The organism is Stenotrophomonas sp. YJH_SMC_138 (assembly GCF_059369855.1).
On sequence record NZ_JCAFTB010000004.1, the window covers coordinates 54,489 to 110,188 of the forward strand.

Genomic DNA, 55,700 nt, shown 5'->3' on the forward strand with positions numbered 1-55,700 from the left:
CAGGAGCGCCGCGTGCTGGGCCGCCACTGGCCGGTGACGTTCGCGCTGCCGGGCAATGGTGCCACCGCCGCGCAGCAGACCAGCTACTGGTTCGATGCGCAGGGCGTGCGCGTGGCCGTGGTCGATGGCACATCGGCACTCGACCTCGGCACCGCCAAGGCGCAGGCACAGTGGCTGGACAAGGTGCTGACCGGCAATCGGCAGGCGTGGACCATCGTGCTGCTGCACCAGCCGTTCTACTCGCCGCGCGAAGGGCGCGAGAACGCCGCGTTGCGTGACGTGCTGCTGCCGGTGGTACGCCGCCACAACGTCGATCTGGTGCTGCAGGGCCATGACCACACCTATGGCCGCCGTGGCGAAGGGCAGGCCGCGACGCCGCAGTATGTGGTGACCGTGGCCGGACCGAAGCAGTACCGCCTTTCCGACGAAGCGCGCAGGACGATGGACCCGGTGGCCGAGGACACCCAGCTGTTCCAGGTGCTGAACATCGACCCGCAGCACCTGCGCTATGAAGCACGCACCGTGACCGGCCGTCTTTACGATGCCTTCGAATTGCGTCGTGATGCCAAGGGTGGAAAGCAGCGCACGGAGCTGACCGAAGGCCGCATTGCTCCGCGCGACTGCCCGCGCGCGCAGACCGCCAAGGGTCGCGCCGACCGCTGCTGGGAATGAGGAGACGCCGATGACCACACCCCGCCGCATCATTCCATTGGCTGCCATCGGCGCGTCCCTGCTGTTGCTGGCCAGTGCGGTAACCGCCGCCGATACCGTGCTGCATCCCTTCCTGGTCGCCCAGCCGGCGCAGGCCCCGCAGGAGGTGAACCTGGCGGTGGAGATCCCGGCCGGCAGCTTCACCAAGTACGAGATCAAGGAAGACGGCCTGGTGCACGTGGACCGCTTCCAGTCGATGCCGGTCGCCTATCCGGCCAACTACGGCTCGATGCCGCGCACCCTGGCCGGCGACAACGATCCGCTGGATGCACTGGTGTTGACCCGCGAACCGCTGCATCCGGGCGTGATCGTGCGTTTCCGGCCGATCGGTTACCTGAAGATGATCGATGGCGGCGAGCACGACGAGAAGATCATCGGGGTGCCGACCGACAAGGTCGACCCGACCTACGCCAGTATCCGGGACCTGGCGGACCTGCCGGAGGCCGAACGGCAGCGGATCGAAGCGTTCTTCCGCGTCTACAAGGACCTGCCGGCCGGGCGCAACCCGGTGCAGCTAAATGGCTGGGGCAACGCCGCCGAGGCACGGTCAGTGATCCGCGAGGCCATGCAGCGGTTCAAGCGCTAGAACCCCGCCGTGGGTGGGTGGCCGGACGCGCGCATCACCTTCACCGCCCCTGGCTATCATGTCCGCCTTCCACAACGAAGGCGGTGCATGTGTCGGTAGCGTTGGTATGGTTCCGCCGTGATCTGCGGCTGCAGGACAATCCGGCCCTGCAGGCCGCGCTGGATGCGGGTCACGACGTGGTGCCGGTCTATCTCCACGCGCCGCACGAGGAAGGCGAGTGGGTGCCTGGCGCGGCCTCCGATGCGTGGCGCCACCGTTCACTGGGTGCCTTGGACGCCGACCTGCGCACGCGCGGTTCATCGCTGGTGCTGCGTAGTGGTGACAGCCTGCCGGCCCTGCAGTTGCTGATCGGGCAGACCGGCGCCGAGGCGGTGTACTGGAACCGCAAGTACGAGCCGGCCACCCAGGCACGCGACGCCACCATCAAACGCACGCTGCGCGAGCAGGGCATCGACGCACAGAGCTGCAATGGCAGCCTGTTGTTCGAGCCCTGGGACATCGCGACACAGCAGGGTCAGCCGTACAAGGTGTTCACTCCGTACTGGCGCAACGTACTCAGTCATTGGCGCCTGCCGACGCTGAGTGCCGCGCCGAAGGCACTGACCGCGCACTCGGTCGACGGCCTCGCATTGGACGAGCTGCGGCTGGCGCCCACGCTGGACTGGGATTCCGGCTTCTGGGAGCACTGGCAGCCGGGCGAGGCCGGCGCGCTGGAGGCGTTGTCCGTGTTCGAGGACGGCGCGTTGCGCGGTTACCGCGAGCAGCGTGACCTGCCGGACCGGGTCGGCACCTCGCGGCTGTCGCCGCATCTGCATTTCGGCGAGATCGCACCGTGGCGCATCGCGCATGCGCTGGAGAGATTGCGCAGTGTCGGCACTGACGCCGACATCGACGGCTATCTGCGGCAACTGGGCTGGCGCGATTTCGCCTACCACCTGTTGCATCACTTCCCGAAGACGCCGACCGACAACCTCAATCCGCGTTTCGACCGCTTCCCTTGGGCCACGCCCACTGCAGCGCAACTGCATGACTGGCAGCGCGGCAACACCGGCGTGCCGATCGTCGATGCGGGCCTGCGCGAGCTGTGGCACACCGGTTACATGCACAACCGGGTACGGATGATTGTTGCCAGCTACCTGTGCAAGCACCTGCGTGCGCACTGGCTGCAGGGCGCGCGCTGGTTCTGGGACACCCTGGTCGATGCCGACCTGGCCAACAACACGATGGGCTGGCAGTGGGTGGCAGGCACCGGCGCCGACGCGGCCCCGTACTTCCGGGTGTTCAACCCGGTCACCCAGGCCGAGAAGTTCGACCCGCAGGCCCGCTACATCAGCCGCTGGGTGCCCGAACTGGCGGCGCTGCCGGTGAAAGCGCGCTTCGCGCCGTGGCAGCATCCGCTGCTGCTGGCGGCGCATGCCCCGGGCTATCCGCGTACGCCGCTGGTGGATCTGGCCGTCGGCCGCGATGCTGCGCTGGCCGCCTACCGGCAGACGGGGGCTGGGTAAAGCGCGGGCTGAGCGTTCCAGTCAGTTAGCTGAACGCGGCCCTGTTGCCGCGACCGATCATCATCCCGACATCGCATCGGGCTGTTTATTCTCTCTGCGCCCGTAAGCCGCCGACCCGACCGGAAAACAAGGAGAACCACATGATCCGCAACACCACCCGCAACGTCGCACTGGCCCTGATGAGTGCGGCCGTCCTGTCGGCCTGCGCCACCGGCGGCTCCTATGTGCAGAGCGACCAGTACGGCAACCCGACCGAACAGCAGAACCGTACCGGCCGCAACGCGCTGATCGGTACCGCCATCGGTGTGGCTGCCGGCCTGCTGACCGGCGACAGCGCCACCGAGCGTCGTCAGCACGCACTGATCGGTGCCGGTATCGGTGCGCTCAGCGGCGCCGCCGTCGGCCAGTACCAGGATCGCCAGGAACGCGCGCTGCGCGAGCGCACCGCCAACACCGGCATCGATGTGCAGCGCCAGGGCGACAACATCATGCTGAACCTGCCGGACGGCATCACCTTCGACTTCGGCAAGGCCACCCTGAAGCCGCAGTTCTACGGCTCGCTCAACGGTGTGGCCGGTACGCTGCGCGAGTACAACCAGACCATGATCGAAGTGGTGGGCCACACCGACAGCATCGGCAGCGACGCGGTCAACAACCGCCTGTCGAAGGAACGCGCCGATTCGGTGGCGCAGTACCTGATCGGCCAAGGCGTGCAGAGCGTGCGCATCGAAACGCTGGGGGCCGGCAAGTCGTATCCGATTGCCGACAACAGCACCGATGCCGGCCGTGCCAAAAACCGTCGCGTTGAAATCCGCGTGATTCCGCTCAAGCAATAACGCGTAGCGTTGTTGCTGTTCCGGCCTGGCCGGAACGAAAATGCCGCCCTTGCAGGCGGCATTTTCTGTAGGTGCCGAGCTTGCTCGGCACGCCGATAGCGCTTCCGGTTGCGGCTTCTCCGAACGGCGCCGACCAAGGTCGGCATCTACCGAGAGCCACGCAGCCGGAACGAAAATGCCGCCCTTGCAGGCGGCATTTTGTGGGTGCCGAGCTTGCTCGGCACGCCGACAGCGTTCCCGTTCGCGGCTTCTCCGAACGGCGCCGACCTTGGTCGGCCCCGTTCCAACCGCAGTCGAGCATGGCTCGACTCTACAGAAGCCGGTTACACCGCCGAGGCGGCGACCTTCTCCAGGATGCGCTTGCCGCTGCTCTCCAACGCCGCGTCTTCCTGGGCCTTCTGCTGCTGTGCCAGCTTCGCACCCGGGCACTGCGCCAGCATGTAGTTGGCGTCGAAGTTGAGCTTTTCCACCAGGAAATCGACGAACGCCCGCACCTTCGGCGAGACCAGGCGGCCACCGGCGAACACGGCGTTGAAGTCCACTTCCGGGCCGGTCCAGCCGGCCAGCACGCGCCGTACCATGCCGGACTCGACGAACGGCTTGGCCATCACATCACCGGTCAGCAGCAGGCCTTCGCCACACACCAGTGCACCATTAAGCGCAGACATGTCGTTGGCGGTCATCAGCGGGGTGACCGGGAAGTCACGCAGTTCGCCGCCGTTCTCGCCCAGCTGCCAGGTGAAGCGCGGTGAATTGCCAGTGTGATACGGCTTGCGCATCGCCAGGATGCGATGGAACTGCAGTTCTTCCGGATGCAGCGGCTCACCATAGCGCTCGATGTAGGCCGGGCTGGCGAACACCTGCGTGCGCAGGCTGCCCAGCTTGCGCGCGACCAGGTTGGAATCGGGCAGGGCGCCCACACGCAGCGCCAGATCCGCTTCGCCGGCAATCAGGTCCAGCTTCTCGTTGCCCATGTGCATGTCCAGGCGGATTTCCGGATACTGCGCATGGAACTGGCCCAGCAGCGGGGCGATCCAGGTGATGCCGATCGAATAGGGCACGGTGAAGCGCAGCCAGCCGCGCGGGCCGGACTGCAACTGGCTCACCGCGCTTTCGGCTTCTTCCAGCTCGCGCGCGATGCGCTGGCAATGCTCGTGGTAGATCGAGCCGGCTTCGGTCAGGCCGAGGCGGCGGGTGGTCCGGTGCAGCAGCCGCGCGCCCAGGCGCGTTTCCAGCTCCTGCACTTTGCGGCTGACCGTGGTCTTGGGCAGGCCGAGCGATTTGGCAGCGGCAATGAAACTGCCTTGCTCGACCACCTTGACGAAGATCAGTGTCTCGTTGAGATCGTGGGACATGGTCGGGGATCCTGGACGTCGGGGATGGGACAATCGTGACAGAACGATTGGACCGGGAGCGGGATGATTATTCCCCTTAATCAGGACTAATCAAGTAAAGGTTTGAGGTCTATCGTGGCGCCATTCGTGAAATGGAGCCCCCTCGCCATGAGCCTGCGCAACATTCTTGCCCGCTTCCGGCATGTCGGCCAGAACACCCTGGACCTGGCGATGACCGTCGAAGCCCGTCCGAGTTCCTTGGTACACAAGGACTTTCGTGAGTTTACCGCGCCCATGCGTCAGCAGCGTGGCGGTGCCATCCGCCTGGCCCCGCACAAGGGTGACCGGCTGCGCCGGATCGGGACTATCCCGGATTTGGGAGGAAATGTCCCGTGAATGGGATACTGACGCCCGAAGTCCTGGTCCTCGGTGGCACCGGTGCCGTCGGCCAGGGCGTGGTCGGCGCATTGCTGGAAGCCGGCAGCCCTGTGCTGGTGGTTGGCCGCGACCCGGGTCGGCTGGCGGCGCTGCATGAGCAGTTCGCCGATGAGCCTGGCCTGGAGACGCTGCTGGGCTCGCTGAGCGATGACGGCTCGGCACGTGCCTTGGCCGAACGCATCGCGCAGCGCCCGCGTCCGCTGGCGGCGGTCATCGCCGCAATGGGTGGCCCCTACCGTCGCGGCCGGGTGACCGACCGCAATGGCGATGAGCTGTTGGGGGCGATGCAGGCCGACCTGATGCCGCACGTGCACGCGGTGCGTCACCTGCTGCCACTGCTGCAGGACAACGTGCATGCACGCCGCTACGTGATGATCGGCAGCCCCGCCAACGCCAAGCCCTGGGCGGGCTACGGCGAGACCTCGATCACCACCGCCGCGCTGCGCATGTACGCGCAGGTGGTGCACCAGGAAGCGCAGGCACTGGGTGTGCGCGCGCAGATGCTGGAAGTCTGCAGTCCGGTGTGCACCCCGGCCAACGCGGCCAATGCGTGCATCGAGTGGCCAAGCTCGTTGCTGGTCGGTCGTCGTGTGGTCTCCCTGCTGGACGGCTGCCGCGACAACCGCGCCATCGTCCGCTGCGACAGCAGCGATGCCGAACTGCCGCGCGGCCTGCTGCACCTGGATGTCCCTCCACTGTGGCGCGATACCGCGGGCATCGCTTGACCTCGACCATGGTTGAGGTCGCAGTATGCGCCGCCGATTTTTGCAACACGTTCTCATATAGCTGTACCACCCCTCCGTACGGATGCATGCCATGACTTCCCCCAATACCACCCCACATCGTTTCGGCCATCGCATCGCGATGGTCGGCGTGTCGATCCTCGCCGCGGCCGTGCTTGCGGCCTGCAGCGGCGGCCATGCCGAAGAGGCCGGTGCTCCGCCGCCGCCGCAGGTCAGCGCCGCGCCGGTGCTGGTCAAGCAGGTCAGCCAGTGGGACGAGTTCAGCGGCCGCGTCGAAGCGGTGCAGAGCGTTGAACTGCGCCCGCGCGTGTCCGGCTACATCGACAAGGTCAACTACGTCGAAGGCCAGGAAGTGAAGAAGGGCGAAGTGCTCTTCACCATCGACGCGCGCAGCTACCAGGCCGAGTACGATCGCGCGGCCGCCGAGCTGGCCCGCGCCCGCACCCAGGCCACGCTGGCCCGCAGCGAGTCCGAGCGTGCCAAGCGGCTGTCCGAGCAGCAGGCGATCTCCACCGAGACCGCCGAGCAGCGCCGCGCGGCTGCCGACCAGTCCGGCGCCGCCGTGCAGGCCGCGCAGGCGGCGCTGGATGCAGCCCGCCTCAACCTGGAGTTCACCAAGGTGCGTGCACCGATCGATGGCCGTGCCGGCCGCGCGATGGTCACCGCTGGCAACCTGGTCACCGCCGGCGACAGCGCCAGCGTGCTGACCACGCTGGTCTCGCTGGATACCGTGTTCGTCTACTTCGATGCCGACGAAAGCACCTTCCTGCGCTATGCACAGATGGCACGCAAGGGCGAGCGCCCCAGCGAGCGTGACAGCGCGCTGCCGGTGAAGGTCGGCCTGTCCGGCGAAGAGGGCTACCCGCATGCGGGCAAGGTCGACTTCCTCGACAACCAGGTGGCCCGCAGCACCGGCACCATCCGCGTCCGTGCGCTGCTGGACAACGCCGACCGCCAGTTCACGCCGGGCCTGTTCGCCCGCGTGCAGCTGCTTGGCAGCGGCCAGTTCCAGGCCATGCTGATCGATGACAAGGCCGTGCTGACCGACCAGGACCGCAAGTACGTCTACGTGGTAGACAAGGATGGCAAGGCCCAGCGCCGCGACATCCAGCTCGGCCGCACCGCCGACGGCCTGCGCATTGTCGAGCACGGCCTTGCCGCCGGCGACAAGGTGATCATCGACGGCGTGCAGAAGGTCTTCATGCCGGGCATGCCGGTGCAGGCCAAGGCCGTGGCGATGCAGCCGCAGGCTGCGCCGGCACCGGGCCGCGATGCCACCGCCGCCCTGAACCACTGATCCGCCGGCTCCTGATCCGCGTCCCCGCTTAGCTGCCGGCGCCAGCGGCAGCCTTCCCTGCCTTCGTCATCCCGGCGAGGGGCAGGGTGGCTGTTGCCCGCCGGACGCCTTTCCCAGGAATTCCTCCATGGACTTTTCCCGTTTCTTCATCGACAGGCCGATCTTCGCGGCGGTGCTGTCGATCGTGATCTTCGCCGCAGGCCTGATCACGATTCCAATCCTGCCGATCAGCGAGTACCCCGAAGTGGTGCCGCCGTCGGTGGTCGTGCGCACGGTGTATCCGGGCGCCAACCCCAAGGTCATTGCCGAGACCGTCGCCACGCCGCTTGAAGAAGCGATCAACGGCGTCGAAGGCATGATGTACCTGAAGTCGGTTGCCGGCTCGGACGGCGTGCTGCAGATGACCGTCACCTTCCGCCCCGGTACCGATCCGGACGCGGCGGCGGTGAAGGTGCAGAACCGCGTGGCGCAGGCGCAGGCGCGCCTGCCCGAGGACGTGCGCCGGCAGGGCGTGACTACGCAGAAGCAGTCGCCAACCTTCCTGATGGTGGTGCACCTGACCTCGCCGCAAGGCAAGTACGACACCCTGTACCTGCGCAACTACGCCCGCCTGCACGTCAAGGATGCGCTGGCGCGTATTCCGGGCGTGGGTGACGCGCAGATCTTCGGTGGCGGCGACTACGCCATGCGTGCCTGGCTGGACCCGGACAAGGTGGCTTCGCGTGGCCTGACCGCCAGCGACGTGGTGCGTGCCATGCGCGAGCAGAACGTGCAGGTTTCGGCGGGCCAGCTCGGCGCCGAACCGTTGCCGAACAGCCAGTTCCTGACCCTGATCAACGCCCAGGGCCGCCTGAAGAGCGAAAAGGAATTCGGCGACATCGTGCTCAAGAGCGGCACCGATGGCGAGATCGTGCGCCTGGCCGACGTGGCCCGCCTTGAACTGGGTGCCGGTGACTACACCCTGCGCTCGCAGCTGGATGGCAAGAACGCGGTCGGTATCGGTATCTTCCAGTCGCCCGGTGCGAATGCGCTGGAGATTCGTGACCAGGTCATCTCGACGATGGACGAGATGCAGAAGACCATGCCGGCCGACGTGAAGTACGAAGCCGTGTATGACACCACCATCTTCGTGCGCGACTCGATCAAGGCCGTGGTCTCCACGCTGCTGGAAGCCATCGCCCTGGTGGTGCTGGTGGTGATCCTGTTCCTGCAGACCTGGCGTGCGTCGATCATCCCGTTGATCGCGGTGCCGGTGTCGGTGGTGGGTACCTTCGCCGCGTTGTACCTGCTGGGCTTCTCGATCAACACGTTGAGCCTGTTCGGCCTGGTGCTGGCGATCGGCATCGTGGTCGACGACGCGATCGTGGTGGTGGAGAACGTCGAGCGCAACATCGAGGAAGGCCTGTCACCCACCGCGGCGGCCCACCAGGCCATGCGTGAAGTGTCCGGCCCGATCGTGGCGATCGCGCTGGTGCTGTGTGCCGTGTTTGTGCCGATGGCCTTCCTGTCCGGCGTCACCGGCCAGTTCTACAAGCAGTTCGCAGTCACCATCGCCATCTCCACGGTGATCTCGGCGATCAACTCGCTGACCCTGTCGCCGGCCCTGGCCGCGCGTCTGCTGAAAGCCCATGGTGCTCCGAAGGATGCGCCGAGCCGCCTGATCGACCGCCTGTTCGGCTGGGTGTTCCGTCCGTTCAACCGCTTCTTCAAGTCCAGCTCGGAGAAGTACGAGCGTGGCGTAGCCCGCATCCTCGGCCGTCGTGGCGCGGTATTCGTGGTCTACGCGATCCTGCTGGTCGGTACCGGCGTGATCTTCAAGCTGGTGCCGCCGGGCTTCATCCCGACCCAGGACAAGCTGTACCTGATCGCCGGTGTAAAGCTGCCGGAAGGTTCGTCGATCGCGCGCACCGATGAAATGCTGCGCAAGGTCGCCAAGATCGCCCAGGAAACCGATGGCGTGGCCCACACCATCTCGTTCCCGGGTCTGAACGCGCTGCAGTTCACCAACACGCCGAACACCGGTGTGGCGTTCATCCCGCTCAAGCCGTTCGCCGAGCGCCATGGCCGCACCGCCGCACAGATCAATGCCGAGATCAACCAGAAGATCGCCGGCCTGCAGGAAGGCTTCGCGTTCGCGATGATGCCGCCGCCGATCCTCGGCCTGGGCAACGGCAACGGCTACCAGATGTTCATCGAGGACCGTGGCAACCTGGGTTACGGCGCGCTGCAGAATGCGGTGCAGGCAATGCAGGGCACCGTTGCGCAGACGCCGGGCATGGCCTTCCCGATCAGCAGCTACCAGGCCAACGTGCCGCAGCTGGATGCCGAAGTGGACCGCGTCAAGGCCAAGGCGCAGGGCGTGCAGCTCACCGAGCTGTTCGACACCCTGCAGACCTACCTCGGTTCGGCCTACGTCAACGACTTCAACCAGTTCGGCCGTACCTGGCAGGTGATCGCCCAGGCCGACGGTCCGTTCCGCGAGACGGTCGAGGACATCGGCAAGCTGCGTACCCGCAACGACCGCGGCGAGATGGTGCCGATCGGTTCGATGGTCACCATCAAGCAGACCTTCGGCCCGGACCCGGTGCTGCGCTTCAATGGCTATCCGGCAGCAGACTTGGCCGGTGAGGCCGACCCGCGCCTGCTGTCCTCGGCCGAGGCGATGAACAAGCTGACCGAGATCGCCGGCAAGGTGCTGCCGGTGGGCATGACCACCGAATGGACCGACCTGAGCTACCAGCAGGCGACCCAGGGCAAGGCGGCCTTCATCGTGTTCCCGGTGGCGATCATGCTGGCCTTCCTGGTGTTGGCCGCGCTGTACGAGAGCTGGTCGCTGCCGCTGGCGGTGATCCTGATCGTGCCGATGACCCTGCTGTCCGCGCTGTTCGGCGTGTGGCTGACCGGTGGCGACAACAACGTGTTCGTGCAGGTCGGCCTGGTGGTACTGATGGGCCTGGCGTGCAAGAACGCGATCCTGATCGTCGAATTCGCCAGAGAGCTGGAGATGGGCGGCAAGGGCATCGTTGAAGCCGCGCTGGAAGCCTGCCGCCTGCGTCTGCGCCCGATCGTGATGACCTCCATCGCCTTCATCGCCGGTACCGTGCCGCTGGTGCTGTCGCATGGTGCGGGTGCCGAGGTGCGCTCGGTGACCGGTATCACCGTGTTCGCCGGCATGCTGGGCGTGACCCTGTTCGGCCTGTTCCTCACCCCGGTGTTCTACGTGGCCCTGCGCAAGTTCGTCACCCGCAACGGTGGTGGCCAGCTGGTGCAGCACGGCGAGCCGACCATCCACCACTGACATGGAACCCCGTCGCCGCCGGTCACTGGCTGGCGGCGGCTTTCCCCTCACAAGGCATGCATCCATGAATACCCATCAGAACAAGATCGCGCTGGTCACCGGCGCCACCCGTGGCATCGGCCTGGAAACCGTGCGCCAGCTGGCCCAGGCAGGTGTGCACACGCTGCTGGCCGGTCGCAAGCGCGATACGGCGGTGGAGCTGGCACTGAAGCTGCAGGCTGAAGGCCTGCCGGTCGAAGCCCTGCAACTGGACGTGACCGACGCGGCCAGCATCGCCGAAGCGGTGGAGCAGGTGCGCCAGCGTCATAGCCGCCTCGACATCCTGGTCAACAATGCCGGCATCATGATCGAGAACCCGGCGCAGGCGCCGTCGGAGCAGTCGCTCGACACCTGGAAGCGCACCTTCGACACCAACGTGTATGCGCTGGTCGCAGTAACCCAGGCATTCCTGCCGCTGGTCAAGCAGGCCAAGTCCGGGCGCATCGTCAACGTGTCGAGCATGCTCGGCTCGCAGACCCTGCACGCGGATCCCTCATCGGGCATCTACGACTTCAAGATTCCCGCCTACAACGCGTCCAAGGCCGCGGTGAACAGTTGGACCCTGAGCCTGGCCTACGAGCTGCGCAACACCCCGATCAAGGTCAATACCGTGCATCCGGGTTACGTGAAGACCGACATGAACGGCGGCAACGGCGAAATCGAAATCGCCGAAGGCGCGCGCTCCAGCGTGCAGATGGCGCTGATCGGCGAATCCGGTGCCAGCGGCAGCTTCACCTACCTGGGCGAGGTGCTGCCATGGTGATCCGCACGTTGGCGATGGCCGTCTCCAGCCTGGTGCTGGCAGGCTGTGTCAGCGTCGGCCCGAACTACAAGGCACCGGTGCAGGAACCGGTGGTCCTGCAGAGCGCACAGCAGCCGGTCTTCAGCAGCGTTTCGCCGGTGGCCAGCTGGTGGGCGCAGTTCGATGATCCGGTGCTGGAACAGCTGGTGCATGGCGCCCTGTCGGACAACCTGGACCTCCGCGTAGCCGTGGCCCGCGTCAGCCAGGCCCGCGCAGTGTTCGTCGAAAGCCGTTTCGACCAGGCGCCGCACATCACCGCTGGCGGCAGCTACGACCGCCGCAAGCAACCCGATCCGCAGCTGGGTGGGCAGCGGGTGTTCAGTGAAAGCTACCAGCTCGGCTTCGACGCCGGCTGGGAGCTGGATCTGTTCGGCCGCAAGCGCCGTGCCGCTGAGGCCGCCCGCGCCGACCTCGGTGCCGAGCAGGCCAACCTGGCCGATGCGCAGGTACTGGTCGCCGCCGAAGTGGCACGCAATTACTTCGAGCTGCGCGGAACGCAGAAGCGCATCGCGGTGGCCCAGCACACGCTGGAAAACCTGCGCGATACGCAGAAGCTGACCGAGGCGCGCTGGGAACTGGGCGCGGGGAGCGAGCTGGATGTGCAGAGCAGCCGCGCCCGCCTGAAGGCGATCGAGGCCGACATCCCGTTGCTGGAAGTGGCCGAGGCGCAGTCGCGCAACCGGCTGGCCGTGCTGCTCGGCCAGCGCCCGGAAGTGCTGACCGACATGCTCGCGCCGCACGACGTGCCGGCCTTCGCCAAGGCGCTGCCGCTGGGCGATACCCGCGAACTGCTGCGCCAGCGCGCCGACGTGCGCGTGGCCGAGCGTCGCCTGGCCGCTGCGACCGCACGCGTGGGCGTGGCCACCGCGGACCTGTTCCCGCGGTTGTCGCTGTCCGGCTTCGTCGGGTTCCTCGGCGGCGATGCCAGTGGCCTGGTCAATGGCAACAACAAGGCCTGGTCGCTGACCCCGTCGCTGAGCTGGGCAGCATTCGACTTCGGTACCGTGCGTGCACGCCTGCGTGCCAGCAAGGCTGAAGCCGAAGGCGTGGCCGCGCAGTACGAGCAGGCCGTGCTGCTGGCGCTGGAAGATACCGAGAACGCGCTGACCCGCTATTCCAAGCAGCAGGCACGGCTGGCGATCGTGGTCGAGCAGGCACAGGCCGCACGGCGTGCCGAATCACTGGCACAGATCCGCTATCGCGAAGGCTCGGAAGACTTCCTGACCCTGCTGGATGCGCAGCGCACGCAGTTGGCGGCCGATGACGCCCTGGCGGCGGCCGAGTCCGAAGTCAATGTCAGCGTGGTGGGCGTGTACAAGGCGCTGGGCGGCTGGGGGCAATCACCGCAGCAACCGAGCGTGGCGCAGGTGCAGTAACCGCAGGGGACGGAGGCAGTGGCTTCCGTCCCCTCCTGCTTTCAGGGCCACTGATTGGCCGGCACCTCGCGCTCGCGCATGCGCACGATGCAGAAGCGATGGCCGGTCGGTGCTTCCATCACCCACCAGCGTTTGACGAAGCCTATCCGGCGCGCGCCGAGCTTCTCCAGGCGGTCGGCCTCGGCATCGATGTCGTCGCTCTCGATGTCCAGGTGCACCCGTGACGGGTGATCGACCCGCTGGACTTCCACGTTCAAGCCCGCCGGTGCACCCAGCAGGTCGGCATACTCGGCGCCCCCTTCGACACGCGCCGCCTGTGCCTGCAGGCCGAGCGCGGCGGCCCAGAAGCCGGCACCTGCGTCGGCGGGAAGGTCCTGGCAGTCGATGATGAATCCAGCCAGCCGGCTCTGGTGGGCCATGTCCTGCTCCGCAGTTCGGGGGAGGAGGCAGGGTAACGCGATGCGTTCCGCGTACATCTTCACCTTCGTGACGTTTCTGACTCTGCCGGAATGCCGGCCCGACGTGTAACAAGTGGGTCAGGCACTCGGGAGGACAGGCGATGGCGGATGGAAGGCGGGATACCCAACGGATGTTGTTCGGCGATCCGGGTCCACCCGGTGCGGGTCTGTCAGTGGCGGTCGTGGTGCTGCTGGTGCTGGCGACGATGGCGGCGGCGGTCGGTTTCCTGCGCCTGCAGGATTCGATGTTGGGGCTGGGCCTGATTGGCGTGGCCGTGTTCCTGGCGATCGGGGCCCGCATCTGCCAGGCGCGCGACCAGCATCAGGCGCTGTATCGCCTGCTGTCGCGGCAGCCACCGCCGTAGCGAAGGCTGCCGTGGCTGCTCAGTGCCTGGGCCAGTCCAGTTCGACCACCAGCGGGAAATGATCCGATGGCAGCACGCCACCGATGCGGCGGTCATCGGTCAGGAAGCTGCGCGCATGGAAGCCGCGCACCAGGACCCAGTCCAGCTGCACGGTGGCCTTGCCGGTGAAATCGTGGAAGGTCAGCCGCGGGCCCTGCGGAGCCTTCACCTGGGTACGGGTGTCCTGCAGCACGCGGGTGAATGCCTTGTAGGTGTCGCCGCCGGGTTCGCTGTTGAAGTCGCCGGTCAGCACGACGGGCAGATCGGCCGGCAGGTTGGCCACGCGCTTGCCGATCAGTTCGGCACCCTTGACCCGCCGCGGCTCGTCTTCGTCGCGGTAGGGCAGGTGGGTGTTCATGAAGTAGAAGCGGCGGCCGTCGTCGATGCGGCGGAACAGCGCCCAGGTGACCATGCGTGGATACAGGTTGCCCCAGGTGATGCTGCCGGGCACATCGGGCGTATCGGACAACCAGAAGTTGCCTGATTCCTCGATCGCCAGCACCTTGCTGTCGTAGAACACGCCCATGTGCTCGTCGCCGCTGCCGCCGCGGCGGCCCTCGCCGAACCAACGGTAGCCGGGGAGGTGCCCTGCCAGGTACTCGGCCTGCTCCTGCACCAGTTCCTGGGTGCCGATCACCGCCGGGTGCGCATCGAGGATGACTCTCACCATCGCGTCGCGACGGTCGGGCCAGCGCTTGCCCGGCTCGGTATCGGCCGGGGTGCGCACATTGAACGACATCACCTTCAACGGCGCGGGGGCTGCGGCCCAGGCGCTGGTCGCAGGCAGGGCAAGCGCCAGCAGCGCAGACAGTACAGGGCGACGGAAACGCGACAACATCGTGGAATCCCTCCATTCCATGAAAACGGTTTCATAGAGCATCGCACGGATTGCCTGTTCATGGCTGTGCGCGCGCTGGCGGTATCCGCCGGTCGCCGCGGCGTATTCAGCAGGGCCTTTGACAGCGCATTGACCCGCCCGCGCGGGCCTGCGTGCTAGAACGGCGCTGCCGGCCACTGAACCCGGCACCGCAGCAACCATCAACGGAACCACAAGGAGCTGTGCCATGACACGATTGATTCGCGCCCTGCAGGTGTCGCTGAACCTGCGTTCGGACAATTCCACGCAGTGCATCCGTTCCAAGTATCGCTACTGGAATATCTTCTGACCGGAAGGACTCCACGTATTCGATGACATCGCCAGGGAGGGTCGATGATCTTCCCTGGCATTGGAGGCAGGGCATGGATGAGCGTGCAGCGGATGCGGAAGTGGTTTCCATCGACGACCTGCTCGAACGCGTGCGTCGCGAAGGGCCGGTACTGCGCTTCAACAATGATGTCGTCGGCATCTTTGATCCGGCCCTGGCGGTCAGGATCGACAAGGCCAACACCGACCGGCACACCGTACCGGATTCACTGATTGATTTTCTTGGGCTGCGCAGTGGCAGGGACCCCGTTGCGTGGCGCGAGGTGCGGGCGTTGCTGAGCGAGCAGGCCGGGCGGCTGGCCAGTCCCGGCCACATGCGCGACCTCTACACGCGCATGCACGGCTTCCTTGCCCAGCGCGCGGACAGGCCGCATGACCTCAGCGAACTGAGCTGGTGGACGATCTCGCAGTCGCTGTTGCCGATGCTGATCGACGGCCTCAGTCGATCCGACGTCGATGCGCTCATCGGTGAGCAGAAGACCCGATACAACGCCATCGTGCTGCAGAACTTCTCGTTCTGGCGGCGGATCATCGACTTCCATCTTTCCCGCCGCGCGGCGCGCACGGTGTCGCGGCACATCCGGCGTCGTGCGCGCCAGACCGTGCCGCGCGAGGACTTCCTGCAATCCCTGCTGCCGCTGGTGCAGCGGGTCGGGGTGGACCGCGTGGCCTATCTGGTGTCGATGGTGCTGGCCGGCATGTCGGGCCTGCCGGGCATCACGGCGGCCAGCCTGCTGTACGCGATGCATCGATTTCCGCACTGGCAGGCGCGCATCCGCGAGGAAACCTCGGCGCTGAGCCTGGAGCAGTTGTATGCGCTGCCGATCAAGTCGCTGCCGTGCACGTCGCGTTTCGTCAAGGAAACCCTGCGGCTGTGGCCGGGACTGTTCGCCCTGCATCGTCCGGCCTCGCACGATATCGACATCGAGGGCGTGTGCATCCGCAAGGGCGGGGCATACGAGTTGTCGTCCTACTTCCAGCATCATTCGCCGGAGTACTGGCAGAACCCGGACAGCTTCGATCCTGATCGCTGGTTGCCGGAGCGACGCCAGGCCAACAAGGGCGCCTACGTGCCCTTCGGATTTTCCTCGCGGGCCTGCATCGGCAGTGCGGTCGGCCACGCGCAGCTGCTGCTGTTCTGCGCATTGGTGACCCGCGATTTCGAGTTGACGGTGCAGGATGAGCCCACGCCGTGGATGCAGCTGGAAGGCTTTGCCATTCCGGTCGATTTCATCGGTACGCTGACGCCGTGGCACGCCTGACAGCATCTGTACTGCCTGGCTCAGTCTTCAATCTCGCCACGGCGGCCTGCCGCGCGCACCGCCTGCGCGGTGGTGGCCACGCCGAGCCGTTGTCGCGCTCGCCGCAGGTGGTTCTCCACCGTGCGTGCAGACAGCCCCAGCGTGGCCGCGATCTCCGCCTGGCGCCGTCCAGCAGCGACCCAGCGCAGCACCTCGCGTTCGCGTGCGCTCAACGCGCCTGCGCGAACATCCGCGGGCGCCTCGGCGAACTGGCGCGCCGCACGGAAGGCTGACGTTCCGACCATTTCCAGCAGCAGGCGCGCGCTGGCGGATGCATCAATCGAGGTGCCGGCGAAACTGACCGCACCCTCCAGGCCGGTCGGGCCGAACACCGGCACCTGCAACCCATGCAGGCCATCGCCGCGCGGCTGCTTCACCACCTGATAGCGTTCGCCGCGCACGCCCTGGCGCTTGCTCCAGAAGAACGGCGCATTGCCGTCCAGTACATGGCGGTTGACCGGGCAGGCATGCAGGTAGCGGGCAAGTCCGGTATCGCTGCCGTCGCCGAACCAGTCACCCTCGATCCAGTACACGCGCTGCGCGTCGCGTTCCAGCCCGGTCCCGGTGGCAAACACCAGCAGTCGATCGTAGCCCAGGGGTGAGGCGGCGGCGCGCAGCACGCCGCCCACCGCGGGCAGTGACCGCGCCTGTTCCAGTTCCAGCAGCGCGGGCACCAGCGCAGGCATGTGCTCAGCGCCCCGCCAGTGCATCGAGCAGCGTACGCGCGGCCAGCTTGCCCAACGCGTTGCCGGCCAGCGGACTGTCGCCGGTCAGCAGCAGGCGATCCTGCAGCACGCTGCCATCGATGCCCTCATTGACGATCTGCACGCCCTGCTGGGCCAGTCGTTCACCGAAGAACCAACGCAGCTGCCCCGGCATGTAGCCGATCTCCGGTGTCTGCCGGTCCATTGCGTCGGGGAAGGCGCAGATGCGGTAACCACGGAACAGCGAGCCACCGTCGGCTTCGTCGACGCCCGCCGCCAGCAGCGCCGCCGGGCCATGGCAGAGCGTGATGATGTGGCGCTGCCCGGCCATGGCCCACTGCAGCGTGGCCTTCACCGCCGCGCTCTCCGGCAGGCCGATCAGTGCGCCGTGGCCACCGGGAATGAAGATGGCGGCATAGTCCGAATCGGCTCCCAGGCCGGCCACCACCTCATCCAGCTGCAACGGCTGGCGGAAGCGCGCCTCATAGCGTTCGTACAGGGCGCCGATCTCGCGGTCCTCGCGCGGGAAGGCCCACCACTCGAACTTCACGGCGTTGCCGGACAGCGTCGCCACGTCGATGTCGAAGCCGGCCTTGTCCAGGTGGTACATCGGCAGCAGGGTTTCCACTGGGTGGTTGCCGGTGGAGAACAGGTGGCCATTGGCGGTCGGCAGATAACGCTCGTCGGCGGCGATCATCAGCACCTTCCAGCGGCCATCGCGGCGTGCATCCGGATAGTCGGCCCCGGACAGGTCGCTCCTGGGCGATGTGAACTGCGACAGCGAGTACGGCGACGGGAAGAAGGCATCGCGCTCGGCCGGATCGGGGCTGGGCTGGCGGCTGGGCTCTTGCGTGTTCATGCGGACCTCCGTTGGGGGAAAGTGAGCCCAGCATAGGAGGCCGCGTGCGCAGGCGCGATGAGGGATTCCCCTCAATGGACCACCACCCGGATGCTGCATCGCGCCACCGGCCCGGTTGGACAGCGGGATTATGTCGTGTTATCTAGCCGGTGCCGGGATAATCCCGGCATAACCACACAGCAAGCAAAGGAATGAAAATGAAAAGATTCGCCCGAGCATTGCGCGTCACTCTGAATATCCATCCGAACGAGAAGAGCAGTGTGTGGAATACCTGGCCGCTCTGGGTCGAGTTCTGATCCCGCGGGGCAACCCCGCGATTGAGCGGTAGCAAGACGAAGGGACTCGTCTTTCGAGTCCCTTCCTGCCGGAGACGCACTGCATGCAAGGGATGTCGAATGAAGGCAGCGCCATTGCTGCCGAGCGCTTGGCTGCGCGGGTGGAGCGCGAAGGACCGGTGCTGAAACTGGAAACCGGCGGTATCGGGGTATTCTGCCCAGAGCTGGCCGGCAAGGTCGACAAGGAGAATTCCGAGCACCTGTTCGTGGTCGAGTCGCTGGCCGACCTGTTCCGCCGGCACGAACGCGTGCGCTGGACCGAAGTGCGCAGCCTGATCGCGACCCGCAGTGCTGAGCTTACCGGAGCGCAGACCCTGGAGGCGCTGCAGTCGCGCATGCGGCAGGCGTTGGACGCACTGTGCGGGCGCGAGCTGGATGCCACGCCAGCCGTGTGGAAGGTGATGGCGCATCCGCTGGTGCCACTGGTGATCGACGGGCTCGACGCGCGCGGTACCGAGGCCATCGAACGCGCCCTGCATCTGCGCTACACCACCCAGGTCGAGCAGGTCATCCATCGGCGTCATCTGCTGCGCAACTTCCTCATCGGTCGTGGCGAATCGCGCACGATTCATTCCGAACTGAAGCGGCGCGTGCGCGATGGCCGTACTCCGCTGGACTACGCGCAGTCATTGTTGACCCTTCGCGAGCGCATCGGCCTGGACAAGGTCACCTACCTGGTCACCGTGCAGCTGATCGCCATTTCCGGGGTGCCCGGCATGATGGCCGCCTGCCTGCTGCTGGCGATGCAGATGCATCCACACTGGCGCCAGCGCATCGAGGAGGAATTCGCGCCGCTCTCGGATGCGGAGATCCATGCGCTGCCGATGGCCAGGATTCCCTGCACGATGCGCTTCCTGAAGGAAGTGATGCGGCTGTATTCCACCCCCTTCAACAACCGTCGGGTGGCCGCCTGCGATCTGCAGGTGGAAGGGCAGGCCATCGCCGAGGGCACGGTGTTCGAGCTGAGCTCGTTCATCCAGCATCGCTCGGCGAAATACTGGGATGACCCGCTGCTGTTCGATCCCGATCGCTGGCTGCCTGAGCGGCGCAAGCGCACGGCCGGCATCTATGTGCCTTATGGCTTCCCCACGCGCTCGTGCGTGGGATCGGCGGTGGGCAACGCGCAACTGGTACTGCTGTGTGCGCTGCTGGCGCGCGAATTCCGTTTCACCCCCAGCGCCGACTACCGGCCCGAGGTGCGCATGGAAGGCTTCGCGATTCCCGCGGCGCTGCACGGCACGTTCTCGCGCCATGAGGCCGGTGCCTGATCTGCAGGGGCGGGCGGCTTACTTTGCCGTACGCCCGTGTTCCTGCATGTCCTCATGCAGGATCCGCCGCAGCTCGACGATGGCCGGCGTGGCTTCCTGCACGCTGTGACCGGACACGATCACCTTCTCCGAAACGGCGTGTGGCAGGTGCGAGCTCCAGTAGGGCACCAGCCCGTCATCGGTTTTTTCCAGTGGGCCATCGGCCTTGGCGCGGGCGATGATCGAGTGGTAGTGCACCTTCGGTGACATCGGCAGGTCGGCCACGGCGCGGACGAACGGGTCGTCCTTGTCCAGGTTCTGGATGCTGTTCATCTGGTAGCCGTGCTTGCCATCGTTGCGATCGATCCGGCCGTCGTTGGCCAGCGTCGCCACGTCCTCCAGCACGGTCAGCGGCAGCCGTACCAGGCGGCCGATCCAGCGGCCGAGGCGGGTACCGGCCACGTCGGTGCCGCGATGCGGTGTGGCGATGAACACCACCCGCGATACTTCCGGTTCCGGCAGGAAGGTCAGTACCGGCGCGCCCTTGGTGCGCAGCAGCTCGCGCTGGGCGGGCGTCATCTGCGCGGTGGCCAGCAGAGTGTCGACCAGGTGGTCGCCGGAGGAAGAGACCATCAACCGCGCGATCACCCCGCCCATGCTGTGCCCGACCAGCACCATGTCATGCGAGGCCTGCGCCTTGCCGCTGGGGTCGAAGTGCTTGAGCACTTCGGCCAGCGTGTGGCGCATCGCATCGTGGCTCATCGCGATGGGCATGTTGGTCGGGTAGTAGAACTGCCAGACCTGGAAGTCCTGGCGGATCTCGTCGTCGCGCATCAGTTCGTTGGCCACGTTCACCCAGGCCTCGGGACTGCTGGCCAGGCCATGGATCATCAACAGCACGCGGCGGTTCGGGTCGTAGGGCTGCATCATGTAAAGATGCGGCGCGTCGATGCCGCCCTTGCCACCAAACAACGAGCGCAGCGACTGCTGGCTGAAGTTGGAGCGCGCCAGCCACAGTGCGTAGCCCGCAGTGAAGTTGGCCGCCAACGGCACCTGCTGGCCGTGCAGGGTTACTTCCGAGACCTGGTAGGGATCGTGGATCTCCAGTTCCGGCTCGTCGTCGTGCAGCACTTCCCACAGGTTCTTTCCCGAGAAGCGCAGCAGCACCGTCATCGAAGGCGAGGGCATCTCGCTCCAGCTCTGCGCGGCCGGGGTGCTTGCCTGCGCGGCGGGCGTCGCTGCCGAAGGCGGGGTGGCCGTGCTGCCAGCCGGATCGTCCATCACCGCCACCAGCTCGGCACCGAAGCCATCGCGGCGATGCACGCTGCGCAGCGTACCGGTGAACGACAGCGAGGCCGCCGGTACCAGCTCGGTGGGGGTGCGCGTGTCCAGCGGCGATGCTTCGCCTGAAGGGGCCAGCACGAAGGTCCAGCGGCCCAGCTGGAAATGGCTGGCCTGGCTGTGCACGCGCCCGGTGGCGTACGCGTTGTACAGCTGCACCGAGGCTTCCTGCACAGCCAGGTTGTAGTAGTCGCGCACCTGGGTCTGGCGGTCCTCGAAACCACGCTGGTTGGCGGTGCGCTCGGTGAAGAACAGATAGGCATAGGCCTGGCGCGCGACCTGCATCCACGCATCGAGGCGCGGCTGGAAGTCGGCATCCAGTTCGGTGATCGCGGTCTTGGCGCGGCCGGATGCCGAGTACTCGCGCTTCGGTGCCGGCAGGGTCATCGCATGCTGCAGCCACAACTCGGCCAGGCTGGAGCGCTTGTCTTCCTCGCGCACCACGATGCTGCTTTCCATGGCCTCGATGCAGGGCAGGCCGGGCTTGGCACAGACGCCCTCATCGAGCCCGGCCACGCGCAGGGTCTCGGTGGTCGCCGCGCTGAGCTTGCCGGAGGTGAGGATGTCACCGCGCTTGAGCGCGATGTACTGGCCGGGCGTGACCGAGGCGACCTGCACCGACGGTCCGAACTGGCGCAGCGTCGCGCAGCCCCCCAGGGTGAGCAGCACGGTGATGATGAGGGTCGTGCGGCCGATGAAGCCCATGCCCGTGGTAGCCATACGATGCTCCTGCGCGGTGGCGTCACTCTAGCGGCCGGCCTGTCAAAGCGGAATAGACCGAACGGTCGGTTTGGGCCTGGCCGCCGTGGGCGATTCAGCCATTCCCGTGTGACACTGCGGCGAATGGAAGGGACACGGTGATCGCGATGGCCTGGCTGGAAACCCGCATTCCCCCGCCCGTGGTGATGCTGCTGTGCGCCGCTGCGGGCTTTGCAGCACGCTGGCTGTGGCCGGGTTTCCACCTTCGGGTGCCGGTGCCGGTTCTGCTCGCAGGCGTGACGGTGACGCTGGGTGTCGTGCTCAATCTGCTGCCCAAGCTGTCTTTCCAGCGCGCCGGTACCACCGTCAATCCTCTGCGACCTTCGGCGTCGAGCGCGCTGGTTACCAGCGGAATCTACCGCCGCACGCGCAATCCGATGTATCTGGGCCAGGCGTTGGTCCTGCTTGGCGCCATGGTGTACCTGCAGAACCTGATCGCGCTGCTGGTGGTGCCGCTGTTCCTGGTGTACATCACCCGGCTGCAGATCCTGCCGGAGGAGCGGGCACTGATGGCCCGCTTTCCCGAGGCGTACGCGCAATACCGTCATCGCGTGCCGCGCTGGCTGTAGCGTCGGCTACGCCATCAGCGGCTGATCTGGCACTTCATCGCAGCCGAATAACCCTCGTAGTCGTCGCCCGCGATCACGTGCAGGGTGTGGCGCTTGTCGATGCGCTTCACGTACGACGGCTCTTCGGTGTTGGCATGCTCGTTGACCTCGGTCACCGACCAGGCCTTGGCCAGGCGCTTGGAATCGACGCCGTTCAAGTACACGAAGAGGCTCTTCTCGCCTTCGGCCACGTTTACATCGGCACTGGTGACCGTGCCGCCAAACAGCGCGACCGGCTTGTCCTCCGGCTCGAAGGTGCCGCCCGGTTTCTTGGCCAGGCCGGCGGCCTGCAGCGCATCGATGGCGTCGGCCGCACTGAAGTTCGAGCCGGCCTTGCAGGCCAGCAGCGCTTCCAGCGTGGCGGTGCCGGGGGGCGCGATGGCCGGCGCCGCAGCGAGCGAGGCTGAGGCTGCGGCGAGGGTGGTGAGGAGCAGGACGAGCGTGGTTGTGGCGGTTTTCATTGCAGATCCTTCTGGCGGCAGCAGGCCGGGGCAATGCAGCGATGGAGCGAAAGCTCCATCCCGATTATGCCCCACGCTTCCCGCACGACGAGCAGGCACAAAAAAGCCGGAACCCCCTCGACGGGAGATCCGGCTTCTTGCGGCCTCGACAGGCCATACAGATGGTGGAGGTGGGCGGAGAGGTCTCAAAAGACCTGTAACTCACTGATTCCACTCATAATATTGGGGTGGCGACCGTTAGCGCGGCGATACCTCAAACGATACATGATCCTAATTTGGTTGGGCGGCGCAGCGCAAGCCTTGGGCATCGGCGATACTGACAACCACGCCAAGACATCTGCAAGGACGCTATGTGAGCACTCAGATTCCTCCACGGGTTCGAGAGGCATTGGAGCAAGCTAGGGCGGCCAAGCTCGCCCGAACTGCTCCTGATGAGGCTTTCTCTGACCTGCTGACACACGAGGTCAACAACGATTGGCTTGGATCGATGCAGGCGACGAACGATCAAATTGCCAACGCGATGCGTCGGTGGTTCTTGCAACGCTACTGCGATCCCGCCATGGAGACCCCGTATAGCAGCGACATGGGGGACTACTTCTATGTGAATGGAGGCCCTTATGATGCTCACGACGAGTTATACGACCGCTTCCAGAGGCTAGTGGAAGAAGGCCTCATTGAGGCAGTCGCCGATGATCTTGTATCGGACCAGGGATTGTACTGGGCACCTACCCAGCTCACCTACTACAGGCCAGATGAGGATGTTTTCGTTGATGATCGGAACGAGCCGACCGTCAGATTGGAAGGCCGCTTAGGTGCTATCAATGCGGTCTTAGGATTAGGTGGTGATGCGTTCGCAGAGGTGACTGCGAGAAATTTGGTGTTCGCCTCGGTCATCAGTTCTCTGGAGACATTTCTGTGGGAGACCCTTGTCTACTGGGTGGACCATGATGAAGGCGTGGTGAGGCGGTTGATAACTGATCATCCCCACTTCCGAAATGAAGACGTGAAGCTCCATACCATTTTGGATATCAGCGATCCAATTGGGTTTGCAAGAACGAAAATTCGCTCCCACATGCAGACGACTGTGTGGCATCGCTGGGACAAGGTCACCTCGCTATACCAGTTCGCGTTCAGAATTCGTATCCCTAGCGTGGAGGGGTTCACCGAGGCAATCAAGATCCGTCATGACATAGTTCATCGAAGCGGCCAGACGGTCGAAGGCGTTGAGCACGCTGTAACAGTTGAGGCGATCTCGAATCTCTCGGCTCAGGTTCTGGACTTCGCGAACGAGATGGACCGCAAGATTGCCGATGCTACGGCACCCACAGCTGAGGAAGAAGAACCGTCTGCGGAAGAGGAGTTCTGATTCGTGCAGCTCACAAAGATCAGAATGCGCACTAGAGTGCTGCACGGACTGGCTCTTCTTGTCGTCGGGCCGTGGCTTGCATGGCTGTCGTTCGGTCTGCTGGTTCGGTTCGAGCAGTCACCAGCATCTCTAGGCACGATCCCCTTTACTTGGGCCTACTACCTGGGAATCACGGCGATCCCGATGCTCTTCGGGCTGATTCTTATCGGCTTCGTGCGGCCCTTGTTCGGCTGGATCATCTACGCGCTGGGGAGTGTATTCATGCTCTACGGACAGGCGGCGTTGTCTTCGACGCCAACCGCCTACTGACAGGGGTTGCTATGTTGAAAGAGTTTCCTAAGCCGCTCGCGATAACAGTTGGTGACGTTGTGGGCTCTTACTACTACAGTCATCGGCGCCTGGAGACGATGCTGTATGAGGCGGGTGCGTCCGGGGACGTTCCGGAAGGCAACTGCGTCGATAAGGTGACGAATTGGCTGATCAGAGAGGGTAGGGAGGACGTATCTAGGTCCTTCTCCATTCTGGGCAACCTCATCGAAGACATCATGGATGGCGAAGTCCCGTCTTGGGAGCCAGAGAAGAAGCTCAACGCTCGTAAGCGGATCACTGAGGCCCTTGCACGCTACCAGCTGTCTTACGGTTTCGGTGGCCGCATTCTGGGGGCGCACTCGGTCACTGCTCCGAGCAAGGCGTTCGGCGAAGCGCTAAAGGAGTTCTCTGTCTCGGAAGTTGAAGAGGAGTTCGAGCGCGCCGTCAGGTTCATTGAATCCGACCCAGCCGCAGCGGTTACGGCGGCATGTGCGATTGTTGAGGCGTTGTGCAAGCACTACATCGCGACGGAAGGCCTTGAGCTACCTTCAAATCAGACCGTCAAGCCGCTTTGGGTAGTGGTCGCCAAGCACCTCAAACTGTCGCCTGAGCAGCTGGAAGATGATGACCTCAAGCGAGTTCTCGCGGGGCTTAGCTCGATCATTGATGGCATCGGCGCCTTCCGGACTCATGCGGGTAGTGCCCACGGGCAGCACAAGCGCACGTATAAGGTCGCTCCGCGTCATGCTCGGCTAGTTGTCCACTCAGCGCACTCACTGTGCTTGTTTGTTGTGGAGACCTGGAAGGACCGCAAGAAGAGCGATACAGGCAGGCTGAAGGCTTAGGGCGGAGCTATGGGGATCGTTGGCTTTCTGAAGTCGCTTGTGGGGGCAAGGCGTCCTGCCGCTCCCCAAGGTCAGGTGCCGCAAGAGGCTGGCTACAAGGCGCTCGAAATCACGCCAAGCGATGACGTGTTCGATTGCTACGACGCCGTATTCGACCAAGCGATGGCGAAGGTGTCGGGTCTCCCTGCGGAAGACGTAGGCGCCATCAAGGACTACATCATGGCTGTTGAAGGAGGCTTCTTGAATGCTCACGGATACTACGAGCACGTGTGGGAGAACTACTTCGCAGCCCGTTCTTGGCGATGGCTTGAGCATGAGGAGTGGCTGTCCATTTTCTCTGAACTGGGTCGCTTCCCGCTCAACTTTCCTCAGCCCGTGCCGTCTCAGCGGCCGTCCGTTTCTTCATTACTACAGCGGATGAAGGTTGCTGACTTGAAGCTACTGTGTAAGTGCTGCTCAGTGAGTTTCAACTCAAAGACTAACAAGGCCCAGCTGATTGGGATGCTGGAACTGATTCCAAGTATAGAGAAGCAGCCGCAGCTTCAGGCCATCGCGTCTCAGATCAACTCTGAGGCGAAGCGGTCCATCTACTCTCTACTCATGCGGACAATCCAGTTCCGGGCAATGAGCCTGCACAACAAGAGAAGAGCTCACGCCATCGGAGTGACAGAGTTCAGGGTCATGCACACTTTCGAGCAGGATAGAGAGTTTGTGGAGTTGGCTTGGAGGAGAGTGCCAGATGGACTTCCCCCTTTGTTTCCGGGCGACATGAGTGGTCTGCGATCAGTGATCCCATCATTTGATAGCTAGACTCTACGGTTCTCAACACAAAGACTGATGCAGGAATTCCAATCCGAAAGCACGCCCGTGTCCTTCTCAAGCAATGTGTTGCATTTCTGCTCTACGCAAGGTGTGGCTATTGAAATCAGCCAGCCTCGGCAATTACCCGAAATCTGAGGTTTCAAGCAATGAACACACAGGGTCGGCGAAACTTCTTCCTGTCGGTAGCAGGGTGCTTGTGGAGTGATTTCTGAAGATGGTGTTCCCTTCGCCTTCGAAGGCCAGCCCGGGGCGGATGCACGATCACGGTTAAGCTATATCTAGCCAGGGGGTGCTTGACGCCCTCGATTCTGCAGCTAGATTCTCGGAATGACCTCCAAATGCCATTCCGCTGACGCCGTGCTTATCAACTATCTCTTGGACCTTGGTCTTAAGGTCGAACGCGCAGCACCTTATGACGAGGAGATTGAGGGCATAGTTTGGAGGATCGGTTTTACTGATGATGACGGCTCGGAGCCGCTGCCATTAGAGTTCAGGTCTAGACAAGATGTATGGCGGTGGTGGCGGACAACTGCCGCTGATTTAGCATTCGCAAATTCTTTTGCAGCTATGATCGGAAAGGCCTGCGGCAAGGGTAATCAGTCGGCCCACGGCGTGCGAGTATGGGCGGAGAAGGGTTTCGGAGTTCGTCGTCCTGATTTGGTAACAATGTTGTTCTCGCTGCACAGCTCAAAGCGTGTCAGGTCATTGCCTGGATGGACGCGGAAGGCCCGGGTTAACACCGAGATGGCGGGATACCCGTGGTCGCTGGATCGGTTGATACTGAGATACACAGCCCGTACGAAATGATGATTGGACTTCTTTGCATGAAATGAGAAGATCATGATTCCTGAGGTCGCTGATGTGGACGGGTATGGGACTCAAGTATGCGTACGATTCTTCTGACCCTGGGCGTACAGCCGTTAGCATCTTGGGCTGGCTGGCTCGTCACCGTGGTAAGACGCCGAGATGTTTGTTATGTAATGAAGATTTGGTGGTTAAAGGTGAGCGCTCGCTACAGGTGGATTGCTATTTTTCCCACCAAATGAATTCAAGTTGCCCTACGATTTCATCGAAGTCTCCGACTTCGTACATATTAAATGCCCAGATGAGTCCGGGGGCATCGCACGCCTCGCGTGACTATGCGAGAGAAAATATATTGGGTGTTTATATAGCGATGCGTGGTCTGGAGAAGGGAGTGGGGTGGCTTGATCTTGAGAAGGCGTGTGACGTTGCTAAGCAAAAGAAAGTTTGGGATCTTGTAGGGATAACTCCTGAGTTTATACCCGCCATTTTGCTTTCCTGCTTGGATGCGTGGACTCCTCGCGGGTCAACCGGGCTCGTAGCTTATTTTTTGGAGCCCAGCGCAACTCCTGGAAGTCATTGGAATTTTGGTGGCGCTAAAAAAACTAAATTGTATGAGGTTGATATGAAGACCGGGGATATAAAAATTCATCCCATTGGCATGAAACAACCGAAAAGCAATCTCATCTCTCGAATAGAGAAGTTGCTCATATGACTATTTTTCACGAGCTGGCGTAATTCAGATTTAAGCTCTTGGCAGTCGAATGTACAACTGTGAATTGTCCAAGCGATTACTGAGAGCCGAGCCCCGCAGACGCGGGGCCATTTTTGGGTGCGATACGCCAAGCGGCAGTAGTGGCTCGCTTCAGGCTGTCTCTGGCTTAGGCGCCAGGCTCACCGACCACTGCCCATTTTCTTCCTGCTTGAGCGACAGGAGATCGTAGGTCTTCACCATGTTGAGAAGACCGGAATGCCCATAGATGCCAGGCGAGAAGCCGGAATCTGCTCGCTTCAGGTATGAGCCTAAGGAGTTGAGGCTTACCTTGCCCTCTGGGGTGCTACCGGCAAGCAGTGAGACAGCCTCGATGACGAACCGAGGGCGGCGCTTCGGAAGCGGCGCGCTGCCGGTGGTCTTGGTTTCATTAGTGTGGTCAGTAGGGTGCGTCGGGTCCTGAAGATCAGGCGGCTCTGGCGATGAGGCTTCTTTTGCGGACCACTCGAAGAACTGATCGCAGGCATTGCGCAAAGCATCGGGGGTCTTGGCTTCGCCGACGATCAAAACCGTGGCCCCCCGCTCGCGGAGCTTCCTGCAGAGGTAGGCAAAGTCCGAGTCGCTGGTTACCAAGCAGAAGATGTCTGCCCTCTGATCGAAGAGCGCCTCCAGTGCATCTAGAGCAAGGGCGATATCGGAGGTGTTCTTCTTCGCTGCGTATTGGAACTGAAGGCATGGAGTGAATGCCTGGCGAACCAGGGCCTCTTGCCAAGAGTTGCCTAAGGTAGTGCGATTGCCATAGCCCCTCCGAAGCGTTACGCGCCCGGCCTGTGCAGCCATGAGGAGCGCGAAGTCCACGATTTCGGGAGCAACGTTGTCGCAGTCAATCATTACTGCGACGGTCGATTCTTGCGGTTGAGCCATGTTGATTTCCTTATCGCGTAGAGCATATATGGTGCGACAGCTTGCCGATGGCTACGTCTTCCGCCGAACGATATGGTCCCCGGCTGCATCATGTTTCTGGTAGCTAACCCAAGCTTGCCCGTTGCTACCTTTGACAATCCTGAGCTTCTCTGGGTCTGCGGTGCTTTCAAAAGCATAGCCAGTCATATGGATCTCGACCGGGAAGTGACCGAGCGCCTTTCCAGCCACATCCAGTTGCCAATGTGTCTGAATGAGAAATTCGCCAGGCGCCTTCATTGTCGCTCGTGCATCTGGGGTGACTGAATCGACCTCGAACCTATGAATGGAGATTGGGCGTTGGGCGCCCCTTAGAAGGTCGAAGCCAAAGTCAATGTCTTCAAAGTTCTCGTCAGAAAGGGAGTCTGACGATTCTAAGGTAAAGTCGGATTTGAGCGCGCGCGCGACCATGTGCAGCCTGCTCAAGCTTCTAATGTGTTGAAATACAGGGAGCATCTTTTTAATGGGTGAAACCGGGGGCGTCAGAGTCTGACGGGCGCCGTTGAATTCTATAGTCAGCAGCATTGCATCCTCGGCGGCGATCTGGTCCGCCCAAGTTGCCAAAGGGGCGAGAGAATTCACCTCCTTTAAAGGCACTCCGTATATCTCGTTCCCCCTGATGCCCAAGCTGATCTCTGTCTCCAATGTCGAGCCAGCAACGGTCCCACGGATTATTATATTAAGTGCGGATGGGAGAAGTTCATTGGTGATGCCTATCCCGGCGGCGCCGTTGAATAGCTGGGCAGCTAGGCTTAGCTCCTGCGCCAAGACCGAATATTCTTGGCCGGGGCAAATGATGACGTGGCCTTGGACGTAAGTGTTTGACCTCATGGTCACCTTGCCATGAGCAAGTATTGACTTCGTTTGATCCTCGAAGCCGGGGAGGGGGCCGAGTTTGAAGTCCTTCACGTCAAATGTGCGTGGGAGGCCATACAGATATGCGTCCCGGACAAGGGCGATGTTCTCGGCGGTTCCGACCGATGTGAAGGATAGATCCAACCGAGAAAGCCTCTTCGAGAGCTCCTGCACTTTCTGAGTCTTGTTCTCGCCGGAGCCGGGGGGCGCTCTTCGGGCGCTGCGCTTTGCTAGATCAATAGATGGCTGATGCCCGATGGATAGTGGATCTCGGGTTTGAAGGAGTGGCCCTACGATGTCTCGCAGATAGCGTTCAAAGCCTTCACGGTCATTGAGGGCCTTTGAATGGTCGAACGTGACAACACCTTTGCCATCGCCGATCAGCTTTCCTTGATTGCCCCTCGCCCACTCTTGAGCGTGAACCCAATAGATGGAACGGTCGGGGGTCACCCTCAAAATGAAGACTGGGAGCACATTGTTCGCATACTGCCGTAATCTGCTTTTGGAAACTTGAGCGGTGAGGCGGCCTCCTCTGGGCTCGACAGAGGTCCCTTTCACTTGTGCTAGAAAGTGAATGCCGTGGTAGACCGTGTGATCGGGGGTGATGCAGAGGTCGTAACCAATGTCTATCTGATCGTGCCCAACATTCCAGTTCCAATCTACGAAGGCTTGTTCTACTACAAGCTCTGCTTGTCGACCAGTCTTCTGAGATTTAGGGAAGTTCATCGGCCAGAACGATAAAGGGTTGCAAGGATGACAGCCTACCACTGACTTTCGGACACATCATGGATAGAACCTCTTCTTGTCCTTCAAGCAGCGCTTGAACTGCCCCTTAGCATAGACCGGAAGCACCACCGCAGGCCTGTATCTCTCCAAGGTCTCTATCTGCTTCCTGCGCATCACGGCGGGCTTCTTGTGGAAGTAGGCCTCGTGAAGCACCGGCACGCGCTTGCTTACAGAGTGGCCGGTGATCAGAGCAATGTCTTCGTCAGGGACGTTCTGGTGGTGGAGCTCTGTAGCGATGGTGTGTCTGAAGGCATGGAACCCGACACCTCTAGGAAAGCCAAGGTCTTTCATGTAACGGCTGAACTGGCTAAGCGCTGCCAGGCTGTAGCGAGCATTGGTCTCGCCGGTCTTACGGTTCACACCAGCAGATAGGTGTGGGAAAAGGCGAGGGTGACCGCAGTCCCTGATGTCATCCATGAAGTCTAGGAAGCCTGCGTCCAACAGGGGCTTCGGGATGGGGATCGTTCGGATAGATGCCTTGCCTTTTAGGCTTTGCCGACTCCTGAGCCGGGTCCGGTGCGCTAGGTCAGGGTCTACTGTCTTCTGGATGCGGATACACCAGACTTCGCTCTCCTGGACGATGTCTGCGACTTTTAGCTGAGCGACCTCGTTGATGCGGGCACCTGTGTAGAGTCCGATCATAGGAAGCCACCATCGATGCGGATACTTGCTCGCCCAGGGAATGAACGTCTTCGGGTCGAAGATGCGGCGGAGGTCGTCTTCATCAAAGAGCCGCTCTGGCTTGTTGGGATCGGTGACCAGGTCTTTCTTGATCTCTGCGAACGCAGCCATGGGGGACGCATCAATGGCCTTGGTCTTGACCAGCTGGTTGAAGAAGGAGACCAGGAAGCGTCGATGACGTTCAAGCGTTGCAGGGGCGAGCTGAGGAACATCTAGCTCCTTGCCGCAGGCAATGGCTTCGTCATAGCTGATACGTTGATAGGCGGGGTCAGAGAAGAGGCCTGGGGGCGACCAGCGCATGAGGTCCCAGAGCCGGTAGATGTGAGGGTGGTCAATGCGCGAGACGGGGATGTCGCCGCAAGTCATCTGGAGAAGGCGTAGGGTTCGGGCCGTGGAGTCGATGGTCTCCTGGGCGAGGCAGCGCCGTTCCCGGTCCCCCAGGTAGTCTTTGATCTCCACTGACAGAAGGCGGGCAGGGTGGCCTGCGGAGAGTGGCTCAAGGTAGCGCGTGCCTGCGGCATTGATGCGAGAGCGTCGGGAGCGCTCCATCGCAGCGTTAAGGATCTCTTGCGCATGGATGGCCGCTTCGCGTCCGGTGATGACAAGCTCATCAATTCGGAAGCGTCCGATCTTGATGCCCTTAAGGTGCAGCGTGTCATCGGCGTCTGGATTGAATGGGAAGTCTTGAAGGAAGTTCTTTACTGTTTTTGGCACGGCACTGTCTCCTTGGATGATGGGAGCAGTGCTAAGGCCTGGCTTTGATTCGTCAAACGAGATCTAGAGGGTTGCCGCGTTGCTTAGGCATTCGCCGGAACGTTGGAATTAGCGCGAAAACTTTTAGAGGGGATTGGTTCGGTTTGTCTTGCGGGGCGCTGTGGCGTAAGGGTTTTCCTTTGGTGACCGCTTCTATCTTGCAGTCATTTCTGTACTGTACGATTTTGAGAGTGCTTACGCCTAAGCGTGCTTTCTTACAGAATAGGCATTTCGAATTTGTGATTGTGCTCTCAAAAATATCTTCCAGATCATTCCTGTCGCCAGGATTGGATGCTCTTTGGAGGAACGCTAATCGCCACTTTCTCTCTGGGTCTAGGAGTCAGAGTCTCTGGCTTCTTTTGATTTCTTTACTGACTGCCCTAGGGGTGTCCATATTAAGCGCACTGCACTGAGCCTCAGCTGCTATCCGATCTAGCTCTCTCCTAAAGGCTTCTTTTCCTTTTATGCTGTAGATGCGGGACTCCGCCTCCATTGCGTCAGCATGAGGAACAAGCGCGGCAAGCACGGCGTCCTTGCCCTCGGTAAATGCGACAACCATTGCAGCAGTGCAATCAGCCCGCGAGACGAACGAGATCAGCCGCTTGACCACGTCGATGTGTCCCGCTTCGGCGGCTTCACATATCGCATTCAAACCACATCTTCTGGGCCGTCCAGCGCGTTCGATCTCAGGGATAAGCAGATCAACTACTGATGCACGCCCGTTCCTGGCAGCTAGATCCAAGCCAAGGGTGTAGGTGTCGCCTGGATCTGGAAGCCGAGCTTTTAGTAGGACCTTTAGAACGGGGATATGCCCAAGTGCCGCCACGGCCGGGAAGACTTGAGTCGCACAGATGATGGATGAGGATACCGGTAGCAGCAGCTTGACTATCCGCGCATGGCCGCCCCGCGCTGCTGCGCTCAGTGCGCTGCTTTCGCGTGCCTTAGGATCGCTGACAGGAATAAGAAGGCGGACAACCTCAGCATGCCCTGCCTTTGCGGCCTCCTCTAGCGCCTTTGAGTCGTCGGCCAGTGGATCGGTCACGGGTAACAGAGCTAACACAGTTTCAACGCTGCCACTTCTCGCGGCATTAGCGAGCACTAGAGATTGCTCGCCTGCGGGAGCGGGATCGGATAGGGGTATGAGCTTTTGCACGACTGAAGCCATCCCTCTCTTGGCAGCGAAAGCCAAAGGGTAGGGCGTCTTCCTGGGAACTAGCTTGTGAAAGAGCGCGTCTATAACGTGCTCGCGCTCCGATGAGATGGCATAGGAAACTGCTTCCCAGGCGAACTCTGATGGCATGTTTGACATCTCAATTAGTGACAGAACCATTGAGATGTCGCCTGTTTGTACCGCTGTGCTTAGCTCGTTCAATGTTTTCAATTCATACGCTCCGCCGCAAAGGCTAGGGCTGGGCGCTAGCTTGTCAAACGGAGATGTTGTCCCTCTTCGCTTGCTCTGTAAAAAGAGGGTGGCAATTAGCTTGTGCCCGGCTGCGGGAGGCGATAGCGTATAGGGCATGGTGCTACTGGGGTTTCCTAATATCGCCATAGGCCATTGTTTCATCTCATCGCACTTATCTCGGGTTTTTTAAGAATGACCAAGCCGTCACTCGATTCCATTGCCTCCGCTAAAGCCAAGCTTGCTGAAGAGCTGCGCAAGCTTGAGGAACAGGAAGTTCAGCTTCTCCAAGAGCAGGCTGCTGATGCCTTCGCGGAGGTCGCCAACCTCGTTTCCCAGTACGGTAAGAGCTTCTCTGCGAAGCAGCGCGCCGAGATCGTCAGCATGCTGGCGGCGGATGTCCCTAAGAAGGCGGGAGGTGTGAAGAAGGAAGTCGCGCCCAAGTATTGGCTCCCACATACGGGCGAAACCTGGAGCGGCCGAGGCAGAACCCCTCGCGCGTTCGCTGCATGGGAAGGGACTTCCGCTTACACAACTTGGAAGGCTTCCCACCCTAACGAGAAATTCCCGGCTTTCCCTGGATAATTCATCCAAGCAGGGGCAGCTTAGCGCCCCTGCTGTCTCATCTTGGGAGACCGCCTGATCGTCTAATGGAGCCTTGGCTCTTGGTCCGGCATAACGCTGGCGCTCAACCGTCGTATCTGGGGTGTCGAGATGAAGGTTTTCATTAGTTCGTTGATTTCCGGGATGGAAGCCGAGCGAGCCGCAGTGAAGCGTGCCGTCGAGAGGCTGGGGCACGCTCCCATCATGGCGGAGGACTTCGGCGCTAGGCCTAGCTCTCCGCAAGTTGCTTGCCTTGGCGGAGTGCGAGAGTCCGATCTTGTGATCCTGATCTTGGGGCCTCGCTACGGTGTGCCCCAGGCGGGCGGGGTCTCGGCTACTCACGAAGAGATTCTGGAAGCGCGAAACCGGAAGCCGATCCTTGTCTTCCTGCAGGCAGGTGCGGAGCCGGAAGATAGCCAAGTTGCTTTGATCAATGAAGTCGGAGGTTGGGAGGGAGGCCTCTTCCGACAGGAGTTTGCGTCCCCAGAGGACTTGGAAGACAAGGTGACCCGCGCCATTCATCGGCACGAGCTGGCGCACGCTGTAGCGCCCCTGAATCCAGATGAGTTGAAGGCTAGGGCGACTAGGCTCTTTCCTGCCCTGGAGAGGGGGTATGGGGCGAACACGCTTCAGCTGGCAATAGCCAGCGGTCCCGTCTCAGCTATCCTTCGACCCGCAGAGATGGAGGCTCCTTCCCTGATTGCGGAGATGCAGCAGAGCGCACTCTTTGGCGCACATCCAATTTTTGATCGGGCGGCCGGTAGCCGATCTCGGTTGGAGGGTGAGGCGCTCGTTGTGGACCAGGATGACGGCCACAGGTCTGGGGCATCGGTGCGCCTTTGGCCAAACGGTGATCTGTCAATCAGTCTTCCCGTGCCGCCTCCCGCGCGCGGGATGGGGCTGCCAGTGGTCTTGGAAGAAGACGTAGCTAGCAAACTGGCCAGCGCTGTTGGATATGCGGCATGGCTGCTGTCGCGGATCGATCCCACTGAGAGAATCACACACATCGTGCCAGCCGTTAGGCTCAGTGGGGATGGTGGCGGCGCGTGGCGCACCAGGGCGGAGCATGATGCGAGCCCCAATTCGGGACAGTTCCCATGGCGACAAGGTGAGCACGAAGAGCCGGCGTTTCTCGCTCCCGCGCACCAAGTCAGGCAGGTGCTGTCAATGGATGCGCGTCGTGTGATCGAAGACTTCGTCGTTTTGCTGAGGCGGCGCTGGAATCAGGATTGATCAGGTTAGAGCCCACCATTTCGTAAGCGGCTAGGCGAAGGAGAGCAGCTTTTAATAGAAGTCGTCATTGAATTCGTTTCGGGACGTGTCCGATGACGACTTGCTCTCAATTGGATGCCTGCCAAACACGAGTTCTGCAGATGGACGTATGCCAACCTGAAGGATTTCATCAATGCAGACTTCCTGCTTCTTGAGTTCGAAACTCTCGGTGGAGAAGCGGACATCGAACATTTCGATCTTTGGAGACACGTCGTGCATTGTTTTCACAATGGCCGTCTGAACTGCTGATGGGCACCGCGCTCCAAAATATATGGCTGAAAGGTCAAATGGGGCGCCTCTGGACGAACTCGCCCTTCCCAGGACTCTCCATTCCTTTTCATAGGCCCAAGCTGGAGCTTTGGAAAGGAATGCGGTCTCAATGACTCTTTCTCTGGCAATGGGATCTGCTTCTAGTCTCCACTTCGCCAGATCACTCATGTTGATTGATCGCGGCTTGTCATAGCTAACTTGACGGATGCTGTGTGCGACATGGTCTGCTGTCGCATACTCCAGACATATGCCCATGTGTTGGTCAGCGTAGTGGCTCCACATAAGGGGGCAGGACCAGTTTGAGGCTAGGCTCAGGATCCCCTTGCTAGCGGTCCAGTCAAGGATTAGTAATTCGATTCGCCGCTTCAACTCGCGACGGTACGCAATCTCTAGCTCTGACGGATTGTGGGCATGCTCAGTTGCCATGTATCGACAGTTCTGAAGTTCTTGCCCAGCGTCCCTTTGGGGCCAGCGCTCCTTAAATAGATCTTCAAGCAATTGCTCAGCTCTTGGGGTTTCCAAGTCATTGACTATGGTCGGCCTCGAATCGAGTGGATCATTGAAGTTCACAGGACTTGAGAAGAACGTCGCGCTGTCGCAGAGTTCCTGCAGTAAGAAACGATTGAATGATCGGTACTTGTAAAGGAACGATGGCGGAGCTGACATGTGCTGGTCATCAATCTGACCTGACTCATGCTCCGATTCGGAAAGCTTCATTGATGCCGTTCCCTTGTGTTTCTGAAATTCTAGCTCTCAGAGAGTCGTTTCAGCAGCACCAACGCTTCTTTCTGCTTTCGCACATCGAGCTGGGACAACACGAGGATGGCCTCAGCCACTACATCCGACGCAGCAAGAAAGTAAGCCGCAGGAAGGTCTAGAAGCTCTGCGAGCTTCTCGATGGTCTCCAAGTCCGGCTTGTGCATTCCTCGTTCATATCTACTGATGCGAGGCGCGGTCGTGTTCGAGTCATCGACTCCCATCAACATCTCCCCTAGCTGCGCCTGCGTCCAGCCTTTGGCGACGCGTGCTGCGCGTAGGCGATGACCAAGGGCTGTAGGCGTGGGCTGGGGGGCGGGCATCCGGTAGAAACAAACACGTTGACTCTCCAGAGTTTGACCGCATAAGCTTAGCGGGTCATTTGCGTTCAACGCAAAAAGTGGATCGGGAGGCAGTCGTATGGATATGAGGTGCTGGGCATTGGTGGGTCTCTTGGCGTTCGCCGCTTCTGCTGGGGCTGCGCCCAGCCTGTCGTGCCAACTGCAGAGCGGTCAGTTCAAGGCGGGTGGGGAAGGGAAGCCCAAGGTCTCCGCTTTCATCTGGGCCACGGGTCATGGCTCTGCAGCGCCTACTGGCCCCATCCGAACCAGCATCGGCCGCATCGAACCCGTAGAAGGCCGGGACTACAAGCGCGCTATCAAGCTCGATGGCAAGCCGGTGCCGCTGCCTACCGAAGCGCATAGCGTGGTCGGTTTCGGCAAGGTCTACGACTTCGGTGGAGCCGTCGCCCTGGCCTATCTGGGAGAGCGCGAAGAAGACTCGTCCGCCCGGCCTAGCCAGATCGTCATCGTCATCAACAAAGCCGGCTCAGTGATTGACAGCGAAGTCCTGCCTGGCACTGCGACGAATCCCGGCGATCACTGCCTACTTATCGACTGATCAAGGAATTGAGATGAAGAGGATCTGGATGCTTTCGGTTGCTGCGCTGCTGGCGGCTTGTTCTGGTGGGCCCGGCAATGGCGATGTTGAGAAGGCGTTGGCCGTGTATTTCAAAGAAGCGACGGGAACGACGATGACCTTTGAGGGGTTGAAAGTGGGCGAGTGTGTGCGAGGGGGCGGTCCGGGCTACGCCTGCAGTGTCACTGGAACTGCGCGGTATCAGCTGGGCACTCGCACTGAGCAGCAGCATCTTGTCGGCACCTTCGTCATCGACAAAGTTGGTGGCACTTGGACTGTCGTAGACCGTCGTTGACCCAGCCCATCCCACCCATCGCTAGGAAGCTCGTATGTGGACCTTGTTCAAGGTAATCCGCTGGATCATCACCGGTCTCGCGCTGTGGTGGTTGTGCGGTGTGGTGTTCGAAGAGGGCACGACGGCTGACGGGGCAGTCTTCGGCCTGATGCTGTTCGGGCAGTTGGTCTTCTGGCCGCTCGCGCTGCTGTGGGGCTTGCCGTGGCTGTTCCGGCGCCGAGCGCCCAAACTGAAGAAGCATAGGCCTGAAGAATTCGAGCCCACGGTGTCCCATGAGCACATTGCCTTGGACCTCGGCAGGGACGCAATCTGGGTCCGAGATCCCGTGAAGGGCGAGCGCTACCTGCGACGGGCTGAAGTGCTCGCTATCCGCACTGGGGAATACAACTACAAAGGAGTGGTCACCCATCGCCTGGAAGTCCAGGTGCGGGACGTTGTTCACCCGCTCTGGCTGGTTCCTTTCGTGCGCCATTCTGATCGTTGGCTTAAGAGCACAGCATTCAATGAATCAGAGCGCGATGAGTGGTTCGCTAGGATGAAGGCATGGATCAATGCACCTGTAGCTTACTGACGTAAACGTGCGACCTGCCAGCTCGCCTTCGTGATTCGTCGCGCGAACGCTCTGGCTGCCGAGCTTGACGGGTTAAGTGGATGTGAAGTATGAATGAGGCTCAGCAGGTGGGGCTGGGCAACGGACATGTCAACCAAGGCGACAAAACACAGCGCTCCTGGGCCATACCTCGGATACGGCCTGCAGACTGTGCGGCTATGCGCACGGCTTTTGAATGAACCTCCGGATTCAACCGTTTTTGTAGAGCACGATGACGATGTCTCGGTGCTTTATAGCGACGGGACAAAGCTCCTTGAGCAGACGAAGCGAGTCAAAAGCAACCCTTTGTCAGATTGGTCTGTAGACCTATGGAAGACTGTCCATAATTGGCTTGAGGATCACGCTCCATTTGATGTCGTATCCAAGCTGTGCCTCTACATAACGCCAGATCATGAGCCGGGCGAATTTGCAAGGGCGTTAGCAAAGGCAAGCAGCGCGCAAGATGTTGCAGAATTGGTCACGCGCATCAAGAGCCAGCTCACCTCGGCGAAAAAGAAGTCGAAGGTTTATCCCTTTGTCAGCAGGTTCCTTTCGGCCGAGCCCGATGAACAGCTCTCGCTGGCGGCTCGCTTTGAGATTGTTCGCGAGGGAGATCCATTTTCCACCATCCGCCTGCGCTATGAAGCCGCAGTGTCCCCACTTCTGCTTGAACGAATCATCTCGTTCGCATTGGGGGAGGCCAAGGTGAAATCTGACCGGTTACTGGAGATGGGGAAACCTGGCGCGATCAATGCTGGCGAGTTCAAAGATACTGTCAGGCGCTTTGTCCAAGAAATTAATCTTCCGGCCTATTTCGATTTTGATTCTCCTCCCATAGATCCGGCCAAAATTGATATGGAGTTTGTCTCCAGGCCAACCTTCGTGCGCCAGCTGGAATTGATCGAGGCTAGTAAGCAGCAACAGCTACAAGCCATCAATGACTACTTGAGAGCCATTTCCAGCAAGACTAGGTGGGGCGAGGAGGGGATACTGCTTCCGGGATCACTGGACGAATGGGAGAGCGGGCTTCTACAGCGGCATTCGGCCATATGCGACAGTCTTGACGTGCTTCACTCAAGTCTCAACGATGTAAGTCGCGGCAAGGTCGTGTATGCCGAATGTCGGAAGCTAGAGCTGTCTCTACAAGGGAAAAGCGTCCCGGGGCACTTTACTCACGGCTGTTTTAACGAGCTCTCGGGAACAATGAAGCTCGGTTGGCATCCGGCCTACCTATCACTTTTGGAATAAATCGTGGTCGCTGCTATTGGATCCAATAAAGCTCCTGCCCATTTGTCGGGTCTGGATCTGATATATAACCCGTCGTTCGGGTCGTATCTTATATGGCGCGCAGCGTCCGGACATTTTTCGGAATCCGGCCGAGGGCTTCCGATAGTCCTCGCATTTTTGGTACTTCCGATAGCGCTCCACGGAGAATCCAAGAGCGCGCTGATAGGGACGAATATGCCTTCAGGGTTAACTTTGTTCGCGGCAAAGCTCGGCGCCAAACAAGAGAGTCTGCTTGCTATTCATGAGCGAGCGATTGCGCTTCGCAGCCTTTCGCTTGCCTCATTGACTACCGGCACAATGGCGAAATTCATGATTGTGGACCCGGGGACCGCAACGATCTTGTCCTTGGATTCAGAGCTTCCATCGCCGAGTTCGAGTATGCGAAAGCTTGGTTTGGCGTGTGAGAAGCTGGGGGTTTGGTTTGGGCGCCTTCCGGTCGATCAAGTTGCGTCAATTCTCAGGGTGGCCTTCTAATGTATTTCCAAATCTTGAAGCTGGTTCTTTGGCCGCGAAATGGTGGTTCAATTAGGGAGGTGGTATTTGAGCCTGGTATGGTAAATGTAATAACCGGTGCTTCCAAAACTGGTAAGTCAGCTGTTATTCCCATAATTGACTATTGTTTGGCATCCAAGACGTGTGCAGTTCCCGTTGGTGTTATTAGAGACGAGTGCTCATGGTTTGGAATTCTCGTTGAGACGGTGGAGGGGCAGAAGCTATTTGCGCGAAAGGAGCCGGGTGAGCAAGCGCAGACCGGTGAGATGTTTGTTATTGAGTCTGGCGAGGTCGAAGTGCCTCAGAGCTTGGATGAGGGCAACACCACGGCTAGTGCTGTGCGTGGACTTCTTGATCGACTTGCTGGTCTTACGCAGTTGGACTTCGAACCCGACACTGAGTATGGCTACAAGCTTCGACCGTCCTTTAGGGATCTAACATCTCTAGTCTTCCAGCCTCAGAACATCGTTGCAAATCCGAATGTTCTTTTTTACAAGGCCGACTCTAATGAGCACCGGGAGAAGCTCAAAACTGTCCTTCCGTATGTGTTGAATGCTGTCACGTCCAAGACCATTGCGCTGAGGCATGAGGCAGATAGGCTGGGCCGGAGGCTTAAGAAGCTTGAATCCGAGCTTAGAGAGGCGAGCTCTATATCTGAGAGGCGAGTTTCGGAGGGTCGGCGCTGGCTAACCCAAGGTCGAGAACTTGGCCTGTCGGCTCGGCAGGGTCAGCCAGCTGGGTGGCCAGAGATCTTGGAAGAGCTTCAGGAAATTGCAGGCGCCAACCACATCGGCCGGTCTGCGTCAGTTGAGGGGATTGAGGCGACTCTTAATGTGCTTTCTGAGCTCCGTGCCAGAGAGCAGGATTTGGCCGCTAAAGCATCGGGACATCGGCAGCGGTTGATGGAGTTGAAGCGGTTGCGCGAGGGGAGCGATGACTACGCTGGCGCTCTTCGTATACAACGTGAGCGTATTTCTTTATCGACTTGGATGCGTGATGAGGTGGAGAGAAGAAATGATGCTTCTCTGCTATTCCCATCCGAAACTGCGAAATCACTTGATTTGCTATCGAATGCATTATTGGAGGTGGAGGCAAAGCTCCAGGCGCATCCTCTCGCTACTACCTCTCTAGATGCAGAGTATCAGCGGCAGCGAGTGCTGACTGAGAATGTGCTGTCTGAGATAGCCATCGTGCGGCAGGAGATTCGCGCATACGAAGCAAGCTCTGAGGCCGCTCGGCAGGAAATTACTCTGACCTCCACAATCGATAGGTTCTTAGGGGGTCTGCAGCAGCTGCTCAGTCAGTACGAGGCGTCGGACTCGTCTCCAGAGCTTGAAGGCGAAATCTCTGACTTGCGCAAGAGGCTGAGTGAGATCAATGGCAATATCAATGGGGCTGCCCTTCAACGGCGACTGGACAGCATTCTTGACGAGATTCAGCAGATCACCGGAACGATCATTCCATCACTCAATGCAGAGTGGGGTGACAGCCCGGTGCGACTGGATACGAAGGAGCTCACGGTAAGGGTGTCTCGCAATGGGCGGATGGATTACCTTTGGGAGATCGGCAGTGGGGCCAACTGGCTCGCGTATCACGTTGCGGTGACTCTGGCGCTCCAGATCTATTTCCTCAAGCATCCCCCGAGCCCGGTACCGGGTCTTATTATTTACGATCAGCCGAGTCAGGTTTATTTCCCGGCAGTGGTGATCGATAAGGTTACGGGTGAGAAAGATAAGAGACTGGTGGATCAGGAGGATATTCAGGCAGTTCGAAGCATCTTCGATGAAATTGGGAAGCGCGTGGTGGCCGCCAAGGGTGCGTTGCAAGTGATCGTCCTAGATCACGCTAATCAGGAAGTATGGGGTGAGCTAGAGGGCGTGTGCCTTGTGGAGGAGTGGCGGGGGAAGAAGCTCGTTCCGTTGGACTGGTAATCCGCAACCACGATCTACGCGCTCGCTCGCTTGCTGGCGGAACTTTTTTGTTACGAACCTAAAGCGACAGAGCAAGAGCGCACTTAGGCATTGCCCTGCGGGCAATGCGTGCGCAAGAGGCTGTGCCCCTTGACCCCCTAAAAAAGCGCTTGCCAAAGCCTAAAACGTAGGCATAAAGGCAAGTGCGGGGGCCAGAACAAGGAGCATTAATGGCCATCTATCACACAAGAGTAAAGACATTCAGTCGTGCCCAGGGTCACTCATCCACAGCTGCAGCAGCCTATCGCGCAGGCCTGCTCATCATCGATGACCGCACCGGTCTCCGGCACGACTATCGAAGGCGCGGCGGGGTCGTTGAGACCCGTTGCCTCGCTCCCGACGACGCTCCCGATTGGGCTTTCGATCCTCGGCAGCTTTGGCCTGCAGCCGAGGCTTCAGAGCGGCGCAAAGACGCTACCGTTGCCCGTGAGTTCGAAGTGGCGCTGCCACACGAACTGAGCAGCGAGCAGCGTTCAGACCTGGCAGCCGAAATATCGCGCTGTCTGGTCCAGCGTTACAGGTTTGCTGTCCAATCCAGTATCCATGAGCCGCAGACCGCTGACGGGCTCAACTACCACGTCCACATCCTAGCTACGACTCGACGGGTGGATTCAGAGGGCCTGAAGGACAAGACAAGGGAGCTTGATGGCGGGCCTTCAGGCCGAGGGGAGGTCGAATGGATTCGCGCGATGGTGGGGGAAGCCATCAATGCTCACCTGGCCGCAGCCGGTGTCTCGGCCCGTGTCGATCACCGTAGCCTGAAAGAGCAGGCGGCTGAGGCCGCAGAGCAGGGAGATGGGCTCACAGCAGCGGAACTTTCCCGTGCTCCAGGACTTCATATGGGCAAAGACGCCACTGCCTTGCACCGCCGAGGCGCCGATACAGTCCTTAAGCAGGGCAATGAAGGAATTGCTCAGGCTAACAGCGCTGCTTGGGATCGCGCCGTGGCTCAGATGGCAGGAGAGGGCAGGTTGATGGCCCCCGCATCCGATCAGGCAGTGCCGGTTGGCTCGCGCCAGGTTCCACTGGGCCCCGCCAACCTACCAATGCTGTCTCCTGGTGGAGTGACTCCTCTGGGTAACGTGGCCAGGGAAGTCATGCCGGTTGAGGCGGTTGCCGCGCCCCTTCATCGGCAACCGCAGGCCACAGCATCCAAGCAGGCCCTGAAGGAAGTGTTGGAGATGTGGGCGGAGGCGTGGATAGAGGCGCTGCGAGATAGGCTCAAATTCACGCGCAGATTGCTGCGCAACAGTGCTGCCTTGATATCCGCTCATGTCGCGGCGCCCAGGCTCCGTGGCGACTTGGAAGAGCTGCTCGTAAGACTGAAGAAGTTGAAGCGGGACGCACTGCGCTTCAAGCGTAGGCTGAAAGCTGAAGACCGTGCCCAGCATGTATTGGCCCAAGCAGAATTTGCCTTGGAGAACTTCGAAAGCCAGAACCCACGTCCAGGGATCCTGACTCGGTCGGATTGGTCGCGTCGCCGAGCGCGCCGGGTTCGGGCTTTCGAACTGGGGCGCCTGGAGTATCAACGCGCCCATGAAGCCACAGGCCCGAAGGCTCAGGAAGACTACAACCGTCGAACAGGCGAGTCGTTGGTGCAGCTGGAGAATTGGAGTGAAGTGTTGCTGCGTCGATATCCGGTGGAGGATGCGCCCACTGACGCTCCTGCAGCCCCTATTTCAGCTGACCCCTTGCTCCTAGTGAATCCCGGCAGAGAGCCCGGAGCCCGGTTGCACTGATAGACAAGCGAAGGCCCCGGCGAACCGGGGCTTTAGCTAACTCTCTCATTGCCATCAGTGGTAGGTAGGCCCCCGAGTGGGCTTGGACACTGCACCACGGCGCTCTGAGATCATGTCGCTGAGCTGCACTTGGTCGCGTTCTACGATGGCTTCTCTGACCCTAACGGCAGGTTTCAGTGTGTGGTCGTCAGCCGGAGGCTTAGGGTGTATGCATCGGTTGATCAGTTCGTCGGCGATTTCGAGAGCATGGATGATGTCCTCGATCCGCTCCTGGGTGTCTCGTGTCCGGTCTTGGGCAATCAAAGGGCACAACACTCGACTAGCGATAGCCAGCTTTCTTTCTAAGGGCATATGGAGCTCCTAACGTGGGGGAGCTTCCATAAAACCACCATTTGCGTTGATCGCAAGGCTCCAGCCCCGAATCTTGAGCGCCAAGAGCGGTTGATGGCGTTGCCTAATCATTGTCGCCTCAATTCCCCGGGTGCTACGACGCCTTTGATGGCTTCCTCACGCGACTTGCTGGCGTCGTGGAGTGCGCGCTTTTGGCAAGAGCGAACGCTTTTCGTTCACGTGCGGCTGCATTGACCGCCCTCCGCTTCGCTCTGAGTTGCGCTTGCCTGAGAGACTGCGCTGCCTCTCCAGGCTGATAGACCGGCAGACCTTCGGGAACGGGGAGAAGCGCTACCGCGTCTGCGCGCGATTGGAGCGTGGGCACATCAACATAGGTTCCGAGCTCGCCGGGCATATGCGCCTTGTGCCCCGTAATGGCAGCGGCAATAGAGCTAAGCACCCCCGCATAGAGAAGTCGGGTGCTCGCAGTATGTCGGAACGAGTGGAAGCCCATGCCGGGCTGCATCATGCCCAAGCCCACAAGATAGGCGCGGAACTGATCTCCGAGGGCGTCCCCGTAGCCTGCCTTCTTGTGCCAAGGCAGGTGGGGAAACAGGCGCTCATGGCCTGCCTCCATGACATCACGGGCATATGTGAGGATCCCAGCATCCAAGAGGCGGGGATGTAGTGGGATGAAGCGCAGCGAGTTGGCGTTCTTCAGCTTCTGGTCGCGATGGACGGCGCGGATGTGGATCCCCCAGATGCCGTTCACTTCTGCAACATCTTCCGCATAAAGCTGACCAACTTCGTTGACCCGCGCCCCGGTGCCTGCCGCTAGCAGCACGCCCCAGTAGCGATCAGGCCGTCCTTCGGCCCAAGGCAGGAAGTTCTCAGGGTCAAAGATCTTGTTGATCTCTTCAATCGTGAACTGGCGGCGGGGCAGGGCAGCCACGGATTGTGCCGAGTTCTGCCGTTTGATTCCGTCCAAAGGCGAGCGCGCGATGATGCCGCTGGCCACTTGTGCGTTAAAGAAGCTGGCAAGCCGGTCTCGGTGCTTTCCGAGTGTCCGATCTGAGAGACCGGCAACAATGATGCCCTTATCTCTCTGCTGCCTGACCTTGGCCATGATCTGCGGCGCGGTCAGCTCTTTGTAGTCACTCTTCTTCCTAGCATTGCTTGGCCAGTGATGGAGTCCTGTCAGAAACGCTCTGACTTGGGCTTCCCCGACCTTCGACATCAGCAGATCAGGTCCTGCGACTTCTTGGAAGATGATGAGCGTGTTCTCACTATCTAGAAGATTGCCGGGTGAGGTCTTGGCATTCCTCAGGTCGGCCAGATACAGGGCGATGCGGTCGGATAGCGTGAAATCTGCGCTGGCGGGTTCATTGGGCAGTCCCACTACCGAGAGCCCAGGCAACGCCAAGCCTCTGATCGTTTCCAGAAGTGCTTGAGCATCTTCTCGCCCATTGACGTTCAGACCGGTGAGCTTAGTCCCATTCGGCAGCTGGATGTTTCCGGTCCACTGGTTGATGGAGCCGCCGACGACTTTCAGCAGGTCTTCTCTATCCTTGTCATCCATGCGGCTACCTCTCCAGCGCTCGAATGCTTCGGAGAGTGCCACAGCCATGCGGGCCGCGACGAGGCGGGCAAGGTCAGCAGCAGAAGGGGGGAGGCGGCGGACCAAGAAGCGTGAGCCGATAGCCTCGCGCAGGTCTACAGGAACAAGAAAGCGGACATGAAGTCCGCTAGGTCGGCGTAGAAGATAGGGCTTGGGCAAGGGGCGATACCTCAAAAGATCCTTTTGGAAAGATCGTTTTTCGGTATCGCGCCCTGCCAAAACCCAACAGAATCAGCAAGATACAGCTGAACTGCTTACAGATGGTGGAGGTGGGCGGAATTGAACCGCCGTCCGAAGGCACTCCATCCCCAGCACTACATGCTTAGCTCACCGTTGGATCTCGTCCCCGAACAGCACGGTGCGCAAAGCGCATCCGGGAACCAGCCTGTTGTGTTCTAGTGCCGGACTGACAGGCAGCCATCCAGCGCGATTCCATGATAGTGACTCTACACCGCGAGCATGGACACAAGCGGTTTCGAGGCTTAGGCCTTAAGCGGCCAGAGCGTAGTTGTCGTCGTTGGCAACTAGAGTTTTGCAGCTGGATTTACGAGGAAAGCTACCCCCTCGGCATGCGCCAGGCGACTTCACAACCCCCGTCGAAACCAATGCACCCCCGGCTTCTTCAAGTTCTGCAAGGTACAAGGCCTGTTACGTGTCGCCACGGCCAGTGCCTGCCCAACGCTGCCAATGCTACGCCAAAACAGCTGAACAGTCACCGTGGCAATCCACAACATGTTGTAGAGCCAGTGGCATAGCGGATTGGTAACGTCATTGGCACGAATTTGCGACACACTGGCGGCGACCATCCGGGCCAGGACAGACACGGAGACTGTGGGTGACCGATGCAAGCCAACAACGCAGCCTGCGGCAGCTGATCGGGCCGGTCGGTGCCGACTACCAGCGACGCGCCCTGCCGCCCGGCTGGGTCTGGGTGGTGCTGGCGGTGTCGCTTGCGGCCACCGCGCTGACCGAGCTGCCGGCGACTGCGGCCGCGGCATTGGTGGCCAGTGCGGTGGTTGTGCACTGGTCGCAGCGCGGTCGCATCCATTGGCTGGGCTGGCGCCTGCCGGGTCTGGCCGTGTTGGCGGCCCTGCTGTGGGGGCCGGAAGTGCTGTCGCAATGGTTCGAGCACGGGCTGGCCGTGGTCCTGATGTCGCTGGCCAGCCTCAGCATCGGCGTGCATGTATGGCAGGCGCGACAGATGGCGCGGCAGCTCCAGGGCGCGGCCGATTCGCTGGATGACGCCCAGCTGCTGGCCCTGCTGCCGGCCGACGCGGCCCAGCTGGCGCAGCGGTGGCGCGCCGGCGATGACCGGCATGCGCCGGAACTGGCAGTGGTGATGCACCTGGCCGTGATGCACGCGGCGCTGGCACCGCGCATGCGCGGGCAGGGCGTGCTGGCAGGGTGATCGGTCGGCGGCTTCTACAGCCGCCGTGGTCAGGAGCCTGGCAACGCCTTGCGCAGGTAGATCCGCTCGTGCCCGGGCGGGCAATCGGGCAGCCGCCCATAGACGGTGTAGCCCTGCCGCAGGTAGAAAGCTTCGGCCTGCCAGTCGAAGGTATCCAGCATCACGTTGCGGGCGCCAAGCTGGCGCGCGGCGGCTTCTGCTTCCGCCAGCAGGCGCTGGCCGATGCCTTGCCCGCGCAGTTCCGGATCCACCCACAGCACATGTACCTGCAGCCAGCCGGCACAGACGTCGGCCAGCACACCACCGCGCAGCGCGCCGTGCTCGTCATGCCAGGCCAGGCGGACTGGAGTCTCATCGAGTGAATCGCCGCCGTGGGCCTGGTTGAAGGCCAGCAGGCGCGCGCACAACGTGCGCGTTTCATCGGCGCTGGCAGTCACCATGGCGCCGATGGGGGCGGTCATGCGTCGCGGTTGCCGCGACGCATCACACGCTGCTTCTCGATCGCCCAGTCGCGGTCCTTGGCGGCATCGCGCTTGTCGTGGGTCTGCTTGCCCTTGGCCAGCGCGACTTCGAGCTTGATCTTGTTCTTGCTCCAGTACATCGCAGTGGGCACGATCGTGTAGCCATCGCGCTCGACCTTGCCGACCAGCTTGTCGATCTCGCTCCGGTGCAGCAGCAGCTTGCGCTCGCGCCGGTCATTGGCCACCACGTGGGTGGAGGCCTGGATCAACGGGGTGATCTGCGCGCCGATCAGGAAGATCTCGCCGTGCTTCACATAGGCGTAGGCGTCGATGATGTTGCCGCGGCCAGCGCGGATCGACTTCACCTCCCAGCCCTGCAGGGCCAGGCCGGCCTCGAAGCGCTCTTCGATGTGGTACTCGTGGCGGGCACGCTTGTTCAACGCGATGGTTTTGTTGGCCGTCGCGCTCTTTGCTTTATCCTTGCCGCTGTTCTTGCTCATTTCCGTATTGTCTCCGATTCGGGCCCGCCCGGTCGATTGCCGAAACGTCCTGTATTCATGCCTACTATCCGCCGCAGCGCCCTGGTCGAACATTCGGCCGCGCGCATGTTCGACCTGGTCAACGACGTCCAGGCCTATCCGCGCCGTTTCCGCTGGTGCTCGGCTGCCCAGATCCTGGAGCAGGGCGAGGACCGCCTGGTGGCGCGCCTGGACCTGGGCCTGGGCTCGTTCAGTACCTGGTTCCAGACTGAAAACACCCTGCAGCGCCCGCACAGCATCGACATGCAGCTGCGCGATGGCCCGTTCAAGCAGCTGCACGGCCGCTGGGAATTCCATGCGCTGGCCGAGGATGCGTGCAAGGTCACCCTGACCCTGGAGTTCGAACCCAGCTCGCGCCTGCTCGGTCCGGCCCTGGCGATCGGCTTCCAGGGACTGGCCGATCGCATGGTCAATGATTTCGTCCGCGTCGCCGACGAGGGCTGAGCGATGATCGAGGTCGAGGTGGTGCTGGCCTGGCCGGAGCGCGTGCTGTCGCGCCACCTGCAGCTGGAAGAGGGAGCGACCGTGGCCGACGCCATCGCCGCCGCTGCGCTGGAAGGTAGTGCCGACTGTCCGGCCGCCGCGGTGCATGGCGTGCTGGCCCGTCCACAGCAGGCGCTGCTGGACGGGGACCGCATCGAGCTGCTGCGCCCGCTGCTGGCCGACCCCAAGGACAACCGCCGGCGTCGCGCGCTCGGCGGTTGATCCCGGCAACCCGTCCCTGCGGACGGGCAGGCCTCAGCGGCCCTTCTTCTTCTTGTCCTTCGGCAGGTTGCGGCCGAACTGGCGCACCGTCTGCTGGGCCAGGGCCTTGTCGTTGCCCGGGAAGTAGTCGCCTTCCCAGCGGGTAACGGCGTCATTCTCGAAGAACACCACGAAGTTCTTCACTTCGGTGCGGCCGAGGCGGTTCACGCGCTGGCTGGAGGTGTAGTCCCAGCGCTGGGCGTGGAACGGGTCGGGGATGGACGGGGTGCCCAGCAGCGCGGTGACCTGCTGCTTGCTCTGCCCGACCTGCAGCTTGGCCACGGCATCTTCCCGGATCAGGTTGCCCTGATAGATGGGTTGCTTGTAGATGATGCCGCACCCGGTGGTGGACAGGGCGACGGCGGCGACCAACAGGAGATTGCGCATCGGGACTGGCGGTTGGGGAAATCAAACCGATGATACACTCCCGGCGTGCCACCGCGACCCAATCCGAGGCAGCTGGCGCTAAATCGCCAATGAACGGAGACCTATGGAAACCCACGACCTGCGTAAAGTCGGCCTGAAGGTGACCCATCCGCGGATGCGGATCCTGGCGCTGCTCGAACAGCGCAATGCCCAGCACCACCAGCACCACATGACCGCCGAGGACATCTACCGCCAGCTGCTCGAGCATGGCGACGAGATCGGCCTGGCGACGGTCTACCGGGTGCTGACCCAGTTCGAGGCCGCCGGCCTCGTGCTCAAGCACAATTTCGAGGGTGGCCAAGCCGTTTACGAGCTGGACCGTGGTGGCCACCACGACCATATGGTCGACGTGGACAGCGGCAAGATCATCGAATTCGAAAGCCATGAGATCGAGGAGCTGCAGCGCAAGATCGCGGCCGATCACGGCTATGAGCTGGAAGAACACTCGCTGGTGCTCTACGTGCGCAAGAAGCGCAAGTAGGCCGTTCCGGCCAGCCGCTAGCGACGAAACCCCGGGCTTGCCCGGGGTTTTTCGTTGCCGGGGTCAGGGCCCTTTCCCTTCCAGGAAAGGGGGCCGGCCCCGGGCGCTCTGCGGGGTCGGATCCCTTTGCGCCAGCAAAGGGCTCTGACCCCTTGCAACCGAGCAGGATCTCCAGGTCCACCGCCTCGGCCATCGCCCGGTTGCCGGCATCCCCCGGGTGGAGGTGGTCGCCGGAGTCGTAGGCGGCGGCCATCCGTGACGGATCGGCCGGGTCGCGTAGCGCCGCGTCCAGGTCGATCACCGCGTCGAACGGGCTGTTGCTGCGCAGCCATGCATTGAGCTGTTGGCGCAGGGCCTCCTTGTCCGGGTGGTAGTAGTCGTCCAGCGGCGTGCCGGGCAGGGCGCCCGCGAACGGCATCAGGGTGGCGCCGAATATGCGTAGACCCCGCCGGTGGGCCTGTTCGGCCAGGGCACGATAGCCGGCCTGCAGCTCGGGCAGGCTGGGCCGGGGCTGCGCGCGGGCGAAGGCAGTACCGGGCCAGCCGATGTCGTTGATGCCGATCAGCACGATGACGCTGGCGACGCCGGGCTGGTCCAGTGCGTCACGCCGCAGGCGGGCCAGAACCGACTCGCCCATGCCGTCGCTCAGCAGCCGATTGCCGGAAATGCCCGCGTTGACCACCGCGACGCCGCGCGGTGCCAGACGCGCGGCCAGATGGTCGGTCCAGCGCTGGTCCTGGTCGAGGCTGGCGGTGGCGCCGTCGGTGATCGAGTCGCCAATCACCACCACGCTACGCGCACTGGCGGCGGCCTCGACCTCGATCCCGGTGAGGAACAGGCGTGCGGTAGTGGAACTGGCACCCTGCAGGTCGCGCGCCCGGGCCTGATTGCCGCCGGCGATCCAGCTGGTCTGGCGGCCGTCCCAATGGAACGCCTGCACCGGCGTCGGCCCCGGCACGAAGACGCTGACCTGCAGCGCCTGGTGGTCTTCCGTGGCCACCGCCAGCGGATCGCTCAGCCGTTCCTGACCGGCACCGATCAACACCCCAGGCTGGCCGTCGAAGCTGAGCGGTTGCGGGGTGGCGCCCGCGCCCGCGGCCACGCTGGCCGCCCCGATCCGCAGCGGCTGGGTGCCGTAGGCATTGCTCAGCCGCACCCGCAGCCGGGACCCGCCCAGGCTGATGCGCGCGGTCTGGCGGAAGGTCTGGTCCTGCAGCGTGGCCGGAACCAGGGTCGGGAACAGGAAATCCGCGTCCCAGACCGGTTGCGGGCTGGCCTGCCAGCTGGCGACCCAGTGCGGGGCGGATGCGGCACTGCCGACGCCGGACAGGGCGAGCAGGGCGGTGGCGGTGAGCTGGCTCAAGCGGTTCATCGGGCAATCCAGGTGGGAGGGAACGCCATGGTGATTCCGGGGTCATCTGTGAACTAGACTGCGTATGGACAATCATCTGTGAACTGGATTCATCGCCATGGCGCGACCCGACATCAACCGATCCGGCGAACTGGAAGTGTTCGTGCGGGTGATCGAGACCGGTGGCTTCTCCGCCGCCGCACGCACCCTGGACATGACGCCGTCAGCAGTGAGCAAGCTGGTGGCCCGGCTGGAGCAGCGGCTGGGTACGCGCCTGCTGCAACGCTCCACCCGCCAGCTGCAGCTGACCCCGGAAGGCTGCGCGTTCTACGAGCGCGGCCTGCGCGTGCTGGCCGACCTGGAGGAGGCCGAGCGCTGTGCCAGTGCCCATGCCGAGCCGCGCGGACGGCTGCGGGTAAACTCCAACGTGCCGTTCGGCCAGCATTTCCTGCTGCCGCTGCTGCCGGCATTCCTCGAACGCAACCCGCAGGTAGGCGTGGACCTGACCCTCAATGACGAGGTGATCGACCTGCTTGAGCAGCGCACCGACGTGGCGGTGCGGGCCGGTCCACTGAAGAGCTCCAGCCTGGTGGCGCGGCGGCTGGGTGCGACGCGGATGATGATCGTGGCTGCACCGGCCTACGCGCAGCGGCACGGGCTGCCACGCACTGCCGAGGAGCTGCAGTCGCACAACCGGTTGGATATCGGCCATGCGCGCGCGATGCAGGGCTGGCCATTGTTGCAGGACGGGCGCGAACGCATGCTGCTGCCCAGTGGCAACGCGCGCGCCAGCAACGGCGATGCGCTGCGCCAGCTGGTGCTGGGTGGGCTGGGCATGGCGCGGCTGGCAGCATTCCAGGTGCAGCAGGACATTGCCGCCGGGCGCTTGCTGCCGGTGCTGGAGGACGCCAATCCCGGTGACCTGGAAGAGGTGCACGCGGTGTTCCTGGGGCAGGGCGGCTACCTGCCGCTGCGGGTGCGCGCGTTTCTTGATTTCCTGGTGGAGAGCGTCGATCTGACGCAGCCACAGGGGTAGTGCCGGCCGCTGGCCGGCAACCTCATGATCTTCATCCACCCGCATCGGGGTGCCGGCCAGCGGCCGGCACTACCTTGCGGAAGCCGAGCCAATGCTCGGCTCGGCCGGCGTTACACCTGCAGCAGCTTGCGTGCGGCGGCGCGCGCTTCCTTGCTCACTTCCACGCCGCCGAGCATGCGCGCCAGTTCTTCCTCGCGCGCCTTGCTGTCCAGCTTTTCCACTGCGCTCTGGGTCATGCCTTCCACCGGGGCCTTGCTGACCCGGTAATGGGCATGGCCCTTCGAGGCGACCTGCGGCAGGTGGGTCACGCACAGCACCTGGCGCTTCTCGCCAAGGGCGCGCAGCTTCTGGCCGACGATGTCCGCCACCGCGCCACCGATGCCGGAGTCGACTTCGTCGAACACCATGGTCGGCACTGCATCCAGGTCCAGCGCGGCCACTTCGATGGCCAGCGAGATGCGCGACAGTTCGCCACCCGAGGCCACCTTGCGCAGGGCACGCGGTGGCTGTCCGGCATTGGCCGCCACCAGGAATTCCACGCGCTCGGCACCCTGCGGGTCGGGCTTGCCGGCGTCCTGCGGTTCCAGCTCGATCAGGAACTGGCCGCCGCCCATGCCCAGCTCGGCGATGATGCCGGTGGTGGTGGCCGACAGCTCGGCAGCGGCGGCGCGGCGGCTGGCGGTCAGCAGCCCGGCCTGCACGCGCCACGCCGCAGCGGCCTTGTCGATCTCGCCGGCGAGGCGCTGCAGGCGTTCGTCAGCCCCACGCAGCTGTTCCACTTCGGCGTGCATGCGCTCGCGCTGCGCGCCCAGTTCGTCCATCGGCACACGGTGTTTGCGGGCCAGGTCGTGCAGGCGGCCGAGGCGACGCTCGTTCTCCTCGAACTGTTCCGGGTCGGCGTCGAGGTCGTCATGCACGCGGTCCAGCAGCGACAGGGCTTCGTGCAGCTGGATCGAGGCGTTTTCGATCAGGCCGTCGACCTCGCCCAGGCGCGGGTCGTGTTCGATCAGGCGCGACAGCTCGTGGCGCACCTGCTGCAGCAGGTCCAGCGCGGAACTGCCGTCGTCGCCATTGAGCTGGTTGCTGGCCGCCTGGCAGGCACTCAGCAGGGCACTGGCATGGGCCTGGCGGCGGTGGCTGGCGCCGAGTGCGGCAATCGATTCGGGTTCCAGATCCTCGCGGTCCAGTTCGCGCAGCTGGTGCTCCAGGAAGCCGATCCGGTCACTGACGTCGCCCTGCTGCGACAGCGCCAGCGATTCATCGACCAGCGCCTGCCAGGCCGCAGCGGCGCGGCGCACCTGGCGGCGCTCGTCCTCGTTGCCGGCATAGGCATCCAGCAGGGCCAGCTGCGAAGGGCGCGTCAGCAGGGCCTGCTGCTCGTGCTGGCCGTGGATCTCCACCAGCAGCGAGGCCAGGTCGCCCAGCTGCGCCAGGGTCACCGGGCGGCCGTTGATCCAGGCCCGCGAGCCGCCATCGGCACGGATCACGCGGCGCAGCTGGCACTGCTCCTCGTCGTCCAGCTCGTTGTCGGCCAGCCACTGGCGCGCGGCCTGCAGCTGGTCCAGCGCGAACTCGGCCGACAGCTCGGCGCGCGCGGCGCCGTGGCGGACCACGCCGCTGTCGGCGCGCAGGCCGGACAGGAAGCCCAGCGCGTCGACCATCAGTGACTTGCCGGCGCCGGTCTCGCCTGAAACCACGGTCATGCCTGGCCCGAACTCCAGTTCGGTGGCGCGGACGACGGCGAAATCCTTGATCGAAAGATGTCTGAGCATGGGTAAGGGGGTGTCAGCAGCCGCGCAACGCTAGCACGCGGGCGCGGGAGGTCCAATGACTTGCCAAGGTGATCCGCCGCCATTATCTAGTGTCCGTGTCTCACAGGTTGATTCCATGCACGGTTCTCCCGACCAGCTTGCCCCGCGTGCGCGCCATCTGCTGCGCACGCTGATCGCGCGTTACATCCAGGACGGTGAGCCGGTCGGCTCGCAGACGCTGGCGCGCGTGGCCGGGCTGGAGGTCAGTCCGGCCACCATCCGCAACATCCTGGGTGACCTGGAAGACCTGGGGCTGCTGGCTTCGCCGCACACCTCGGCCGGGCGCGTCCCGACCGCACATGGCTACCGGGTGTTCGTCGACAGCCTGCTGCAGATGCAGCCGCCGGGCGAAGGCGAGCTGGCCCGGCTGCGCCAGGAACTGGCCGGCGGCGGCAGCACCCAGGCCCTGCTTGGCAGCGCCTCGGAGCTGCTGTCGGCGATGAGCCACTTCGTCGGCGTGGTCAGCGCCCCGCGGCGCGAGCAGTTCGCGTTCCGCCAGATCGATTTCGTGGCGCTGGACGGGCGCCGGGTGCTGGCGATCCTGGTGTTCGCCGACAACGAGGTGCAGAACCGGGTCATCGAGACCCGCCAGGAGTTCGCGCCGGGCCAGCTGGAACAGGTCGCCAACTACCTCAACGCGCATTTCGCCGGCCTGCCGATGGCCGAGATCCGCACCCGCCTGCTGCTGGAACTGCGTGATGCCCGTTCGGAGCTGGAGCAGCTGCTGGCGCACAGCATCGAGCTGGCCGAGCAGGCCCTGCAGCCGGCGGCCGATGACATGCTGGTGGCCGGCCAGACCCGCCTGATGGGGGTGCAGGACCTGTCCGACCTGGAGCGGCTGCGCGAGCTGTTCGAGCTGTTCTCCAGCAAGCGGGAGATCCTGCAGCTGCTGGAGCGGACCATCCAGGCGCCCGGCGTGCGCATCTTCATCGGCGAGGAGACCGGGATGATGCCGCTGCAGGGCGTCTCGCTGGTCACTGCCCCTTACACGGCCAATGGCCAGGTGCTGGGCGTGCTGGGCGTGATCGGCCCCAAGCGGATGGCCTACGACCGGATGATCCCGCTGGTCCAGGCTACTGCCGATGTACTCGGCGCGGCGTTTTCGCCAGCCGGGCGCACTCCTGGAACATCCGACGCTTGAAACGCAGCATCCCGCCCACACTAGGGTGGGTGGAGGCGGAGACTGACCGCCAGGGACCCAGACATGAACCACGAACATCCAGATATCGAATCCCAGCAGACTGCCGCCGATGCGGCCGCCGCCGCCGGCGTCAACGACGAAGTGGAGCGCCTGCGCGCCGAGGTCGAGCAGATCAAGGCCGATGCGCTGCGTGAGCGCGCCGACCTCGAGAACCAGCGCAAGCGCGTTGCCCGTGACATCGAGCAGGCCCGCAAGTTCGCCAACGAGAAGCTGCTGGGCGAGCTGCTGCCGGTGTTCGACAGCCTGGATGCCGGCTTGAAGGCGGCCGGCGATGACCCGCATCCGCTGCGCGAGGGCCTGGAGCTGACCTACAAGCAGCTGCTGAAGGTTGCCGCCGACAACGGGCTGGTCCTGCTGGACCCGATCGGCCAGCCGTTCAACCCGGAACACCACCAGGCCATCAGCCAGGTGCCGGCCCCAGACGCCGCCCCGGGCAGCGTGGTGACCGTGTTCCAGAAGGGTTACCTGCTCAACGAGCGCCTGCTGCGGCCGGCGCTGGTGGTGGTGGCCGCCGACTGACCCCTCCAGGGCCGGAAGGCGGGAATGTCCCGTCACCCGGCCCGACGCTGAACGCGCCGGGCGACCGGAAACACAGCGTTCGGGAGATGGCTTGAATGTTCCACGAGCCTCCCCCACATCGTATTCATCCACCGGCCGAACGGCCGGACTGACCCCAACAAGCATCCTCAGGAGTCTCCCCCATGGGCAAGATCATTGGTATCGACCTCGGCACCACCAACTCGTGCGTGGCGATCATGGACGGCGGCAAGGCCCGCGTCATCGAGAATTCGGAAGGCGATCGCACCACCCCGTCGATCGTCGCCTACACCAAGGACGGCGAAGTCCTGGTGGGCGCCTCGGCCAAGCGCCAGGCCGTCACCAACCCGAAGAACACCTTCTACGCGGTGAAGCGCCTGATCGGCCGCAAGTTCACCGACGCCGAAGTGCAGAAGGACATCGCCCACGTCCCGTACAGCATCCTGGCCCATGACAACGGCGATGCCTGGGTGGCCACCAGCGACGGCAAGAAGATGGCGCCGCAGGAAATCTCGGCCAAGGTGCTGGAAAAGATGAAGAAGACCGCCGAGGACTTCCTCGGTGAGAAGGTCACCGAAGCGGTCATCACCGTGCCGGCCTACTTCAACGACAGCCAGCGCCAGGCGACCAA

The 55,700-nt window shown here is 62.4% G+C and carries 54 protein-coding genes, 1 other RNA gene and 1 pseudogene (2 of these 56 cut by a window edge); 36 read left to right on the forward strand and 20 right to left on the reverse strand.

Going from position 1 to position 55,700, the window contains the following annotated elements:
* From AC5P7I_RS10590 to AC5P7I_RS10605, 4 genes are all read left to right on the forward strand, one after another.
* Positions 1-672, forward strand: partial view of a purple acid phosphatase family protein gene (locus AC5P7I_RS10590; protein WP_014646781.1) — the final stretch only. Its footprint begins 696 nt before the window's first position; only the last 672 of its 1,368 coding nucleotides appear in the window; its start codon lies beyond the left edge, outside the window; the stop codon is at positions 670-672.
* A gap of 10 nt (positions 673-682) precedes the next feature.
* Positions 683-1,297 (forward strand): inorganic diphosphatase, encoded by a 615-nt coding sequence (locus AC5P7I_RS10595; protein WP_014646782.1) that lies wholly within the window; start codon positions 683-685, stop codon positions 1,295-1,297.
* An 89-nt stretch (positions 1,298-1,386) separates the two neighbouring features.
* Entirely contained in the window at positions 1,387-2,802 is a 1,416-nt protein-coding gene (locus AC5P7I_RS10600) for a cryptochrome/photolyase family protein (RefSeq protein WP_262087271.1), read from the forward strand.
* Positions 2,803-2,942: 140 nt separating this feature from the next.
* Complete coding sequence (locus AC5P7I_RS10605; RefSeq protein ID WP_014646784.1) at positions 2,943-3,638, forward strand: YiaD family glycine zipper/OmpA-like lipoprotein; 696 nt, start codon at positions 2,943-2,945, stop codon at positions 3,636-3,638.
* Positions 3,639-3,961: 323 nt separating this feature from the next.
* Here the strand turns inward: AC5P7I_RS10605 and AC5P7I_RS10610 are convergent, their stop codons facing one another.
* On the reverse strand, positions 3,962-4,993 hold the full coding sequence (locus tag AC5P7I_RS10610; protein WP_032959145.1) for a LysR family transcriptional regulator: 1,032 nt from the start codon (positions 4,991-4,993) through the stop codon (positions 3,962-3,964).
* Positions 4,994-5,140: 147 nt separating this feature from the next.
* Here AC5P7I_RS10610 and AC5P7I_RS10615 point away from each other — a divergent pair, with 147 nt between their 5' ends.
* The 6 genes from AC5P7I_RS10615 to AC5P7I_RS10640 all read left to right on the forward strand — a co-directional run bounded on the left by AC5P7I_RS10615 (position 5,141) and on the right by AC5P7I_RS10640 (position 12,965).
* Positions 5,141-5,368 carry a hypothetical protein gene (locus tag AC5P7I_RS10615; protein ID WP_041863314.1) on the forward strand — a complete coding sequence of 76 codons (228 nt, stop codon included), beginning with the start codon at positions 5,141-5,143 and terminating at the stop codon, positions 5,366-5,368.
* Positions 5,365-6,135: an SDR family NAD(P)-dependent oxidoreductase gene (locus tag AC5P7I_RS10620; RefSeq protein ID WP_014646786.1), complete on the forward strand. Its 771-nt coding sequence runs from the start codon at positions 5,365-5,367 to the stop codon at positions 6,133-6,135. The genes AC5P7I_RS10615 and AC5P7I_RS10620 overlap by 4 nt, the downstream gene beginning before the upstream one ends.
* Positions 6,136-6,226: 91 nt before the next feature.
* Positions 6,227-7,450, forward strand: a complete 1,224-nt coding sequence (locus AC5P7I_RS10625) for an efflux RND transporter periplasmic adaptor subunit (protein WP_014646787.1) — start codon at positions 6,227-6,229, stop codon at positions 7,448-7,450.
* A gap of 127 nt (positions 7,451-7,577) precedes the next feature.
* Entirely contained in the window at positions 7,578-10,748 is a 3,171-nt protein-coding gene (locus AC5P7I_RS10630) for an efflux RND transporter permease subunit (protein WP_014646788.1), read from the forward strand.
* 64 nt (positions 10,749-10,812) lie between these two features.
* A complete protein-coding gene (locus AC5P7I_RS10635) occupies positions 10,813-11,550 on the forward strand; it encodes an SDR family oxidoreductase (protein ID WP_262087274.1) in 738 nt (245 codons plus the stop codon).
* Positions 11,544-12,965 carry an efflux transporter outer membrane subunit gene (locus AC5P7I_RS10640; protein ID WP_111206164.1) on the forward strand — a complete coding sequence of 474 codons (1,422 nt, stop codon included), beginning with the start codon at positions 11,544-11,546 and terminating at the stop codon, positions 12,963-12,965. Before AC5P7I_RS10635 ends, AC5P7I_RS10640 begins: the two co-directional genes overlap by 7 nt.
* A 41-nt stretch (positions 12,966-13,006) precedes the next feature.
* On the opposite strand, the gene AC5P7I_RS10645 is transcribed toward AC5P7I_RS10640, so the two are convergent.
* Positions 13,007-13,384 carry a VOC family protein gene (locus AC5P7I_RS10645; protein WP_014646791.1) on the reverse strand — a complete coding sequence of 126 codons (378 nt, stop codon included), beginning with the start codon at positions 13,382-13,384 and terminating at the stop codon, positions 13,007-13,009.
* A 140-nt stretch (positions 13,385-13,524) separates the two neighbouring features.
* Here AC5P7I_RS10645 and AC5P7I_RS10650 point away from each other — a divergent pair, with 140 nt between their 5' ends.
* Positions 13,525-13,788, forward strand: a complete 264-nt coding sequence (locus AC5P7I_RS10650; RefSeq protein WP_032959134.1) for a hypothetical protein — start codon at positions 13,525-13,527, stop codon at positions 13,786-13,788.
* A 19-nt stretch (positions 13,789-13,807) separates the two neighbouring features.
* On the opposite strand, the gene AC5P7I_RS10655 is transcribed toward AC5P7I_RS10650, so the two are convergent.
* Positions 13,808-14,665, reverse strand: coding sequence for an endonuclease/exonuclease/phosphatase family protein (locus AC5P7I_RS10655; RefSeq protein WP_262087280.1), 858 nt, complete (start codon positions 14,663-14,665; stop codon positions 13,808-13,810).
* A gap of 401 nt (positions 14,666-15,066) precedes the next feature.
* Between AC5P7I_RS10655 and AC5P7I_RS10660 the strand changes: the two genes are divergently transcribed.
* Positions 15,067-16,293: a cytochrome P450 gene (locus AC5P7I_RS10660; RefSeq protein WP_262087282.1), complete on the forward strand. Its 1,227-nt coding sequence runs from the start codon at positions 15,067-15,069 to the stop codon at positions 16,291-16,293.
* A 20-nt stretch (positions 16,294-16,313) separates the two neighbouring features.
* Here the strand turns inward: AC5P7I_RS10660 and AC5P7I_RS10665 are convergent, their stop codons facing one another.
* Both AC5P7I_RS10665 and hchA read right to left on the reverse strand, forming a co-directional pair.
* The gene (locus AC5P7I_RS10665; protein WP_134967005.1) at positions 16,314-17,018 is read right to left on the reverse strand and encodes a PA1136 family autoinducer-binding transcriptional regulator; all 705 of its coding nucleotides are present in this window, start codon (positions 17,016-17,018) and stop codon (positions 16,314-16,316) included.
* A 4-nt stretch (positions 17,019-17,022) separates the two neighbouring features.
* Positions 17,023-17,895, reverse strand: coding sequence for a glyoxalase III HchA (gene hchA, locus AC5P7I_RS10670; protein ID WP_262087284.1), 873 nt, complete (start codon positions 17,893-17,895; stop codon positions 17,023-17,025).
* Between the two features lie 379 nt (positions 17,896-18,274).
* Here hchA and AC5P7I_RS10675 point away from each other — a divergent pair, with 379 nt between their 5' ends.
* Positions 18,275-19,498, forward strand: a complete 1,224-nt coding sequence (locus AC5P7I_RS10675) for a cytochrome P450 (protein ID WP_262087285.1) — start codon at positions 18,275-18,277, stop codon at positions 19,496-19,498.
* Between the two features lie 18 nt (positions 19,499-19,516).
* Here the strand turns inward: AC5P7I_RS10675 and AC5P7I_RS10680 are convergent, their stop codons facing one another.
* Entirely contained in the window at positions 19,517-21,538 is a 2,022-nt protein-coding gene (locus tag AC5P7I_RS10680; RefSeq protein WP_262219509.1) for an esterase/lipase family protein, read from the reverse strand.
* 146 nt (positions 21,539-21,684) lie between these two features.
* On the opposite strand from AC5P7I_RS10680, the gene AC5P7I_RS10685 reads away from it, so the two are divergent.
* Positions 21,685-22,146, forward strand: coding sequence for a methyltransferase family protein (locus tag AC5P7I_RS10685; RefSeq protein WP_049420521.1), 462 nt, complete (start codon positions 21,685-21,687; stop codon positions 22,144-22,146).
* A 14-nt stretch (positions 22,147-22,160) separates the two neighbouring features.
* Here AC5P7I_RS10685 and AC5P7I_RS10690 read toward each other — a convergent pair whose 3' ends face one another.
* Complete coding sequence (locus AC5P7I_RS10690; RefSeq protein WP_262087286.1) at positions 22,161-22,646, reverse strand: hypothetical protein; 486 nt, start codon at positions 22,644-22,646, stop codon at positions 22,161-22,163.
* 352 nt (positions 22,647-22,998) lie between these two features.
* Here AC5P7I_RS10690 and AC5P7I_RS10695 point away from each other — a divergent pair, with 352 nt between their 5' ends.
* The 5 genes from AC5P7I_RS10695 to AC5P7I_RS10715 all read left to right on the forward strand — a co-directional run bounded on the left by AC5P7I_RS10695 (position 22,999) and on the right by AC5P7I_RS10715 (position 27,504).
* On the forward strand, positions 22,999-24,012 hold the full coding sequence (locus AC5P7I_RS10695) for a hypothetical protein (protein ID WP_262087287.1): 1,014 nt from the start codon (positions 22,999-23,001) through the stop codon (positions 24,010-24,012).
* Between the two features lie 3 nt (positions 24,013-24,015).
* Positions 24,016-24,321: a hypothetical protein gene (locus AC5P7I_RS10700; protein WP_262087288.1), complete on the forward strand. Its 306-nt coding sequence runs from the start codon at positions 24,016-24,018 to the stop codon at positions 24,319-24,321.
* 11 nt (positions 24,322-24,332) lie between these two features.
* Positions 24,333-25,166 carry an abortive infection family protein gene (locus AC5P7I_RS10705; protein ID WP_262087289.1) on the forward strand — a complete coding sequence of 278 codons (834 nt, stop codon included), beginning with the start codon at positions 24,333-24,335 and terminating at the stop codon, positions 25,164-25,166.
* Between the two features lie 9 nt (positions 25,167-25,175).
* Positions 25,176-25,976 carry a hypothetical protein gene (locus AC5P7I_RS10710; protein WP_262087290.1) on the forward strand — a complete coding sequence of 267 codons (801 nt, stop codon included), beginning with the start codon at positions 25,176-25,178 and terminating at the stop codon, positions 25,974-25,976.
* 883 nt (positions 25,977-26,859) lie between these two features.
* Positions 26,860-27,504: a hypothetical protein gene (locus AC5P7I_RS10715; protein ID WP_262087291.1), complete on the forward strand. Its 645-nt coding sequence runs from the start codon at positions 26,860-26,862 to the stop codon at positions 27,502-27,504.
* A gap of 150 nt (positions 27,505-27,654) precedes the next feature.
* On the opposite strand, the gene AC5P7I_RS10720 is transcribed toward AC5P7I_RS10715, so the two are convergent.
* The 4 genes from AC5P7I_RS10720 to AC5P7I_RS10735 form a co-directional block, all read right to left on the reverse strand.
* Positions 27,655-28,425 carry an NYN domain-containing protein gene (locus tag AC5P7I_RS10720; RefSeq protein WP_262087292.1) on the reverse strand — a complete coding sequence of 257 codons (771 nt, stop codon included), beginning with the start codon at positions 28,423-28,425 and terminating at the stop codon, positions 27,655-27,657.
* A 51-nt stretch (positions 28,426-28,476) separates the two neighbouring features.
* A complete protein-coding gene (locus AC5P7I_RS10725) occupies positions 28,477-30,042 on the reverse strand; it encodes a hypothetical protein (protein ID WP_262087293.1) in 1,566 nt (521 codons plus the stop codon).
* Positions 30,043-30,099: 57 nt separating this feature from the next.
* Positions 30,100-31,497 carry a site-specific integrase gene (locus AC5P7I_RS10730; protein ID WP_262087294.1) on the reverse strand — a complete coding sequence of 466 codons (1,398 nt, stop codon included), beginning with the start codon at positions 31,495-31,497 and terminating at the stop codon, positions 30,100-30,102.
* Positions 31,498-31,876: 379 nt separating this feature from the next.
* Entirely contained in the window at positions 31,877-32,917 is a 1,041-nt protein-coding gene (locus tag AC5P7I_RS10735) for an ankyrin repeat domain-containing protein (protein WP_262087295.1), read from the reverse strand.
* Positions 32,918-33,130: 213 nt separating this feature from the next.
* Between AC5P7I_RS10735 and AC5P7I_RS10740 the strand changes: the two genes are divergently transcribed.
* Together AC5P7I_RS10740 and AC5P7I_RS10745 are read left to right on the forward strand one after the other, a co-directional pair.
* Positions 33,131-33,520, forward strand: coding sequence for an H-NS histone family protein (locus AC5P7I_RS10740; protein ID WP_080052368.1), 390 nt, complete (start codon positions 33,131-33,133; stop codon positions 33,518-33,520).
* A 129-nt stretch (positions 33,521-33,649) separates the two neighbouring features.
* Positions 33,650-34,771, forward strand: a complete 1,122-nt coding sequence (locus AC5P7I_RS10745; RefSeq protein ID WP_262087300.1) for a DUF4062 domain-containing protein — start codon at positions 33,650-33,652, stop codon at positions 34,769-34,771.
* Between the two features lie 51 nt (positions 34,772-34,822).
* On the opposite strand, the gene AC5P7I_RS10750 is transcribed toward AC5P7I_RS10745, so the two are convergent.
* Positions 34,823-35,797, reverse strand: coding sequence for a DUF2971 domain-containing protein (locus tag AC5P7I_RS10750; RefSeq protein WP_099533886.1), 975 nt, complete (start codon positions 35,795-35,797; stop codon positions 34,823-34,825).
* A 29-nt stretch (positions 35,798-35,826) separates the two neighbouring features.
* Positions 35,827-36,159, reverse strand: coding sequence for a helix-turn-helix domain-containing protein (locus tag AC5P7I_RS10755; protein WP_099533884.1), 333 nt, complete (start codon positions 36,157-36,159; stop codon positions 35,827-35,829).
* Between the two features lie 121 nt (positions 36,160-36,280).
* On the opposite strand from AC5P7I_RS10755, the gene AC5P7I_RS10760 reads away from it, so the two are divergent.
* The 7 genes from AC5P7I_RS10760 to AC5P7I_RS10790 all read left to right on the forward strand — a co-directional run bounded on the left by AC5P7I_RS10760 (position 36,281) and on the right by AC5P7I_RS10790 (position 43,126).
* Positions 36,281-36,736: a hypothetical protein gene (locus AC5P7I_RS10760; protein WP_239524555.1), complete on the forward strand. Its 456-nt coding sequence runs from the start codon at positions 36,281-36,283 to the stop codon at positions 36,734-36,736.
* Between the two features lie 13 nt (positions 36,737-36,749).
* On the forward strand, positions 36,750-37,049 hold the full coding sequence (locus AC5P7I_RS10765) for a hypothetical protein (RefSeq protein ID WP_074726078.1): 300 nt from the start codon (positions 36,750-36,752) through the stop codon (positions 37,047-37,049).
* 34 nt (positions 37,050-37,083) lie between these two features.
* Entirely contained in the window at positions 37,084-37,620 is a 537-nt protein-coding gene (locus tag AC5P7I_RS10770) for a hypothetical protein (RefSeq protein ID WP_074726077.1), read from the forward strand.
* Positions 37,621-37,746: 126 nt separating this feature from the next.
* Positions 37,747-38,886, forward strand: a complete 1,140-nt coding sequence (locus tag AC5P7I_RS10775; RefSeq protein WP_143025165.1) for an ABC-three component system protein — start codon at positions 37,747-37,749, stop codon at positions 38,884-38,886.
* 3 nt (positions 38,887-38,889) lie between these two features.
* Positions 38,890-39,399 (forward strand): three component ABC system middle component, encoded by a 510-nt coding sequence (locus tag AC5P7I_RS10780; protein ID WP_425604950.1) that lies wholly within the window; start codon positions 38,890-38,892, stop codon positions 39,397-39,399.
* A gap of 14 nt (positions 39,400-39,413) precedes the next feature.
* Positions 39,414-41,348 carry a DUF3732 domain-containing protein gene (locus tag AC5P7I_RS10785; protein WP_262087313.1) on the forward strand — a complete coding sequence of 645 codons (1,935 nt, stop codon included), beginning with the start codon at positions 39,414-39,416 and terminating at the stop codon, positions 41,346-41,348.
* Between the two features lie 209 nt (positions 41,349-41,557).
* The gene (locus tag AC5P7I_RS10790) at positions 41,558-43,126 is read left to right on the forward strand and encodes a MobA/MobL family protein (RefSeq protein ID WP_262087315.1); all 1,569 of its coding nucleotides are present in this window, start codon (positions 41,558-41,560) and stop codon (positions 43,124-43,126) included.
* A 484-nt stretch (positions 43,127-43,610) separates the two neighbouring features.
* Here AC5P7I_RS10790 and AC5P7I_RS10795 read toward each other — a convergent pair whose 3' ends face one another.
* The gene (locus AC5P7I_RS10795; RefSeq protein WP_262087317.1) at positions 43,611-45,035 is read right to left on the reverse strand and encodes a site-specific integrase; all 1,425 of its coding nucleotides are present in this window, start codon (positions 45,033-45,035) and stop codon (positions 43,611-43,613) included.
* Between the two features lie 300 nt (positions 45,036-45,335).
* Positions 45,336-45,689: a transfer-messenger RNA gene (gene ssrA, locus AC5P7I_RS10800) on the reverse strand.
* A gap of 220 nt (positions 45,690-45,909) precedes the next feature.
* Here ssrA and AC5P7I_RS10805 point away from each other — a divergent pair.
* On the forward strand, positions 45,910-46,482 hold the full coding sequence (locus tag AC5P7I_RS10805; protein WP_262087319.1) for a hypothetical protein: 573 nt from the start codon (positions 45,910-45,912) through the stop codon (positions 46,480-46,482).
* Positions 46,483-46,511: 29 nt separating this feature from the next.
* On the opposite strand, the gene AC5P7I_RS10810 is transcribed toward AC5P7I_RS10805, so the two are convergent.
* Together AC5P7I_RS10810 and smpB are read right to left on the reverse strand one after the other, a co-directional pair.
* On the reverse strand, positions 46,512-46,943 hold the full coding sequence (locus tag AC5P7I_RS10810; RefSeq protein WP_046430139.1) for a GNAT family N-acetyltransferase: 432 nt from the start codon (positions 46,941-46,943) through the stop codon (positions 46,512-46,514).
* Entirely contained in the window at positions 46,940-47,443 is a 504-nt protein-coding gene (smpB, locus tag AC5P7I_RS10815; RefSeq protein WP_005409231.1) for an SsrA-binding protein SmpB, read from the reverse strand. The genes AC5P7I_RS10810 and smpB overlap by 4 nt, the downstream gene beginning before the upstream one ends.
* Before the next feature lie 57 nt (positions 47,444-47,500).
* Here smpB and AC5P7I_RS10820 point away from each other — a divergent pair, with 57 nt between their 5' ends.
* Positions 47,501-47,926, forward strand: coding sequence for a type II toxin-antitoxin system RatA family toxin (locus AC5P7I_RS10820; RefSeq protein WP_032959119.1), 426 nt, complete (start codon positions 47,501-47,503; stop codon positions 47,924-47,926).
* A 3-nt stretch (positions 47,927-47,929) separates the two neighbouring features.
* Complete coding sequence (locus tag AC5P7I_RS10825; RefSeq protein ID WP_014646806.1) at positions 47,930-48,187, forward strand: RnfH family protein; 258 nt, start codon at positions 47,930-47,932, stop codon at positions 48,185-48,187.
* Positions 48,188-48,220: 33 nt separating this feature from the next.
* Here AC5P7I_RS10825 and AC5P7I_RS10830 read toward each other — a convergent pair whose 3' ends face one another.
* Complete coding sequence (locus AC5P7I_RS10830; protein ID WP_014036847.1) at positions 48,221-48,613, reverse strand: outer membrane protein assembly factor BamE; 393 nt, start codon at positions 48,611-48,613, stop codon at positions 48,221-48,223.
* A 103-nt stretch (positions 48,614-48,716) separates the two neighbouring features.
* Between AC5P7I_RS10830 and fur the strand changes: the two genes are divergently transcribed.
* Positions 48,717-49,133 (forward strand): ferric iron uptake transcriptional regulator, encoded by a 417-nt coding sequence (gene fur / locus AC5P7I_RS10835; protein ID WP_014646807.1) that lies wholly within the window; start codon positions 48,717-48,719, stop codon positions 49,131-49,133.
* A 145-nt stretch (positions 49,134-49,278) separates the two neighbouring features.
* Here the strand turns inward: fur and AC5P7I_RS10840 are convergent.
* Positions 49,279-50,505 (reverse strand): annotated as a pseudogene (locus AC5P7I_RS10840) (SGNH/GDSL hydrolase family protein); the annotation flags it as partial.
* 97 nt (positions 50,506-50,602) lie between these two features.
* On the opposite strand from AC5P7I_RS10840, the gene AC5P7I_RS10845 reads away from it, so the two are divergent.
* Positions 50,603-51,520, forward strand: a complete 918-nt coding sequence (locus AC5P7I_RS10845; RefSeq protein WP_262087321.1) for a LysR family transcriptional regulator — start codon at positions 50,603-50,605, stop codon at positions 51,518-51,520.
* A gap of 110 nt (positions 51,521-51,630) precedes the next feature.
* Here the strand turns inward: AC5P7I_RS10845 and recN are convergent, their stop codons facing one another.
* A complete protein-coding gene (gene recN / locus AC5P7I_RS10850) occupies positions 51,631-53,292 on the reverse strand; it encodes a DNA repair protein RecN (RefSeq protein ID WP_014646810.1) in 1,662 nt (553 codons plus the stop codon).
* Between the two features lie 115 nt (positions 53,293-53,407).
* Between recN and hrcA the strand changes: the two genes are divergently transcribed.
* From hrcA to dnaK, 3 genes are all read left to right on the forward strand, one after another.
* Positions 53,408-54,472 (forward strand): heat-inducible transcriptional repressor HrcA, encoded by a 1,065-nt coding sequence (hrcA, locus tag AC5P7I_RS10855; protein ID WP_010484463.1) that lies wholly within the window; start codon positions 53,408-53,410, stop codon positions 54,470-54,472.
* A gap of 63 nt (positions 54,473-54,535) precedes the next feature.
* Positions 54,536-55,051 (forward strand): nucleotide exchange factor GrpE, encoded by a 516-nt coding sequence (gene grpE, locus AC5P7I_RS10860; RefSeq protein ID WP_014646812.1) that lies wholly within the window; start codon positions 54,536-54,538, stop codon positions 55,049-55,051.
* Between the two features lie 182 nt (positions 55,052-55,233).
* Positions 55,234-55,700: the 5' portion of a molecular chaperone DnaK gene (gene dnaK / locus AC5P7I_RS10865; protein ID WP_032959111.1), read on the forward strand. 1,456 nt of this gene lie beyond the right edge of the window; the window shows 467 of its 1,923 coding nt (coding positions 1-467); it begins with the start codon at positions 55,234-55,236; its stop codon lies beyond the right edge, outside the window.

What these genes read in the sequence shown, in the direction of transcription:
- AC5P7I_RS10720 (WP_262087292.1), bottom strand. Translation starts at nt 28,425, where the DNA reads ATGGCTCAACCGCAAGAATCGACCGTCGCAGTAATGATTGACTGCGAC.
- AC5P7I_RS10705 (WP_262087289.1), top strand. Translation starts at nt 24,333, where the DNA reads ATGTTGAAAGAGTTTCCTAAGCCGCTCGCGATAACAGTTGGTGACGTT.
- AC5P7I_RS10690 (WP_262087286.1), bottom strand. Translation starts at nt 22,646, where the DNA reads ATGAAAACCGCCACAACCACGCTCGTCCTGCTCCTCACCACCCTCGCC.
- AC5P7I_RS10710 (WP_262087290.1), top strand. Translation starts at nt 25,176, where the DNA reads ATGGGGATCGTTGGCTTTCTGAAGTCGCTTGTGGGGGCAAGGCGTCCT.
- AC5P7I_RS10685 (WP_049420521.1), top strand. Translation starts at nt 21,685, where the DNA reads ATGGCCTGGCTGGAAACCCGCATTCCCCCGCCCGTGGTGATGCTGCTG.
- AC5P7I_RS10680 (WP_262219509.1), bottom strand. Translation starts at nt 21,538, where the DNA reads ATGGCTACCACGGGCATGGGCTTCATCGGCCGCACGACCCTCATCATC.
- fur (WP_014646807.1), top strand. Translation starts at nt 48,717, where the DNA reads ATGGAAACCCACGACCTGCGTAAAGTCGGCCTGAAGGTGACCCATCCG.
- AC5P7I_RS10640 (WP_111206164.1), top strand. Translation starts at nt 11,544, where the DNA reads ATGGTGATCCGCACGTTGGCGATGGCCGTCTCCAGCCTGGTGCTGGCA.
- AC5P7I_RS10660 (WP_262087282.1), top strand. Translation starts at nt 15,067, where the DNA reads ATGGATGAGCGTGCAGCGGATGCGGAAGTGGTTTCCATCGACGACCTG.
- AC5P7I_RS10675 (WP_262087285.1), top strand. Translation starts at nt 18,275, where the DNA reads ATGCAAGGGATGTCGAATGAAGGCAGCGCCATTGCTGCCGAGCGCTTG.
- AC5P7I_RS10650 (WP_032959134.1), top strand. Translation starts at nt 13,525, where the DNA reads ATGGCGGATGGAAGGCGGGATACCCAACGGATGTTGTTCGGCGATCCG.
- AC5P7I_RS10615 (WP_041863314.1), top strand. Translation starts at nt 5,141, where the DNA reads ATGAGCCTGCGCAACATTCTTGCCCGCTTCCGGCATGTCGGCCAGAAC.
- AC5P7I_RS10750 (WP_099533886.1), bottom strand. Translation starts at nt 35,797, where the DNA reads ATGAAGCTTTCCGAATCGGAGCATGAGTCAGGTCAGATTGATGACCAG.
- AC5P7I_RS10845 (WP_262087321.1), top strand. Translation starts at nt 50,603, where the DNA reads ATGGCGCGACCCGACATCAACCGATCCGGCGAACTGGAAGTGTTCGTG.
- recN (WP_014646810.1), bottom strand. Translation starts at nt 53,292, where the DNA reads ATGCTCAGACATCTTTCGATCAAGGATTTCGCCGTCGTCCGCGCCACC.
- AC5P7I_RS10830 (WP_014036847.1), bottom strand. Translation starts at nt 48,613, where the DNA reads ATGCGCAATCTCCTGTTGGTCGCCGCCGTCGCCCTGTCCACCACCGGG.
- AC5P7I_RS10795 (WP_262087317.1), bottom strand. Translation starts at nt 45,035, where the DNA reads ATGGATGACAAGGATAGAGAAGACCTGCTGAAAGTCGTCGGCGGCTCC.
- AC5P7I_RS10665 (WP_134967005.1), bottom strand. Translation starts at nt 17,018, where the DNA reads ATGCCTGCGCTGGTGCCCGCGCTGCTGGAACTGGAACAGGCGCGGTCA.
- AC5P7I_RS10715 (WP_262087291.1), top strand. Translation starts at nt 26,860, where the DNA reads ATGGGACTCAAGTATGCGTACGATTCTTCTGACCCTGGGCGTACAGCC.
- AC5P7I_RS10645 (WP_014646791.1), bottom strand. Translation starts at nt 13,384, where the DNA reads ATGGCCCACCAGAGCCGGCTGGCTGGATTCATCATCGACTGCCAGGAC.
- AC5P7I_RS10725 (WP_262087293.1), bottom strand. Translation starts at nt 30,042, where the DNA reads ATGAACTTCCCTAAATCTCAGAAGACTGGTCGACAAGCAGAGCTTGTA.
- AC5P7I_RS10625 (WP_014646787.1), top strand. Translation starts at nt 6,227, where the DNA reads ATGACTTCCCCCAATACCACCCCACATCGTTTCGGCCATCGCATCGCG.
- AC5P7I_RS10790 (WP_262087315.1), top strand. Translation starts at nt 41,558, where the DNA reads ATGGCCATCTATCACACAAGAGTAAAGACATTCAGTCGTGCCCAGGGT.
- AC5P7I_RS10820 (WP_032959119.1), top strand. Translation starts at nt 47,501, where the DNA reads ATGCCTACTATCCGCCGCAGCGCCCTGGTCGAACATTCGGCCGCGCGC.
- AC5P7I_RS10740 (WP_080052368.1), top strand. Translation starts at nt 33,131, where the DNA reads ATGACCAAGCCGTCACTCGATTCCATTGCCTCCGCTAAAGCCAAGCTT.
- AC5P7I_RS10755 (WP_099533884.1), bottom strand. Translation starts at nt 36,159, where the DNA reads ATGCCCGCCCCCCAGCCCACGCCTACAGCCCTTGGTCATCGCCTACGC.
- AC5P7I_RS10810 (WP_046430139.1), bottom strand. Translation starts at nt 46,943, where the DNA reads ATGACCGCCCCCATCGGCGCCATGGTGACTGCCAGCGCCGATGAAACG.
- grpE (WP_014646812.1), top strand. Translation starts at nt 54,536, where the DNA reads ATGAACCACGAACATCCAGATATCGAATCCCAGCAGACTGCCGCCGAT.
- AC5P7I_RS10655 (WP_262087280.1), bottom strand. Translation starts at nt 14,665, where the DNA reads ATGTTGTCGCGTTTCCGTCGCCCTGTACTGTCTGCGCTGCTGGCGCTT.
- smpB (WP_005409231.1), bottom strand. Translation starts at nt 47,443, where the DNA reads ATGAGCAAGAACAGCGGCAAGGATAAAGCAAAGAGCGCGACGGCCAAC.
- AC5P7I_RS10635 (WP_262087274.1), top strand. Translation starts at nt 10,813, where the DNA reads ATGAATACCCATCAGAACAAGATCGCGCTGGTCACCGGCGCCACCCGT.
- hrcA (WP_010484463.1), top strand. Translation starts at nt 53,408, where the DNA reads ATGCACGGTTCTCCCGACCAGCTTGCCCCGCGTGCGCGCCATCTGCTG.
- AC5P7I_RS10605 (WP_014646784.1), top strand. Translation starts at nt 2,943, where the DNA reads ATGATCCGCAACACCACCCGCAACGTCGCACTGGCCCTGATGAGTGCG.
- AC5P7I_RS10745 (WP_262087300.1), top strand. Translation starts at nt 33,650, where the DNA reads ATGAAGGTTTTCATTAGTTCGTTGATTTCCGGGATGGAAGCCGAGCGA.
- AC5P7I_RS10630 (WP_014646788.1), top strand. Translation starts at nt 7,578, where the DNA reads ATGGACTTTTCCCGTTTCTTCATCGACAGGCCGATCTTCGCGGCGGTG.
- AC5P7I_RS10770 (WP_074726077.1), top strand. Translation starts at nt 37,084, where the DNA reads ATGTGGACCTTGTTCAAGGTAATCCGCTGGATCATCACCGGTCTCGCG.
- AC5P7I_RS10765 (WP_074726078.1), top strand. Translation starts at nt 36,750, where the DNA reads ATGAAGAGGATCTGGATGCTTTCGGTTGCTGCGCTGCTGGCGGCTTGT.
- hchA (WP_262087284.1), bottom strand. Translation starts at nt 17,895, where the DNA reads ATGAACACGCAAGAGCCCAGCCGCCAGCCCAGCCCCGATCCGGCCGAG.
- AC5P7I_RS10610 (WP_032959145.1), bottom strand. Translation starts at nt 4,993, where the DNA reads ATGTCCCACGATCTCAACGAGACACTGATCTTCGTCAAGGTGGTCGAG.
- AC5P7I_RS10595 (WP_014646782.1), top strand. Translation starts at nt 683, where the DNA reads ATGACCACACCCCGCCGCATCATTCCATTGGCTGCCATCGGCGCGTCC.
- AC5P7I_RS10825 (WP_014646806.1), top strand. Translation starts at nt 47,930, where the DNA reads ATGATCGAGGTCGAGGTGGTGCTGGCCTGGCCGGAGCGCGTGCTGTCG.
- AC5P7I_RS10775 (WP_143025165.1), top strand. Translation starts at nt 37,747, where the DNA reads ATGTCAACCAAGGCGACAAAACACAGCGCTCCTGGGCCATACCTCGGA.